The organism is Terrihabitans rhizophilus, assembly GCF_033898525.1.
Taxonomy (GTDB): Bacteria; Pseudomonadota; Alphaproteobacteria; order Rhizobiales; family Methylopilaceae; genus Flaviflagellibacter; species Flaviflagellibacter rhizophilus.
On sequence record NZ_JAXAFJ010000002.1, the window covers coordinates 221547 to 277589 of the forward strand.

General features: G+C 65.4%; 57 protein-coding genes and 1 riboswitch (2 of these 58 running past the window's edge). Of the genes, 24 read left to right on the forward strand and 33 right to left on the reverse strand.

Annotated features, from left to right (window positions below; translation table 11 throughout):
• The 8 genes from SCD90_RS04635 to SCD90_RS04670 form a co-directional block, all read left to right on the forward strand.
• Positions 1-1033, forward strand: partial view of a GGDEF domain-containing protein gene (locus tag SCD90_RS04635; protein WP_319843462.1) — the 3' portion only. The gene continues 119 nt to the left of window position 1, outside the view; 1033 of the gene's 1152 nt are visible here — the last part of the coding sequence; its start codon lies off the left edge, out of view; the stop codon is at positions 1031-1033.
• Between the two features lie 226 nt (positions 1034-1259).
• Complete coding sequence (locus SCD90_RS04640; protein ID WP_319843463.1) at positions 1260-2339, forward strand: septal ring lytic transglycosylase RlpA family protein; 1080 nt, start codon at positions 1260-1262, stop codon at positions 2337-2339.
• A gap of 73 nt (positions 2340-2412) precedes the next feature.
• Positions 2413-3612 (forward strand): D-alanyl-D-alanine carboxypeptidase family protein, encoded by a 1200-nt coding sequence (locus tag SCD90_RS04645; RefSeq protein WP_319843464.1) that lies wholly within the window; start codon positions 2413-2415, stop codon positions 3610-3612.
• Positions 3612-4259 carry a dTMP kinase gene (gene tmk / locus SCD90_RS04650; protein ID WP_319843465.1) on the forward strand — a complete coding sequence of 216 codons (648 nt, stop codon included), beginning with the start codon at positions 3612-3614 and terminating at the stop codon, positions 4257-4259. The genes SCD90_RS04645 and tmk overlap by 1 nt, the downstream gene beginning before the upstream one ends.
• A complete protein-coding gene (locus SCD90_RS04655; protein WP_319843466.1) occupies positions 4252-5310 on the forward strand; it encodes a DNA polymerase III subunit delta' in 1059 nt (352 codons plus the stop codon). Before tmk ends, SCD90_RS04655 begins: the two co-directional genes overlap by 8 nt.
• Before the next feature lie 20 nt (positions 5311-5330).
• Entirely contained in the window at positions 5331-6893 is a 1563-nt protein-coding gene (metG, locus tag SCD90_RS04660) for a methionine--tRNA ligase (RefSeq protein WP_319843467.1), read from the forward strand.
• On the forward strand, positions 6893-7702 hold the full coding sequence (locus tag SCD90_RS04665; RefSeq protein ID WP_319843468.1) for a TatD family hydrolase: 810 nt from the start codon (positions 6893-6895) through the stop codon (positions 7700-7702). The genes metG and SCD90_RS04665 overlap by 1 nt, the downstream gene beginning before the upstream one ends.
• Complete coding sequence (locus tag SCD90_RS04670; protein WP_319843469.1) at positions 7699-8496, forward strand: MBL fold metallo-hydrolase; 798 nt, start codon at positions 7699-7701, stop codon at positions 8494-8496. Before SCD90_RS04665 ends, SCD90_RS04670 begins: the two co-directional genes overlap by 4 nt.
• Positions 8497-8743: 247 nt before the next feature.
• Here the strand turns inward: SCD90_RS04670 and SCD90_RS04675 are convergent, their stop codons facing one another.
• Both SCD90_RS04675 and SCD90_RS04680 read right to left on the reverse strand, forming a co-directional pair.
• On the reverse strand, positions 8744-9073 hold the full coding sequence (locus SCD90_RS04675; RefSeq protein WP_319843470.1) for a lipid-A-disaccharide synthase N-terminal domain-containing protein: 330 nt from the start codon (positions 9071-9073) through the stop codon (positions 8744-8746).
• Positions 9074-9077: 4 nt separating this feature from the next.
• Complete coding sequence (locus SCD90_RS04680; protein ID WP_319843471.1) at positions 9078-9818, reverse strand: glycosyltransferase family 2 protein; 741 nt, start codon at positions 9816-9818, stop codon at positions 9078-9080.
• Positions 9819-9919: 101 nt separating this feature from the next.
• On the opposite strand from SCD90_RS04680, the gene mazG reads away from it, so the two are divergent.
• On the forward strand, positions 9920-10750 hold the full coding sequence (gene mazG, locus SCD90_RS04685) for a nucleoside triphosphate pyrophosphohydrolase (protein WP_319843472.1): 831 nt from the start codon (positions 9920-9922) through the stop codon (positions 10748-10750).
• On the opposite strand, the gene hflX is transcribed toward mazG, so the two are convergent.
• From hflX to dusB, 8 genes are all read right to left on the reverse strand, one after another.
• Positions 10730-12106, reverse strand: coding sequence for a GTPase HflX (hflX, locus tag SCD90_RS04690; protein WP_425265638.1), 1377 nt, complete (start codon positions 12104-12106; stop codon positions 10730-10732). The two genes, mazG and hflX, sit on opposite strands and share 21 nt — an antisense overlap.
• Positions 12103-12351 carry an RNA chaperone Hfq gene (hfq, locus tag SCD90_RS04695; protein WP_319843473.1) on the reverse strand — a complete coding sequence of 83 codons (249 nt, stop codon included), beginning with the start codon at positions 12349-12351 and terminating at the stop codon, positions 12103-12105. Before hfq ends, hflX begins: the two co-directional genes overlap by 4 nt.
• An 85-nt stretch (positions 12352-12436) precedes the next feature.
• Positions 12437-13300, reverse strand: a complete 864-nt coding sequence (locus tag SCD90_RS04700) for a D-amino-acid transaminase (RefSeq protein ID WP_319843474.1) — start codon at positions 13298-13300, stop codon at positions 12437-12439.
• Positions 13301-13346: 46 nt separating this feature from the next.
• On the reverse strand, positions 13347-14714 hold the full coding sequence (gene ntrX / locus SCD90_RS04705) for a nitrogen assimilation response regulator NtrX (protein WP_319843475.1): 1368 nt from the start codon (positions 14712-14714) through the stop codon (positions 13347-13349).
• A complete protein-coding gene (locus SCD90_RS04710) occupies positions 14711-16957 on the reverse strand; it encodes a sensor histidine kinase NtrY-like (RefSeq protein ID WP_319843476.1) in 2247 nt (748 codons plus the stop codon). The genes ntrX and SCD90_RS04710 overlap by 4 nt, the downstream gene beginning before the upstream one ends.
• Positions 16958-17050: 93 nt before the next feature.
• Positions 17051-18496, reverse strand: a complete 1446-nt coding sequence (gene ntrC, locus SCD90_RS04715) for a nitrogen regulation protein NR(I) (RefSeq protein ID WP_319843477.1) — start codon at positions 18494-18496, stop codon at positions 17051-17053.
• Between the two features lie 3 nt (positions 18497-18499).
• The gene (locus SCD90_RS04720; protein ID WP_319843478.1) at positions 18500-19624 is read right to left on the reverse strand and encodes a two-component system sensor histidine kinase NtrB; all 1125 of its coding nucleotides are present in this window, start codon (positions 19622-19624) and stop codon (positions 18500-18502) included.
• A complete protein-coding gene (gene dusB, locus SCD90_RS04725; RefSeq protein WP_319843479.1) occupies positions 19621-20649 on the reverse strand; it encodes a tRNA dihydrouridine synthase DusB in 1029 nt (342 codons plus the stop codon). Before dusB ends, SCD90_RS04720 begins: the two co-directional genes overlap by 4 nt.
• A gap of 123 nt (positions 20650-20772) precedes the next feature.
• Between dusB and SCD90_RS04730 the strand changes: the two genes are divergently transcribed.
• Both SCD90_RS04730 and SCD90_RS04735 read left to right on the forward strand, forming a co-directional pair.
• Complete coding sequence (locus SCD90_RS04730) at positions 20773-21963, forward strand: bifunctional 2-C-methyl-D-erythritol 4-phosphate cytidylyltransferase/2-C-methyl-D-erythritol 2,4-cyclodiphosphate synthase (RefSeq protein ID WP_319843480.1); 1191 nt, start codon at positions 20773-20775, stop codon at positions 21961-21963.
• Positions 21964-22004: 41 nt separating this feature from the next.
• Positions 22005-22523 (forward strand): CinA family protein, encoded by a 519-nt coding sequence (locus tag SCD90_RS04735; protein ID WP_319843481.1) that lies wholly within the window; start codon positions 22005-22007, stop codon positions 22521-22523.
• 15 nt (positions 22524-22538) lie between these two features.
• Here SCD90_RS04735 and SCD90_RS04740 read toward each other — a convergent pair whose 3' ends face one another.
• Both SCD90_RS04740 and lipA read right to left on the reverse strand, forming a co-directional pair.
• The gene (locus tag SCD90_RS04740; RefSeq protein ID WP_319843482.1) at positions 22539-23009 is read right to left on the reverse strand and encodes a type II toxin-antitoxin system RatA family toxin; all 471 of its coding nucleotides are present in this window, start codon (positions 23007-23009) and stop codon (positions 22539-22541) included.
• Positions 23010-23045: 36 nt separating this feature from the next.
• Complete coding sequence (gene lipA, locus SCD90_RS04745; protein WP_319843483.1) at positions 23046-24011, reverse strand: lipoyl synthase; 966 nt, start codon at positions 24009-24011, stop codon at positions 23046-23048.
• A 190-nt stretch (positions 24012-24201) separates the two neighbouring features.
• Between lipA and SCD90_RS04750 the strand changes: the two genes are divergently transcribed.
• Together SCD90_RS04750 and SCD90_RS04755 are read left to right on the forward strand one after the other, a co-directional pair.
• Positions 24202-25332 (forward strand): YjgN family protein, encoded by a 1131-nt coding sequence (locus tag SCD90_RS04750; RefSeq protein ID WP_319843484.1) that lies wholly within the window; start codon positions 24202-24204, stop codon positions 25330-25332.
• A 2-nt stretch (positions 25333-25334) separates the two neighbouring features.
• Positions 25335-26450, forward strand: a complete 1116-nt coding sequence (locus SCD90_RS04755; protein WP_319843485.1) for a M48 family metallopeptidase — start codon at positions 25335-25337, stop codon at positions 26448-26450.
• Positions 26451-26496: 46 nt separating this feature from the next.
• Here SCD90_RS04755 and SCD90_RS04760 read toward each other — a convergent pair whose 3' ends face one another.
• Positions 26497-26757 (reverse strand): GlsB/YeaQ/YmgE family stress response membrane protein, encoded by a 261-nt coding sequence (locus SCD90_RS04760; protein WP_319843486.1) that lies wholly within the window; start codon positions 26755-26757, stop codon positions 26497-26499.
• A 134-nt stretch (positions 26758-26891) separates the two neighbouring features.
• On the opposite strand from SCD90_RS04760, the gene SCD90_RS04765 reads away from it, so the two are divergent.
• Positions 26892-27224 (forward strand): four-helix bundle copper-binding protein, encoded by a 333-nt coding sequence (locus SCD90_RS04765; RefSeq protein ID WP_319843487.1) that lies wholly within the window; start codon positions 26892-26894, stop codon positions 27222-27224.
• Between the two features lie 46 nt (positions 27225-27270).
• Here the strand turns inward: SCD90_RS04765 and lpdA are convergent, their stop codons facing one another.
• The 5 genes from lpdA to SCD90_RS04790 form a co-directional block, all read right to left on the reverse strand.
• Positions 27271-28710 (reverse strand): dihydrolipoyl dehydrogenase, encoded by a 1440-nt coding sequence (lpdA, locus tag SCD90_RS04770; protein WP_319843488.1) that lies wholly within the window; start codon positions 28708-28710, stop codon positions 27271-27273.
• Between the two features lie 90 nt (positions 28711-28800).
• Positions 28801-30216 carry a pyruvate dehydrogenase complex dihydrolipoamide acetyltransferase gene (locus SCD90_RS04775; RefSeq protein ID WP_319843489.1) on the reverse strand — a complete coding sequence of 472 codons (1416 nt, stop codon included), beginning with the start codon at positions 30214-30216 and terminating at the stop codon, positions 28801-28803.
• Between the two features lie 9 nt (positions 30217-30225).
• Entirely contained in the window at positions 30226-31653 is a 1428-nt protein-coding gene (locus SCD90_RS04780) for a pyruvate dehydrogenase complex E1 component subunit beta (protein WP_319843490.1), read from the reverse strand.
• A gap of 52 nt (positions 31654-31705) precedes the next feature.
• A complete protein-coding gene (pdhA, locus tag SCD90_RS04785) occupies positions 31706-32734 on the reverse strand; it encodes a pyruvate dehydrogenase (acetyl-transferring) E1 component subunit alpha (protein ID WP_319843491.1) in 1029 nt (342 codons plus the stop codon).
• A gap of 191 nt (positions 32735-32925) precedes the next feature.
• A complete protein-coding gene (locus SCD90_RS04790) occupies positions 32926-33261 on the reverse strand; it encodes an FtsB family cell division protein (RefSeq protein WP_319843492.1) in 336 nt (111 codons plus the stop codon).
• Between the two features lie 209 nt (positions 33262-33470).
• Between SCD90_RS04790 and SCD90_RS04795 the strand changes: the two genes are divergently transcribed.
• A complete protein-coding gene (locus tag SCD90_RS04795; RefSeq protein ID WP_319843493.1) occupies positions 33471-34256 on the forward strand; it encodes a hypothetical protein in 786 nt (261 codons plus the stop codon).
• A gap of 48 nt (positions 34257-34304) precedes the next feature.
• On the opposite strand, the gene eno is transcribed toward SCD90_RS04795, so the two are convergent.
• On the reverse strand, positions 34305-35588 hold the full coding sequence (gene eno, locus SCD90_RS04800) for a phosphopyruvate hydratase (protein WP_319843494.1): 1284 nt from the start codon (positions 35586-35588) through the stop codon (positions 34305-34307).
• 193 nt (positions 35589-35781) lie between these two features.
• On the opposite strand from eno, the gene SCD90_RS04805 reads away from it, so the two are divergent.
• On the forward strand, positions 35782-36780 hold the full coding sequence (locus SCD90_RS04805) for a DUF1835 domain-containing protein (protein ID WP_319843495.1): 999 nt from the start codon (positions 35782-35784) through the stop codon (positions 36778-36780).
• On the opposite strand, the gene kdsA is transcribed toward SCD90_RS04805, so the two are convergent.
• The 5 genes from kdsA to tpiA all read right to left on the reverse strand — a co-directional run bounded on the left by kdsA (position 36777) and on the right by tpiA (position 42124).
• Positions 36777-37613, reverse strand: coding sequence for a 3-deoxy-8-phosphooctulonate synthase (kdsA, locus tag SCD90_RS04810; RefSeq protein WP_319843496.1), 837 nt, complete (start codon positions 37611-37613; stop codon positions 36777-36779). The two genes, SCD90_RS04805 and kdsA, sit on opposite strands and share 4 nt — an antisense overlap.
• A 21-nt stretch (positions 37614-37634) precedes the next feature.
• Entirely contained in the window at positions 37635-38756 is a 1122-nt protein-coding gene (locus SCD90_RS04815; RefSeq protein WP_319843497.1) for an acyltransferase family protein, read from the reverse strand.
• A 212-nt stretch (positions 38757-38968) separates the two neighbouring features.
• Positions 38969-40597, reverse strand: coding sequence for a CTP synthase (locus SCD90_RS04820; RefSeq protein ID WP_319843498.1), 1629 nt, complete (start codon positions 40595-40597; stop codon positions 38969-38971).
• A gap of 74 nt (positions 40598-40671) precedes the next feature.
• Positions 40672-41241 carry a preprotein translocase subunit SecG gene (gene secG / locus SCD90_RS04825; RefSeq protein ID WP_319843499.1) on the reverse strand — a complete coding sequence of 190 codons (570 nt, stop codon included), beginning with the start codon at positions 41239-41241 and terminating at the stop codon, positions 40672-40674.
• Between the two features lie 112 nt (positions 41242-41353).
• Complete coding sequence (gene tpiA, locus SCD90_RS04830) at positions 41354-42124, reverse strand: triose-phosphate isomerase (protein WP_319843500.1); 771 nt, start codon at positions 42122-42124, stop codon at positions 41354-41356.
• Positions 42125-42246: 122 nt separating this feature from the next.
• Here tpiA and SCD90_RS04835 point away from each other — a divergent pair, with 122 nt between their 5' ends.
• Both SCD90_RS04835 and trpE read left to right on the forward strand, forming a co-directional pair.
• Entirely contained in the window at positions 42247-44142 is a 1896-nt protein-coding gene (locus SCD90_RS04835; protein ID WP_319843501.1) for a peptidylprolyl isomerase, read from the forward strand.
• A gap of 8 nt (positions 44143-44150) precedes the next feature.
• Positions 44151-45683 (forward strand): anthranilate synthase component I, encoded by a 1533-nt coding sequence (gene trpE, locus SCD90_RS04840; RefSeq protein ID WP_319843502.1) that lies wholly within the window; start codon positions 44151-44153, stop codon positions 45681-45683.
• Between the two features lie 3 nt (positions 45684-45686).
• Here trpE and SCD90_RS04845 read toward each other — a convergent pair whose 3' ends face one another.
• Positions 45687-45824, reverse strand: coding sequence for a hypothetical protein (locus tag SCD90_RS04845; protein ID WP_319843503.1), 138 nt, complete (start codon positions 45822-45824; stop codon positions 45687-45689).
• 78 nt (positions 45825-45902) lie between these two features.
• Here SCD90_RS04845 and SCD90_RS04850 point away from each other — a divergent pair, with 78 nt between their 5' ends.
• From SCD90_RS04850 to SCD90_RS04870, 5 genes are read left to right on the forward strand one after another with little or no spacing between them, the layout of a single operon-like run.
• Positions 45903-46523, forward strand: coding sequence for an anthranilate synthase component II (locus SCD90_RS04850; protein ID WP_319843504.1), 621 nt, complete (start codon positions 45903-45905; stop codon positions 46521-46523).
• A 1-nt stretch (position 46524) separates the two neighbouring features.
• Positions 46525-47586 (forward strand): anthranilate phosphoribosyltransferase, encoded by a 1062-nt coding sequence (gene trpD, locus SCD90_RS04855; protein ID WP_319843505.1) that lies wholly within the window; start codon positions 46525-46527, stop codon positions 47584-47586.
• A 24-nt stretch (positions 47587-47610) separates the two neighbouring features.
• Positions 47611-48426, forward strand: coding sequence for an indole-3-glycerol phosphate synthase TrpC (gene trpC, locus SCD90_RS04860; protein ID WP_319843506.1), 816 nt, complete (start codon positions 47611-47613; stop codon positions 48424-48426).
• Positions 48423-48902: a cyclic pyranopterin monophosphate synthase MoaC gene (moaC, locus tag SCD90_RS04865; RefSeq protein WP_319843507.1), complete on the forward strand. Its 480-nt coding sequence runs from the start codon at positions 48423-48425 to the stop codon at positions 48900-48902. The genes trpC and moaC overlap by 4 nt, the downstream gene beginning before the upstream one ends.
• Complete coding sequence (locus tag SCD90_RS04870) at positions 48903-50126, forward strand: molybdopterin molybdotransferase MoeA (protein WP_319843508.1); 1224 nt, start codon at positions 48903-48905, stop codon at positions 50124-50126.
• Between the two features lie 64 nt (positions 50127-50190).
• Here SCD90_RS04870 and SCD90_RS04875 read toward each other — a convergent pair whose 3' ends face one another.
• The 4 genes from SCD90_RS04875 to thiO all read right to left on the reverse strand — a co-directional run bounded on the left by SCD90_RS04875 (position 50191) and on the right by thiO (position 52969).
• Positions 50191-50799, reverse strand: coding sequence for a thiamine phosphate synthase (locus SCD90_RS04875; protein ID WP_319843509.1), 609 nt, complete (start codon positions 50797-50799; stop codon positions 50191-50193).
• The gene (gene thiG, locus SCD90_RS04880; protein ID WP_319843510.1) at positions 50796-51578 is read right to left on the reverse strand and encodes a thiazole synthase; all 783 of its coding nucleotides are present in this window, start codon (positions 51576-51578) and stop codon (positions 50796-50798) included. Before thiG ends, SCD90_RS04875 begins: the two co-directional genes overlap by 4 nt.
• A 1-nt stretch (position 51579) precedes the next feature.
• The gene (thiS, locus tag SCD90_RS04885) at positions 51580-51786 is read right to left on the reverse strand and encodes a sulfur carrier protein ThiS (RefSeq protein WP_319843511.1); all 207 of its coding nucleotides are present in this window, start codon (positions 51784-51786) and stop codon (positions 51580-51582) included.
• Between the two features lie 7 nt (positions 51787-51793).
• Positions 51794-52969 (reverse strand): glycine oxidase ThiO, encoded by a 1176-nt coding sequence (thiO, locus tag SCD90_RS04890; protein WP_319843512.1) that lies wholly within the window; start codon positions 52967-52969, stop codon positions 51794-51796.
• A riboswitch (TPP riboswitch) is annotated at positions 52959-53055 on the reverse strand. Its footprint overlaps the gene before it by 11 nt.
• 122 nt (positions 53056-53177) lie before the next feature.
• On the opposite strand from thiO, the gene SCD90_RS04895 reads away from it, so the two are divergent.
• Positions 53178-53351 carry a hypothetical protein gene (locus SCD90_RS04895; protein ID WP_319843513.1) on the forward strand — a complete coding sequence of 58 codons (174 nt, stop codon included), beginning with the start codon at positions 53178-53180 and terminating at the stop codon, positions 53349-53351.
• A gap of 4 nt (positions 53352-53355) precedes the next feature.
• Here the strand turns inward: SCD90_RS04895 and SCD90_RS04900 are convergent, their stop codons facing one another.
• The 4 genes in view from SCD90_RS04900 to secD are tightly spaced (at most 16 nt apart) and all read right to left on the reverse strand, a layout consistent with a single transcriptional unit that may run on beyond the window.
• Entirely contained in the window at positions 53356-54204 is an 849-nt protein-coding gene (locus tag SCD90_RS04900) for a phytoene/squalene synthase family protein (RefSeq protein ID WP_319843514.1), read from the reverse strand.
• 16 nt (positions 54205-54220) lie between these two features.
• Entirely contained in the window at positions 54221-54613 is a 393-nt protein-coding gene (locus tag SCD90_RS04905; protein ID WP_319843515.1) for an Mth938-like domain-containing protein, read from the reverse strand.
• Positions 54614-54616: 3 nt separating this feature from the next.
• Complete coding sequence (secF, locus tag SCD90_RS04910; RefSeq protein WP_319843516.1) at positions 54617-55558, reverse strand: protein translocase subunit SecF; 942 nt, start codon at positions 55556-55558, stop codon at positions 54617-54619.
• A gap of 14 nt (positions 55559-55572) precedes the next feature.
• Positions 55573-56043, reverse strand: the 3' end of a protein-coding gene (gene secD, locus SCD90_RS04915) for a protein translocase subunit SecD (protein ID WP_319843517.1). The gene runs 1143 nt beyond the window's last position; only the last 471 of its 1614 coding nucleotides appear in the window; the start codon falls outside the window, past its right edge; the stop codon is at positions 55573-55575.

Consider the following 56043-nt stretch of genomic DNA (forward strand, 5'->3'; position numbering starts at 1 on the left):
TATCGGCATTGCTACGGCTGCTTGCGGAGTGCCATTGTTCGGGCTGTACACGGCTCAATTTCGGCCACTGTTCGCCTGGATGGCGTTCGTTTGTTTTTCGGTGGGCCTGTCCACCATCCTCGGCGCCGCGCGACAGTTTCGCCGCCGACGTTTCTCGCTTCGTCGCGTCATCCTTGCCTCGATCGCGGCCATTGCATCCTTCACGCCCGGCTTCCTGGCGGGACATGACGGCATCGGGTTCATCTGCTTCAATGTGGCGGCGGCGGCTATCATCCTTGCCACAGCCTACGAATACAGGCGGTGCCGTGCAGAGGCGCCCACTGCGGTTGCCGGCCTCCTCATCCTCTATGTGAATACCGCGATCTCGTTTCTGTGCTGCGCCTTCGTCCTGCCTGCGGCCGGAAACCTGCGATTGACAGCGCCGCCGCAGAATTGGGCGGAGTACTACAACGCAATCTCCGCTATCATCGGGATCACCGGCATCGGCGCCATATCGCTCGCGCTGCACCAGACCCGACTGGCTCGCCATCACCGTCACGACGCCCAGACCGACGAATTGACGAAGCTGATGAACCGTCGTGCGCTGCTGGAGAGGTTCGGCGCCAGAAACCTACCGGCACGCACTGCGGTCATCATCTTCGACCTCGATCACTTCAAGCTCATCAACGATCGCTACGGGCACGGCGTGGGCGACAGCGTGCTGATCTGCTTCGCCGCGATCGTCGCAGAGCATCTGCCCGCGGGGGCGATGGCAGCGCGCCTGGGTGGCGAGGAAGTGGCGGTCGTGCTCACGGGCACCACCTTCGAGGATGCGATGGCCTACGCGGAGACCATCAGGGCCGTGTTCGAAAAGAACATCTGCGGGACCGATGAAGGGTCGGTGAGTTGCACGGTCAGTGGCGGACTGACCTTCCAGACGGAAGCGGGGGCCGCTCTGTCGGACCTTTTGGGGCAGGCGGACATGGCTCTTTATTCTGCGAAAGGCGGGGGCAGGAACCGCATCGCAACAGCCTCGATGCGCCTCGTGGCCTGAGGCTGAAGTCCGGCAATCGTCACGATCGCGGTCCACTCATGAGCCGGCGCTGCTTAGGCAGAGGCGTCTCGGCGGAGACGTGCCCGAACCCTGACTTCTTTGACAAAGCGTAAAGAGCAGGTCAGAACTCCGTGGCGAAGCGGGACCGGCGCCAGTTTGTTTGCTGACGTGCCTTTTCTGGCACAGGGCAAATGGAGGGACCGTCCTTCATGGAGACATGCCCCGCATGAAGCTTGACCCGGCACGGCAGAACCATGCGGACCACCGCAAAGGCCACATGTTCCGCTGCGGCGGCATCCTGACCACTGTCGTACTGGCCGGCCTTGCTGCCGGATGTGTGGAGAAGCCGAAGCCGGTCGCCCAGATCGCCGCGCCTGTCCAGACAGCACGAACTGAAAAGCCCGATGCGGCTCTTGCCTCCATCCTCGTGGACAAGCCTGCGGCCAAGTCGGCCGCGCGCAAGGTCGCCGGGAAGGTCGATAGCCCCGAGGGTTACAAGGCGAGCGGCACGGCGTCCTGGTACGGGCCGCGCTTTCATGGCCGCTCCACCTCGAATGGAGAGGTGTTCGATTCGACCTCGATCAGCGCAGCGCATCGCAGCCTTCCGCTGCCCTCCTATGCACGGGTGACGAACGAGGCAAATGGCCGGTCGATCATCGTCCGCGTGAACGATCGTGGACCCTTCCACCAGAACCGCCTCGTCGATGTCTCGCAGCGCACGGCAGAACTGCTGGACTTCCGCCGCAAGGGCATGGCGCGTGTGAAGGTGGAATATGTCGGCCCGGCGCCCGTACAGGCCGACGACCGCGAAACGCTGATGGCGTCCTACAGCGAGCCCGGCAAGCTGAACCAGATCGCCAACCGTGCAACGACGCTGCTGGCTTCGCTCATGCCGGGAGGCGAGGAGCCGGACACCGAGCGCGAGGAGATCGTGGAAACGGCTCCCGCCGGTCCGGCTGTAGCGACGGCGACCAATCCGGCTGGTCCGGTCGCGCCATCGCCTGCGGCCAGGACGGCCGTAGCTTCTGTCCGTCCTGCAGCCGCCGCCCCGAGGACGGAAACTGCGGCTGCAAAGCAAAGCCAGCCGGCGACGGTGCCACAGGCGACGCCTGTGGAACTGGCTGATGCCTCGCCGCCATCGCCCGTTTCCGCCACGACACCCGATGACCAGATCGCCGGCCGGATTTCGGCGGGGTTTGCGGGCATGTCCTCGCCGCAGCCGCTGACAGCCTCCACGGCGCCGATGTCCGAACCGGTGCTCGGAAGCATGGCGTTCAGCCCTATGGGACTGCGCGGGGCGCGCTGACCTCCCCACCATCTGTTCCATTGTGCCGCCAGCTTCGTCCGCGTTAGAAGTCGCGGAGAGGCGGGTGCGTTAGATGGTTCGAGGGCTGAAAAAGGAACGCGTTCTGGCCGCGTTGCGGCGCCTGAGCCTCTGCGTTGTCCTCGCGACCGTTCCCTTGTCCTTCGCGCACGCCTTCGAAAGCGAAGCCGCGCAGGCGGTCCTCTATGATGTGGGCACCGATTCGGTGCTCTATGCCAAAGGTTCGGAAACGACCTTCCCACCGGCCAGCCTCGCGAAGCTGATGACGTTGGGGGTGGTATTCGAGGAACTCGGCAGCGGCCGCCTGAGCCCCCAGCAGACCTTCAAGATCACCGAACACGCATGGCGCACCGGCGGCGGCCCGGCACGCACCACCAGCATGTTCGCAAAGCTGAACAGCGAGGTTGCCGTCGCGGATCTGATCCGTGGCGTGGCCATCGTTGTGGGCAATGACGCTGCGATCGCACTGGCGGAGGGCGTCGCAGGCTCCGAGGCCGAATTCGCCGTCCGCATGAACCAGTTGGGCCAGGAAATCGGACTGACCTCGAGCCGTTTCGTGAACGCCACCGGCCTCCCGGCACCCGGCGCCCAGACGAATGCGCGGGATCTCGCACGGATCGCGGCGTTCCTCGCGACAAAGCATCCGGAGCGCTACAGCGTCTTTTCGGAAGCGGATCTCGACTGGAACCGCATCAGGCAGAGCAATCGCAATCCGCTCCTGAACAGCTATGACGGCGTGGACGGCCTCCTCATCGGCTCGGTCGCGGAGAGGGGACACATGATAGCTATTTCCGCTTTGCGCGGGCAGGCGCGCCTCGTGGCTGTCCTTGCCGGCCTTCCGGATGAAGGCGCCCGGATCCGCGCGGCGAAGGCCTTGCTTGATTACGGCTTCGACGGCCACATCGGGCGTCAGCTGTTCGAGGCCAGTGCGCCTGTTGCCGAGGCACAGGTGTTTGGCGGCACGCAAACGCGAGTGCGCCTCGTTGCCGGCCAGGCCATAGACATGCTGGTTCCGAAGGATGGCGACAGCCGCCTTGTCGCCCGCGCCGTCTACCGTGGTCCGATCTCCGCTCCAGTGGCGAAGGGCGATCGCGTCGGATCCCTTCGCATCTTCCGCGACGGACTTTTGCAGCGGGAAGTTCCCCTGTTGGCGGACGAGAACGTGCCGGAAGGCACGCTGCTCAGGAAGGCGCTGGACGCGACGTACGAATTGGGCGCCAACGCGGTCGGCGCACTGATCAGCCGGCTCATGTAATGGCGCGGCGTTTCATCACGTTCGAGGGCGGGGAGGGGACCGGCAAGTCCACCCAGGCTCGCCTGCTGGCCGAACGGCTGCGTGCCCTGGGCGAGGACGTCGTGGCCACGCGGGAGCCCGGGGGCTCGCCCGAGGCCGAGCGGCTTCGTGATCTGATCCTGTCGGGGCGGGCGAAAAACCTTGGCGCCTTCGCGGAGACAGCCCTGTTCTCGGCAGCCCGGCTCGACCATCTGCGCTCCACCATCCGACCGGTGCTTGCGCGGGGAGGGTGGGTCATCTGCGACCGGTTCCTCGATTCCACCCGTGCCTATCAGGGAGCCCTCGGGAACCTTGATCCCCGCGTGCTGCGCGCCCTTGAGCGCGTGGTCGTGGAGGACACCGTTCCGGGACTTACCCTGCTGCTGGATGTTCCGGCGGAAATCGGCCTCGAACGTGCCCGGCAGCGCAGCCAGAGCGCACCGGACCGCTTCGAGGCGGAGGCCATTGGCTATCACCGTTCGCTGCGGCAGGCCTTCCTCGACATCGCCCACCAGGAGCCGCAGCGCGTGCGCGTCGTGGACGCGCGCCCGGCACCGGACGAGGTCGCCGAGCAGGTCTGGGCGACCACTGCCGAGACCTTTGCTTTGGCGGCCGCGCTGCATGGCTGACGTTGATTTCGGCCTCGAACCCGACCGGCTGGACGGAACGCCGCATCCCCGGGAGACCCTGAACCTCGTCGGTCATGTCGCGGCCGAGGCGGAACTGCTCGCGGCGTATCGGACAGGCCGCATGCACCACGCGTGGATTCTCGGGGGCGAACCGGGCATCGGAAAAGCGACTTTGGCCTACCGGCTGGCGCGCTTCATCCTCGCCAACCCCGATGCGAAGTCGGCCGCCGTCCAGCACTCGACGGACCTGTCCGTGCGAGGCGACGCTCCGGCCGCTCGACGCATGGCGCAGCTTTCGCACCCCGATCTCTTCATTCTGCGGCGGGGGCTGACGACGGACCGCAAGTCTCTGGCCGCCGAAATCCGCGTGGAGGACGCGCGGCGCCTCGTCCACTTCTTCGGCACCACGGCGGGCGAGGGGGGCTGGCGCGTTGCCGTGATCGACAGCGCGGACGACCTGAACATCAGCAGCGCCAATGCCCTGCTGAAGGTGCTGGAGGAGCCGCCATCCCGCTCGCTCTTCCTCATAATGTCCTCGACGCCCAAGCGGCTGCTGCCGACGATCCGCTCGCGCTGCCGCATGCTGCCGATGCAGCCGCTGAGGGCGGAAGACGTGGCAGCGGTGCTCCGTGGGCTCCCGGATCTCGATGCTGACGCGGAGCAGATCGCGCAGGCGGCAGAGGCTGCGGGGGGCTCCGTGCGCCGTGCGGTGGAGCTCCTTCAGGGCAATCGGATCGAGATCCGGGCCGCGTTCGCGCAGGTGCTCGCTGCGCTCCCCGAAGTGGATTACCTCCGGGTGCACGAACTTGCCGAGCAGTTGACCGGCCGAGATGGCGCCGCAGCCTTCGAAGTCGTGGTCGAGCAGGTTCTCGATTGGCTCCACAGCCGTGTCCGGTCCGGTGCCGCCACAGATGGGGTCAGCCTTGCGAGATGGGCGGAGCTGTGGGAGAAAACAGCCCGTGCGGCCCGCGAGGCGGACATCTTCAATCTCGACCGACGGCCGCTCGTCCTGGCCATCGTATCCGACCTCGCCGCAGCCCAGCGCGGCTGATCCCTAGAACGCGAACAGCGATGCCCGAACGCAAGCAATTCTACATCACCACCGCCATCGCCTACCCCAATGGCGCACCTCACATCGGCCACGCTTACGAGGCCATCGCAACCGATGCGATTGCGCGTTTCCAACGCCTTGACGGGCGCGAGGTCTTCTTCATGACCGGCTCGGACGAGCACGGCATCAAGATGCAGCAGACGGCGGACAAAGCCGGCATCACCCCGGCCGAACTGGTGGCGCGCAACGTTCCCGCATTCCAGCGCATGGCCGAGCGGCTGAACCTCTCGAACGATCGCTACATCCGCACGACGGAGCCCGAGCACCACAGGGCCTCGCAAGCCATATGGCAGCGGATGCTCGACAGTGGCGACATCTACATCGGCACTTATGCCGGCTGGTACTCGGTGCGCGACGAGGCCTTCTATGCCGAGGACGAGACGCAGCTGCAGGAAGGCGGCACCCGCCTCGGCCCGCAGGGCACGCCGGTCGAGTGGGTGGAGGAGAAGAGCTACTTCTTCCGGCTGTCGGCCTATGGCGATCGCCTGCTGAAGCACTACGAGGAGCATCCGGAGTTTATCGGCCCGGACTCCCGGCGCAACGAGGTCGTCAGCTTCGTGCGCGGCGGGCTGCAGGATCTCTCCATCAGCCGCACGACCTTCCAGTGGGGCATCCCGGTGCCGGATGCACCCGAGCACATCATGTATGTGTGGGTGGATGCGCTGACGAACTACCTGACCGGCGTCGGCTATCCCGACGAGAACGGCGAGACGTTCCGCAAGTTCTGGCCGGCCGATGCGCACATCATCGGCAAGGACATCATCCGCTTCCACGCGGTGTATTGGCCCGCCTTCCTGCTCTCGGCGGGTCTTGAGCTTCCGAAGCGGGTATTTGCCCACGGCTTCCTCTTCAACAAGGGGGAAAAGATGTCGAAGTCGGTCGGCAACGTCATCGATCCGTTCGCGCTGGCGGATGCCTATGGCGTGGATCAGGTGCGCTATTTCTTCCTGCGCGAGGTGCCGTTCGGACAAGATGGCAGCTACAGCCACGAAGCCATCGTGCAGCGCATCAACGCCGACCTCGCCAACGACCTCGGTAACCTCGCGCAGCGTTCGCTGTCCATGATCGGCAAGAACTGCGAGGGCAGGGTGCCGCAGTGGTCCTCCTTCACGGAAGCCGATCGCACGCTGATGACCTCCGTCGACCGTCTGGTGGACGAATGCCGCCGTGCCATGGGGGACTTCGCCCTTCACACCATGCTGGCCGCCATTTGGCGTGTGGTGGGCGATGCCAACCGCTACTTCGCAGGTGAGGAGCCGTGGCGTCTGAAGAAGACGGACCCGGACCGCATGAACACGGTTCTTTATGTGACGGCGGAGGCGCTCCGCACGGTCGCCATCCTCACGCAACCGGTCATGCCGACCGCCTCCGCGCGTCTTCTGGATGTGCTGAATGTGCCGGAGAATGCACGCGACTTCGCCTCGCTGGGTGAGAAGGGACGGCTCCAGCCCGGCACGGAACTGCCGGCACCGACAGCCATCTTCCCGCGCTATGTCGAGCCGGACGAGGGTGCGGCCGCCTGATGCTTGTCGACAGCCACTGCCATCTCGACTTCCCGGACTTCGCGGAGGACCGTGCCGGCGTTGTCGCACGTGCTCATGAGGCCGGCGTTGGCCTCATGGTCACCATCTCGACTCGCGTCCGACGCTTCGCAGAGATCAAAGCCATCGTGGACGCGCACGAAAGCGTCTTCGGCTCCGTCGGCACCCATCCGCACCAGGCGGCCGAAGAGCCCGACGTCGCGACCGAGGAACTGGTGCGGCTCTCCCAGCATCGGAAGATCGTCGCCATCGGCGAGGCCGGGCTCGACTACCACTACGACAAGTCGCCCCGCGATCAGCAGGCCGCCAGCTTTCGCCGGCACATTGCCGCATCGCGCGAAACCGGCCTGCCGCTCGTCATCCATGCCCGCTCGGCCGACGAGGACATGATCCGCATCCTGGAAGAGGAAACGGGGAAGGGGGCCTTCCCTGCTGTCCTGCACTGCTTTTCCTCGGGGGCTGAACTTGCCCGCCGTGGTGTCGAACTCGGGCTCTACGTGTCGTTCTCCGGCATTCTGACCTTCCGCAATTCGCAGGACATCCGCGACATAGCCGCCGAAGTGCCGGAAGACCGCATCCTCGTGGAGACGGACGCGCCGTTTCTGGCGCCGATCCCGCATCGCGGCAAGACCAATGAGCCTGCCTTCACGGCCCACACGGCGGCTGTGCTGGCGGATGTGCGCGGGTGGACGGCCGAGTTCACCGCCGAGCGGACCACGCGTAATTTCGCGAGGCTTTTCAGCAAGGTACCGCGCGCGGCTCTGGGGCTTTCCGAGGACGCCGCGCTGTGACTACCAGCCTTACGATCCTTGGCTGCGGCTCTTCGGGCGGCGTGCCACGGGTCGCAGTCGGCTGGGGCAATTGCGATCCTGCCGAGCCGCGAAATCGCCGCCGGCGCTGCTCCGTGCTTGTGCGCAAGGCCGGAGAACGCGGCGAAACGCGGGTTCTTGTGGATGCCGGGCCGGATCTGCGGGAGCAATTGCTTTCCGAGGACGTGGACGACCTGTCCGGCGTGCTGTTCACCCATGAGCACGCAGATCACTGCCACGGCGTGGACGATTTGCGGCCGCTCTTCATCCGCAATCGCCGGCGCGTCGACGTCTGGATCGATCCGCACACTGCGCCGACCTTGCGCAACCGCTTCGATTATCTGTTCGAGTCGGCTCCCGGCAGCGATTATCCGCCGATCCTGACCGAGCACCGGATGAGCCATGGCAACAAGATCCACGTGGACGGTCTCGGAGGCATGGTCGAGGCCATTCCGTTCAGGCTCGTCCACGGCAATGTCGATGCCCACGGCTTCCGCTTCGGCGATGTGGCCTACACGCCGGACGTGAACGCGATCCCGGAAGAGAGCCTGGATTTCCTGCGGGATCTGGACGTCTGGATCATCGATGCCTTGCGCATTGCGCCGCATCCCAGCCATTTCACTCTGGCCGAAGCGCTGGGCTGGATCGAGCAGATGAAGCCGAAGCGAGCCGTGCTGACCAACCTGCACACCGATCTCGACTACAGAGCGCTTGAGGCGCAACTGCCGGCTCACATCGTGCCGGCGTATGACGGGCTCACCATCAGCTACGGGTAACAAGCGCCGCCCGCATCTAGAAACGGCTGCAAGCGACTGGTACGACAGCGAAATCCCTCGGCGCACAGCCGCTCCGCCCCAAGCAGAAGCATCAATTAAGTTCCATAATATATCTTATGCGACATAAGGATTGTCGTGCAGAGCCGATCTTTCCGGCGGCAGCGATGATCTGTTCGCATCACTCGGGCGAAGCATTCCGCCCTCTTTCCACTGGATGAGATCGGCGCCGGCCCTGAGGGTGACGTCTTTAGGTCGGCTCAAGCGGATTGCGGCTGAGCTTCCGGTCCTTGGCGATGAGCCAGATATTGCGGACATAGATCAGCATGCCGAGCGACTGGCCGGCGATGTAGACCGGGTCACGCCGCTGGATGGCATAGACCAGCAGCAACAGGCCGCCGGCGATCGAGAAGAACCAGAACCCGATCGGTATCACCGACTTCTTCGCTCGCTCGCTGGCGATCCACTGGACCATGAAGCGCATCATGAAGAGGAATTGCGCCGCGAACCCCAGCAAGGCCCAGCCGTCCAGGTTCAGGACGAAGCTCTCATGTGCCCAATCTAGAAAATGGCTGAACATGGCCCTACCCGATTTCCGTGACATCGGCCCGGCCGCGGAAACGCCGCAGCAGCCACCACATGCCCATGAGGTCCAGCACGCCGCGCAATCCGCGGTCCAGAACGCCGTAATTGGAGCGCCCGTGGCCGCGCGGACGGTCGATCACTTCGATCCGGACATTGCCGTAGCCTTCGCGGCGCACCAGAGCGGGAGTGAAGCGATGCCAGCCATCGAAGAACGGCAGCGTCAGGAAAAGATGACGCGGCACGGCCTTCAGGCCGCAGCCTGAATCGCTGGAATTGTCGTCGAGGATGGCCTGCCGCACCGTATTGGCCACGCGGGAGGCCAGGCGCTTCACATTGCCGTCCGTGCGCCGGGTGCGTTGGCCCATGGCAAGTCCACAATCCGGCCCGGCCTCTTTCAGCGCCGCGAGAAGCGCCGGGATATAGGCGGGATTGTTCTGGCCGTCGCCGTCCAGCGTCACCACGACCTCACCCCGTGCCTGCAGCACGCCCGTTCGCACCGAAGCTGATTGGCCCAGCGACCGCGCATGCCGCAGATGGCGCACCGGCTGGCCCGACGCCTTCTTGGCAGAGAGAACGCCGGCTGTGTCATCGGTCGAGCCATCGTCCACGATGATGATCTCGTGAGTTTCCGCGTGCAGCGCTGCGTGGATCTCGTCGACCAGCGTCTCCAGGTTCCGCGCTTCGTTGCGGGCAGGCACCACAACGGAGATCGTCGGGACAGGATCGATGGAAAGGGTCATGGCAGCCAAGGAACCAGCGCAGCGGTGCAGCCCCGGAAGACCCGGCGGTCCTCTTGCTCCTAGGCCCCAGCCAGCGCATAGGCAAGGCTTCCGGAGCCGACATGACCCCTTCCCGCGATATAGCCGACCTGCTGTCGATCATGGCTGCCCTGCGCGACCCCGATACGGGCTGCGCGTGGGACCTGAAGCAGACCTTCGAGTCGATCGCGCCCTACACGCTGGAAGAAGCGGCGGAGGTGGTCGAGGCGATCGCCCGGCGGGATATTGAGAACCTGCGCGAGGAACTGGGTGATCTGCTGTTGCAGGTCGTCTTCCACTCCCGCATCGCCGAAGAAGCAGGACATTTCGCCTTTGAGGATGTTGTGGAAGCCATCACCGCCAAGCTTGTCCGGCGGCATCCGCACATCTTCGGTGACACCAAGGGCCTGACAGCGGAAGACGTGAAGGCCTCGTGGGACCGCATCAAGGCCGAGGAGAAGGCGGAGAAAGCCGCCCGCGGGGTTGGCGCAGCGACTGGCTTGCTGGACAGCGTCCCGGCTGACCTGCCCCCCCTCTCCCGCGCCGTGGCTCTTCAGGCCAAGGCAGGCAAAGTCGGCTTCGACTGGAACTCGGCACGTCTGGTCCTCGCGAAGATTCGCGAGGAAGCCGACGAAGTGGAAGCCGCTCTGGACGAAGCGGCCACCGATGAGGAGCGACTGGGCGAGATCGGAGACCTTCTGTTCGCGGTCGCCAATCTCGCGCGCCATGTGAAAGCCGATCCTGAAGTGGCGTTACGGCGCACGAACGCCAAGTTCGAACGCCGCTTCCGCTTCATCGAAGATCGGCTGGCAGCGCAGGGACGCACGACTGCCGACGCAGGCCTCGAAGAAATGGATGCCATCTGGAACGAGGCCAAGGCGGCCGAGCGTTCGCTACCCGGAAGTTCCGGGTAGCGCGCCTTCATCGGAGCCGAAGCGGCGGCGGATCTCGTCCGAACGCTGGGGCGGCACGCGGACCTGCAGGTGCAGTTCCCCGCTTTCACCGTCGTCGCGGGCCAGCACTTCGCTGTGCTCGTAGAGCCAGTGCAGCCCCTCGCCGTCCGCCGCATCGAGCGTCAGGTTCAGCACGTCGCGTCCGGCGGAAATTCTCGCCTCGATGCCGTCGAGAAGGACGTCCGCCCCCTCCCCGGTCAGCGCGGAGACAAGAGCCGGCACCTTCTCGCGGCGGCGTGCGATTTCGTGAAGGCTCTGCGCGTGATCGGCATCGAGCACGTCGATCTTGTTCCAGACCTCGATGAGCCTGTCGCTGTCGGGATCGACGCCGAGCTCCTTCAGGATGTTCTGCACATCCGCGGCCTGGGCTTCGGTGTCGCCATGGCTGATGTCGCGCACATGCAGGATGACATCGGCCTCGAGCACTTCTTCCAAGGTGGCGCGGAAGGCGGCGACGAGCATGGTCGGCAGCTCCGAGACGAACCCCACAGTGTCCGACAGGATCACGCGCGTTCCATGCGGCAGGTCGATGGATCGCAGCGTGGGATCGAGGGTGGCGAACAGCATGTCGGCGGCCAGCACCTCCGACCGGGTCAGCCGGTTGAAGAGAGTGGACTTTCCGGCATTGGTGTAGCCCACCAAAGCAATGATCGGATATGGCACGCGCTTGCGGCTGGAGCGGTGCAGGCCGCGCGTGCGGCGCACCTGTTCCAGTTCCCGCTCGATCTTGTGGATGCGCTCGCCGATGACACGGCGGTCGGCTTCAATCTGCGTCTCGCCGGGGCCGCCAAGGAAGCCGAAGCCTCCGCGCTGGCGCTCGAGATGGGTCCAGGAACGCACCAGCCGGCTTTTCTGCCAGTTCAGGTGTGCAAGCTCGACCTGCAGCGTGCCTTCCTTCGTGCGCGCGCGGCGGCCGAAGATTTCGAGAATCAAGCCGGTGCGGTCGAGAACCTTGCAGTTCCAGCCCTTCTCGAGGTTTCGCTGCTGCACGGGAGAGAGCGCGGCGTCTACCACCACGAGCTCCACATTCTCGGCCTTCACGTTGGCTAGGAGTTCGTCGACCTTGCCGGAGCCGATAAACGTGGACGGTCGAATTTCAGAGAGCGGGACAAGGCCCGAACTCACGACCTCCAACTCGATGGCCTGGGCAAGGCCGATCGTCTCGTCCAGTCGCGCCTGGGGGCTGCGCATGGGCTCGGCGGCGTCGCGTGGACGCCGCGTGAGATACGGGGCGATCACGACCGCGCGGCCGGTGCTGCCCTCCCGGCCCTCGTGTTCAGCTCCGGTGATGTCCGGTCGTTCTTGTGGAGCGCTCAATCTGCCTTCTCGTCATCCGCATTATCCATCAGGGAAATGGGGTGACCGGGCATGATTGTCGAGATGGCGTGCTTGTACACAAGCTGCGAATGGCCATCGCGGCGCAGCAGGACGCAAAAATTATCGAACCACGTCACGACGCCCTGAAGCTTGACACCGTTCACCAGGAAGATGGTTACCGGAATCTTGTTCTTGCGAACGTTGTTGAGGAAGGTGTCCTGGAGATTCTGAGCTCGTTCGGCCATTTCTTCTTATCTTTCGCCGTGGGCTTCTTGGCGGGGGCACCGGGCATTAGAGGCAAGCTGCCGCTGGTGCGCAAGCTAAACCGGACTAGATCGGTCGCGACGCCGCTATGTCGTGGAAGCGGGCGCGAAGTCTTGTCACCTGCGGGCCCGGCCGTCCATCGCCGATCCGATGGCCATCGATCTGTACGACAGGCATCAGGATGTTGGTTGCAGAGGTGACGAAAGCCTCGCGCGCCGCCTTCACCTCGTCGGGCGTGAAAGGCCGTTCCTCGACAGCCAATCCCTCTTCCGCCGCGAGGTCCAGCAGCGTCGTCCGCGTGATTCCGCGCAGGATTCCATGCTCGGCTGGCCGCGTGACCAGGCGATCATCCGCGGTGATGATCCAGGCATTGCTGGACCCTCCTTCGGTGATGAAGCCGTCGCGATCCACGAACCAGGCTTCCTTCGCGCCATGCTCCGTCGCTGCCATCTTCGCCAGCACGTTGGGGAGCAGGCCCGTGGTCTTGATGTCGACGCGGTCCCAGCGGGTCTCCGGCGTCGTAATGACCTTTATCCCGCTTTGCGCGGCCTTGGCCGACTTCGAGGGGTCGATGCCCCGTGCGATGACGACGAGGCTCGGTGGCGTTGCCTCGTGCGGGAACAGGAAGTCGCGCCGGGCCGCACCGCGGCTGACTTGGATGTAGACGGTCCCCTCCCGCACGCGGTTGCGACGCAGCACCTCGCTGATGACCACGCGCAGCCCGCTTTCGGCCATGGGTGCGGGCATCCTCAGTTCTTCGAGCGAGCGGTCCAGGCGCCCCAGATGACGCGCTTCGTCGACAATGCGGCCGGCCCGGATTTCGCAGACCTCATAGACGCTGTCGGCGAACTGAAAGCCCCGGTCCTCCACATGCACCTGCGCATCGGCATAGGGGACGTAGCGACCGTTGACGTAGACGATGCGGCTCACAGCTGGCTTTCCAAGATTGTGCGGGGATGATGAAGCGGACGGCGGTTCAGCCGATCTCGAGCGCCTTGAGCTTGCGATGCAGCGCGGAGCGCTCCATCCCGATGAACTCGGCAGTGCGCGAAATATTGCCCCCGAAACGGCTGATCTGCGCCATCAGATACTGGCGCTCGAAGATCTCGCGCGCCTCGCGCAGCGCCATGCCCATCAATTGCTCTCCGCCGCTGCCGTTCGGCGTCACCGGCACCATGGTGCCGACTTCGGACGGCAGCATGCTCGCGGTGACCACGGCATCCGGATCCCCGCTCGCGAGGATCATCAGGCGCTCGATATTGTTGCGGAGCTGGCGGACATTGCCCGGCCAGTCGTGCGACTGCAGCACGGCCATCGCATCCTCGCCGATCATCCGCTTCGGCAGGCCCATCTGCCCGGAGATCTGGTCGAGGCAGTACTCGATGGTCTCCGCGATGTCCTCGCGGCGCTCCGCCAGTCCCGGCACCCGGATAGGGACGACCGCAAGCCGGTGGAACAGGTCCTCGCGGAACGTGCCGCGCTGGATCTCGGCCGGAAGATCGCGGCTGGTCGAGGAGATGATGCGCACGTCCACGCTGACGCGCGTCGCGCCATTCACGCGCGTGAAGTTCTGGTCCGTCAGCACGCGGAGGATCTTGCTCTGTGTTTCCCGCGGCATCTCGGCCACTTCGTCGAGGAAGAGCGTCCCGCCATGGGCCTCTTCCAGCGCGCCGATGGTGCGGGTGCCGCCCTCGCCATTGTCGACGCCGAAAAGGGCGGTCTCCATGTTCTCGGGCGTGATCATCGCCGCGTTCACGGCAACGAACGGCCCGTACGCGCGCTGGGACAGCCCGTGCAGGGTGCGCGCCACAAGCTCCTTGCCACTGCCGGGAGCGCCGGTGATGAGGACGCGGCTGTTGGTCGGAGCGATCCGGTCGATCGTGGAGCGCAGCTGATTCATGATGCTGGAGCGGCCGACAAGGCGGGCGGCGGAGCCGGAGCGGGTGCGAAGCTCCTTCAACTCCCGCCGGAGGCGTGAGGCTTCCAGAGCGCGGCTTGCGACCAGCACCAGCCGGTCGGCCTTGAACGGCTTCTCGATGAAGTCGTAGGCGCCCTTCTTGATGGCCGCCACGGCGGTTTCGATATTGCCGTGGCCGGAGATCATCACCACCGGCACGTCGGGATGCGCGGCCTTGATGACGTCGAGGATCTGCATTCCGTCAAGCTTCGATCCCTGCAGCCAGATGTCGAGGAAGACGAGGTGCGGACGGCGCTCCTCGATGGCAGCCACGGCCTGCTCGGAGTTCCGGGCCACGCGGGCCTTGTAGCCCTCGTCCTCCAGAATGCCCGCGACGAGTTCCCGGATGTCCGCTTCGTCGTCGACGATCAAGATGTCAGACGTCATGCCTCGGTGCCTGCCTGCTCGTGTGTGGTGGCGGGTGGGGGTGCGGGGAACCACAAGCGGACACGGGCCCCCTGCCCGCCTTCCGCCACAGCCGGAGCGTCCTCGAGATCGATGCCGCCGCCATGTTCCTCGAGAATCTTGGTGACGATCGCGAGGCCAAGTCCAGTGCCCTTCTCACGCGTCGTCATATAGGGCTCGAGCAGCCGGCTTCTATTCTCTGCCGGCAGGCCTGGGCCATTGTCCGTCACGTCGATGATGATACGGCCGCCCGCGTTGCGGACATCGACGACGATCTCGCCGGGTCCACGTTCCTCTTCTGGAACGCCCGTGATGCTCTCTGCCGCGTTCTTGACGATGTTGGTCACGGCCTGGGACAACAGGCGGCGATCCATGGGCGCAACCAGCGGCTGCTCCGGCACGTTCAGCGCGATGTCTATCTCCGGATTGCCGACACGCATCATCACGACGACCTGCTCGACGGTCTTCGACACGTCCTCCGGCTCCATCATAGGCTTGGGCATCCGGGCGAAGGACGAGAATTCGTCCACCATGCGCTTGATGTCGTCCACCTGCCGCACGATCGTGTCGGTGCACTGGTCGAACACCTCGCGGTCTTCCGTGATGTGCTTGCCGTATTTGCGGCGGATGCGCTCCGCCGCCAGCTGGATGGGCGTCAGCGGGTTTTTGATCTCATGCGCGATGCGCCGTGCGACATCGCCCCAGGCGGAAGTTCGCTGTGCCGTCACGAGGTCGGTGATGTCGTCGAGGGTCACGACGTAGCCGTGCTCCGCCTCCACCGAACGTTCGCTGGTGACGCGTGCATTCACCGTGCGTTCGCGTCCGTTGCGGTGCAGCGTCACGGTGCTCTGCAGCAGGCGGGCGCCGCTCGACACCACTTCACCGAACAGCTCCACGAGTTCGGGAGCGACGTCACCAAGCGGCCGGTTCAGCAGTTCGGCCTCGCTGCTGCCGAGCAGCGTTTCAGCCATGCGGTTGACGAGCGTTACGCGGCCATCGCCGGTCAGGCCCATGACGCCGGCGTTCACGCCTGACAGCACGGCCTCGGTGAACCGGCGACGTTCGTCGATCTGCTCGCTGGCCTCCAGCAGAGCATTTCTCTGCGTCCGCAACTGCGCGGTCATACGATTGAACGTCTCGGACAGACCACCGAGATCGCCTTCCTTCCGCCCTGCCGGGACCTGGACATAGAGGTTGCCGGCAGAGACCTGATCCGCCGCCGCCATCAATTGCCGGATGGGCGACACAAGCCTGTTGGCGAAGGCCATGCCCAGCCAGATGGCTGCCAGCAGCAGTGTCAGGCCAACGATGAGGTACATCAGGCCGAACGCCACCTGGACGCCGAAACGGCGACGCTCGAGCTGCGTGTATTCAGCGGCAGCCGCTTCGGTCTGGCGAAGATATTGCGTAGCCCGAGGATCCACTGCACGAACCGCGAAAATCCACAGATCGTCGTAGCCCTCGAGACGGAACACGGATCCGATGAGGTTCTTGCTTCCCGGAGACAAAAGGGCGGGCTCGCTCTCCGTCGCCTGGTCGAATGCACTCGGCGGCGGCATGGGCACAGGGCGCCCGCCATCATTGGCCGCACGTTCCACCACGGTCATGTCGCGGTTGAGCAGGTAGACGGCCTGCATTCCACGGATCGTGGACTGCACCGTCACCAGTTCCTTGAAGCGCTCGCGCTCGGTATCGAACAGCGGGCGGGCGCGGTTCAGGTCGCTGGCCATGGCAAGCGTTTCGCCACGAATCGTGCGGGCCTGCTCTTCCAGATAGGCACGGGAGACAACAAGCGCGTTGTCGACGATGGCGCGTGCGCGCACCGAGAACCATTGATCGAGACCGCGATCCAGCGTGATGACTGCAACGGCCGCGAGCAGCAGCGCCGGCGTGATGGCCACGATGGCGAACAGCAGAATGACGCGTTGATGAAGCTGCGCGCCTGCGAGCCCCTTCTGGCGCGCACGGATAAGCGCCCAGCCCTGCCAGACGATCAACACCAGCAGGATGACGCCAAGAGCCGCGTTCAGGCAAAGGGTCGTCACCACCACATTGTGGTTGGGGACGATGGGCGTGAGATTCGCCAGGATCAGGAAGGTCGCAAGCGTCGAGATCAGCGTCAGCACGAGCACGATGGAGCCGAAGCGGCTCGGGCCGCCCTTGGCGACCAGTGTCTGCACACCGGTCGGACCGACCGGCTCCTGCGTCATCGTGTCGACAGTCAAGAATTTGCCCTTCAGTTGACGCGGCGACTCGCACACTGATGCGTTCGCGCGACACTGTTGTCAGAATACGACAACATCTTGGCAAAACTCAAACTAGCGACCGCTCCTCATAATCCGGAGGTCGAGGTCCCGGATCTTCTTGCGAAGCGTGTTCCGATTGAGACCGAGCAGTTCGGCCGCGCGGATCTGGTTGCCGCGGGTCGCCACAAGTGCTGCTCCCAGCAGCGGCTGTTCGATCTCGCGCAACACGCGATGATAGAGGCCGGGCGGCGGAAGTGCCTCGCCGAACTGGCTAAAATAGCTGGCGAGGAAGCGTTCCACCGAGGCGGACATCTCGTCGGGCCCGCCCGTCGATTCCGCGGGCTGGGACGTGGTCGCCGGCTCCGCCAGTTCCGTCTCGACGATGTGGGCGGTGATGACGTCCTGTGGATAAAGAGCCGCCAGCCGCCGGATCAGGTTCTCGAGCTCGCGCACATTCCCCGGCCAGCGATAGCGCTTCATCGTCTCGAGCGCGGCTGCGTCGATCTGCTTGTGCGCCAGTCCCTCCCGCTCGACCATGGCGAAGAAATGCCTGACGAGGTCCGGCACATCCTCCGCACGCTCGCGCAGCGGCGGGATGCGGATCGGCACCACGTTCAGCCGGAAGAACAGGTCCTCGCGGAACAGGCCCTGCTGGATGAGGATCTTCAAATCCTTGTTGGAGGCCGCAACGATCCGGACATTGGTCTTTATCGGGGTACGGCCGCCGACTGTCGTGTACTCGCCCTGCTGCAGCACGCGCAGCAGGCGCGTCTGCGCCTCCATCGGCATGTCGCCGATCTCGTCGAGAAACAGCGTGCCGCCCTCGGCCTGCTCGAAGCGGCCGGTGGACCGCGCCTGCGCGCCCGTGAACGAGCCCTTCTCGTGCCCGAACAGTTCCGATTCGATGAGGTCACGGGGGATGGCAGCCATGTTGACGGCCACGAACGGCCCGCCGCGCCTTTTGCCGTAATCGTGCAACGCGCGCGCAACCAGTTCCTTGCCGGTGCCGGACTCGCCGGAGATCATCACCGTCAGGTCGGTCTGCATCAGGCGGGCCAGCACCCGGTAGATGTCCTGCATGGCCGGCGAGCGGCCCACCAGCGGGATGCCGTCCTGATCGTCGAGCCCCGTGACATTAACGGGCTTGGCCTTCGGCTCCATGAGAGCCCGGCCCACAATGGCGATCAACTCCTTCAGGTCGAACGGCTTCGGCAGGTATTCGTAGGCGCCGCGCTCTGAAGCCCGGATCGCCGTCATGAACGTGTTCTGCGCACTCATCACGATGATGGGCAGGTCGGGGCGCAGCTTCTTGATGCGCGGCAGGAGGTCGAATGCGTTCTCGTCCGGCATCACCACGTCGGTGATAACGAGATCGCCCTCCCCTTGAGTCACCCAGCGCCAGAGCGTTGCCGCGTTCGATGCGGTGCGCACCTCGTAGCCGGCGCGGGAGAGCGCCTGGTTGAGGACGGTGCGGATGGCGGAATCGTCATCCGCGACAAGCACGCTTCCGTGCGGCATGGGTCAGGTCTCCGGATCCGGCGGGATATCGCCGGCGAATATCGGCATGAGGACGCGGAAGGTGGTGCGGCGGGGCTGCGACTGGCATTCGACGATGCCGCCGTGATCGCCCACGATCTTGGCGACCAGGGCAAGCCCGAGACCGGACCCGGTCGGCTTCGTCGTCACGAACGCGTCGAACAGGTGCGGCAGCAATTCTTCGCTGACGCCCGGTCCGTTGTCGCGCACGCAGATCTCAAGCGGCAGGCTCACGCGGGCCTGGGTACCCGGCACGCTCAGCCGCACACCCGGACGAAAGGCGGTGGTCAGCCAGATCTCCCCATCCGGGCTGTCGCCGATGGCCTCGGCCGCGTTCTTCACCAGATTGAGGAAGATCTGAACCAGCTGGTCGCGGTTTGCGAACAGCGGCGGCAGCGAGGGATCGTACTCCTCGGTGATGCGCAGATTGCGGGCAAAGCCGGACTGCGCCAGCCGTCGCACATGCTCCAGCACCACGTGAATGTTCACCGCATCCCGCTCGATGGGGCGTTCGTCGGAGAACACCTCCATCCGGTCAACGAGCTTCACGATGCGGTCCGTCTCGTCGCAGATCAGGCGGGTCAGCGCGCGGTCGTCGTCGTCGACCGAGCTTTCCAGCAATTGTGCGGCGCCCCGTATGCCGGAGAGCGGGTTCTTGATCTCGTGGCCAAGCATGGAAGCGAGCGCGCTGACGGAACGCGCCGCGCCACGATGGGTCAGCTGCTGGTTCATCTTGTCGGCGATCGTGCGCTCCTGAAGCATGATGACCACATGCTCCGCGCGCTCCGCGAACGGGGCGATGTAGATGTCGACCAGGCGGGCGCCGCCGCTGCGGGGCGTGCCGAGATCCACCCGATATTCGTTGATGGGCGCATTGCGCTGGCGCACCTGCTCAAGCTGAACGAGCAGCGGTGAGCCGAATGGTACCAGGGCCGCCAGCGACTGCCTGCGCAGCAGCGGCGCACTCATCTGGAAGAAGTGTTCCGCCGCCGCATTGGCCGCGGCGATGCTGCCGCCTTCGTTGATGAGGATGATGGGATGCGGCAATGCGTTCAGCACGGCATCCGATTGTGTGAAGCCGCTATCGGCAGCAAAGGCGGCCGCGTTCATGCCGCAGCCTTCCAGGCAAGGCTGTCATAGCAGGCGGCGAGTGCCATCTGGGCGGCCTCGGGCGTCTGGGCCGTCAGCACCGCAACCTTGCGCCTGACTTCCAGATCCGTCCCGGCGGAGCGCGCGGCTTCATCAAGATACCAGCCGAGGTGCTTGCGCGCGTGCCGCAAGCCCACCTCCCGGCCATAGAGGCCGAGAAGCCCGTCATAATGCTCGCGCGCAATGGCGTGCTGCTCCTCAAGCCCCGGATCCGGCAGGCGCTCGCCACGCGCGATGAACGCCGCGATCTGGCCAGCCCGCCAAGGACGCCCTTGCGCACCGCGCCCGATCATCACCGCGTCTGCGCCGCTCTGGTCGAGCATTTCAGCCGCGTCGTCCACCGTCTCCAGGTCGCCGTTGGCCACGACCGGTATCGAGACCTGATCCTTGACAGCCTGAATCGCGCGCCAGTCCGCACGGCCGGTGAAGAACTGCTGACGTGTGCGCCCATGCACGGTGATGAGCCGGATGCCGGCTTCCTCGGCACGGCGTGCAAGCTCCGGCGCGACAATGCTGTTCTCGTCCCATCCAAGCCGGACCTTCAGCGTGACCGGAACCGTGACGGCGCCAACCGTCGCCTCGATCAGTGTCAGTGCATGATCGAGGTCCTTCAGGAGCGCCGAGCCGGAATGGCCGCCCGTCACCTTTTTCACCGGGCAGCCCATATTGATGTCGATGATGTCGGCGCCCGCGTCTTCGGCAACCCGCGCCGCCTCCGCCATCCAGTGCGCCTCGCGCCCGGCGAGTTGCACGGCATGAACAGGCATGCCGCTGCCCTCCAGCCGCAGCCGCGATTCCTGATCCCCCTTGGCGAGTTCACTGCTGGCGATCATCTCGGACACGGCAAGCCCGGCCCCGAGGCGCACGGCAATGCGCCGGAACACCAGGTCGGTCACACCCGACATAGGCGCGACGACCACCGGATTGGGAATTTCGACATCGCCGATGGTGACGCGTGTCGATGCTGGCTCTGCGCATTTGACCAAAACTTAGGCACCCTTACCACTGCCCAGCAGATAATCAGAAGCCGCCCGGAGCGGCAAGTAGCAAAAGGGCGCGACAGCCATGCCCCTCTCGGCTAAGAACCCGTGCCGCCAGAGGAGATTAGGGTGTCGCAGAGTGGATCTGAGCTGAAGGTTGCCGTGCTGGTCGTTGCCGCAGGACGAGGCACACGCGCCGGCGGCGCGGGCGGGCCGGCCAAGCAGTACAGGCATATAGCCGGCCGCGCCGTCCTGACGCACACTCTTGAGGCATTTGCCGCTCACCCCCGCGTAGCCCAGATACTGACGGTCATCCACGCCGACGACCGTGATCTCTACGACGAGGCCGTCGGCGGTTTTGCCAAGACGCTGGAGCCGGTCATCGGCGGCGCGACCCGGCAGGATTCGGTGCGCAACGGGCTGAAGGCGCTCGAAGATCATCGGCCTGATCTCGTGCTCATCCACGACGCCGCCCGCCCCTTCGTCTCCCGTGAGGTTATCGACAGGTCCATCCAGGCTGCCACCGAACATGGCGCGGCAGTGCCCGTCGCTGCCGTTGTAGACACCGTCTGCATGGTGGAGGCCGGCCAGCGCGGCGAGACCCTCGACCGAAACCGCCTCGGCAGCGTACAGACACCGCAAGCCTTCCGCTTCGCGGACATCCTTGCCGCGCATCTGCGCGCGGAACGCGATGGCCGCGACGACTTCACCGACGATGGCGCCGTCGCCTCCCACCAGGGGCTGACGATCGGCGTGTTTCCCGGAGATCCCATGAACACCAAGCTCACCACAGCCGAAGACTTCAGCCGCGCCGAGGAGCGCCTGCTCTTCTCCCTGCCGGACGTCCGCAACGGAACCGGCTTCGATGTGCATGCCTTCTGCCCCGGCGATCATGTGGTGCTTGCCGGCATCAAGGTGCCGCACGATCAGGGGCTGCTCGGCCATTCCGATGCCGACGTGGCGCTGCACGCCATCACCGACGCCATCTTCGGCGCCTTGGCCGATGGCGATATCGGCTCGCACTTCCCGCCATCCGACCCGCAGTGGAAGGGTGCCGATTCGGCGCAGTTCCTGGCCTATGCCGTGGACCGGGTGAAGGCTCGGGGCGGAATGCTCGCGCATGTAGATGTCTGCATCATGGGCGAGGCGCCGAAGGTCGGCCCGCATCGCGCCGCCATGCAGGCCCGCATCGCGGAAATTTGCGGCCTCACCATCGATCGCGTCGGGGTGAAGGCCACCACGACCGAACAGCTCGGCTTCGTCGGACGCCGCGAGGGCCTTGCGGCAATTGCAAGCGCAACGATCCGTCTGCCGGTGTGATGCGTTATGGCATGACACTGCCGTGACAGACGGAAAGCCTCATGTCAGACGAACTTGAATTCACGCGCATAGACAGGGCGCTCATCGAAGCGGCCGCCGATCTGCTGGACCTCTGCAAACGCCGGGGTTTGATGGTCGTCACTGCCGAGTCCTGCACGGGCGGGCTGGTTGCGGCGGCGCTGACCGACGCACCGGGAGCATCGAGCAGCGTGTTCGGCGGCTTCGTCACCTATGCGAACGACGCCAAGACGCGCTTCATCGGCGTCTCGGAACTGCTCATCAAGACCCACGGCGCTGTCAGCGAAGAAGTGGCACGCGCCATGGCTGAAGGAGCGCTTGAGGCCGCCGGCGTCGATCTCGCGGTGGCGATCACCGGCATTGCCGGTCCGAAGAGCGACGAGAGCCATAAGCCGGTCGGCCTTGTCCACTTCGCCGTTGCGGGCAAGAGGTGCCCGACCATGCATCGGGAGATGCGCTACGGCGATATCGGCCGCGGCCCGATACGCCGGAACTCCGCCATGGAAGCGATAGCCATGCTGAAGCAGGCGGCGGAAGCTTAAGCGGCGCCCGGCGCGCTAGACGGCGGACGAGGCCAGCCGCGAGCCGTAGACCTGGTTCGCACGGGCCTCGAACGCCGACGCGAAGCGGCGGAACGCGCGCTCGAACACGGCACCCACCACCATGCCGATGGCGCGGCTCTTCATCTCCCACTCGATGTAGAAGTCCACTTCCGAACTCGTCTCGGTCAGCGGCTTGAAGTGCCAGCGGTTCTGCAAGCTGGCGAACGGGCCTGTGATGTATTCCACGAAGATCGTGAGGTTCGCCTGATCCAGGGTGACGCGGCTGGTGAATGTGTCGCGGAAGAAGGAATAGGCGACCGTCATGTCCGCCAGCAGAACCGTCTTGCCGTCACGCTCTTCCCGCTTGCGCACGCGCAGGCTTTCGCACAGCGGCACGAAGTGCGGGTATTGCTCCACGTCCGAGACAAGCTCGAACATCTTCTGTGCGGAATGCGCGACGGTGCGCGTGGTCTGATGCTTTGGCATGTGCGCTTTGTGGTGCTGCGGCTGTCGAAAGTCCAGCTAGCCGGCCGCGAGAAGCGCGGCACGCGCACCGCGTAGCCGCTCGAAATCCTCGCCGGCATGGTGCGATGAGCGCGTGAGCGGGCTGGCCGAGACCATCAGGAAGCCCTTGCTGTAGGCGGTCGTCTCGTAGCCCTTGAACTCCTCGGGGGTGACGAAACGCGCCACGGCATGGTGTTTCCGCGTCGGCTGGAGATACTGGCCGATGGTGATGAAATCCACCGCCGCCGTCCGCAGGTCGTCCATCAGCTGCATCACCTCGTTCCGCTCCTCGCCCAGCCCGACCATGATGCCGGACTTGGTGAAGATGGACGCATCGAGTTCCTTCACCCGCTGCAGCAGCCGCACGGAGTGGAAGTAGCGCGCGCCCGGCCGCACCGTCAGGTACAGCGACGGCACGGTTTCCAGGTTGTGGTTGAACACGTCCGGCTTGGCAGCCACCACCACTTCGAGCGCACCATCCTTGCGCAGGAAGTCCGGCGTCAGGATCTCGATCGTCGTGGACGGGCTGGCCACCCGGATCGCACGGATCACATCCGCAAAGTGCTGGGCCCCACCATCCGGCAGGTCGTCGCGATCCACCGAAGTGATGACCACATGATGCAATCCGAGCTTCGCCACCGCTTCGGCCACACGGCGCGGCTCGTCGGCGTCGACACCGGGCGTGGGCAGGCCCGTGCGCACATTGCAGAACGCACAGGCGCGCGTGCAGGTGTCGCCGAGGATCATGAAGGTGGCGTGCTTCTTGGACCAGCACTCACCGATATTCGGGCAGCCGGCCTCCTCGCACACCGTCACCAGCTTGTTGGTGCGGACGATCTCCTGCGTCTCGCGGTAAACCGGCGAGCCGGGAGCGCGCACCCGTATCCAGTCCGGCTTTTTCAGCACGGCCGTATCGGGCTTGTGCGCCTTCTCGGGATGGCGAAGGGCGCGCGGATTCTTGACGAGATCGAGAACGACGGTCATCCGGCTCCTTCGGGGGCAAAACTGCGCGGGCGACACATTCATACAGGATGAAGGCGGCTCCGGGAACGGCGGCGTCACATGGCTGCATCACACCTTCAGCAACCCGCGGAAACAGGTGTGATCCGCACAAGAACGGGTTGCACATCGCCATGTCCACACGTCAAATTGTGGCGACTTTGGGGCAACGATCATGCATCAACCTGTTCAGGCTCTACCTTCCGAGCCGCCGCACGCCGTTGTCTTCCACGGAAGCCGAGGGCGTTTCTGGAAGCTGGTCGCGCGAGGCGCCCTCCTGGAATTCGTCACCCTTGGTTTCTACCGTTTCTGGCTGACGACCGACATCCGCAGGCACCTGTGGTCGAACACCTCGGTGGGCGGCGATCCCGCCGAATATACGGGGCGGGCGCGGGAACTGCTGGTCGGCTTCCTCATCGCCGTCACCATCCTCATCCCGTTCTACTTGGCCTACTTCCTTCTGGGCCTCGAAGCCGAACGCCTGCAGGCGTTCGCGAGCGTGCCGCTGATCTTCGCGTTTCTCGTGTTCGGCCAGTTCGCCGTCTACCGGGCTCGGCGCTACCGGGTCACCCGTACGGTGTGGCGCGGCCTCCGCTTCTCGATGACGGGGTCCGCCCTTGCCTATTGCTGGCGTGCTTCCCTGTGGAGCCTTCTCGTGGCGCTCACACTGGGGATTGCCTATCCCTGGCGGCAGGCGGCGCTCGAACGCTTCAAGATGAAGCACACCTCCTACGGGACGCTGGAGGGACGTTTCGAGGGCCGTCCCAGGCAGTTGCTGGGACAGATCTGGTGGATGCTGCTGCTGGCGCCGTTCGCGCTGGTCCTGTTCGTTCCCGCGCCCTTCCTGTATGCGGCTTTCAGGGCTGCGGAATGGCGCTGGTGGATTTCGGGTATCCGCATCGGCGAGATCGCGTTCCATTCGGACCTGACGCGCAAGGCGCTGTTCGGCATCTACTGGAAAGTCGTCGGCTGGCTGACCCTGATCTTTGCGGCGGTCGGCGCCCTCTACGCAGGGTTCATCGCGGCTGCGGTCCTGCGTGGTGGACAGGAGCCATCCGAGGTGGAAATCCTCGCGGCGGCGCAGAGCCCGGCTATCCTCGTCGGCATCGCGCTTAGCTACCTGATCGCAGGCGTGGCCGCCGGTGCCATCGTCCGCGTCTACCTTTCGCGGGACGTCTGGGTGCGGATCGCGGCCACGACGAGCGTGCTCAACATCTCAGCCGCCGACGATGTCTCCGGGCAGGGAAGCCTCGCCGACCCGCTGGGTGAAGGCCTGATTGACGGCTTCGACATGGGCGGCATCTGACCGTGGATGTGGATCACAAGGAGCCGCCCTCGCCGACGGCGCGCTTCCACGACGGCATGAGCAGCCGCCGCCGGATCGTCGCGCTGGTGCTGGGCGAACATCTCGACATCGTAGAGGACGGCCAGGTCATCGCGTCCTGGCTTTACGCGGATGTCCGGCGTGTCGAAGCAGGCGCGGGGCTGAGGCTGCGCTCGGTGTCCGGCGCGCCTCTCGCCCGGCTCGAAATAGAGCATGAAGCGGCGGCCGCGCTCCTCATGCAGCGGTGTTCCGCACTGGACGATGATGTCGCGGAAATCCAGACCGGCCGCATCATCGGGTGGTCGCTCGCGGCCACGGCGTCCATCGTCGCCATGGTCTTCCTTGGCATTCCGTTCGCGGCCGAGCGGCTGGCGCCTCTCCTCCCCCATGCCGCCGAGGCAAGACTCGGGGAAGCGGTGGATAAAAGCGTCCGTGCCAGTTTCGGTGGCAAGGTGTGCACCACGGCGGCGGGTCAGGCCGCGCTGGACGAACTCACCGCACGGCTCGACAGCGGACCGGCGGGAATATCCATACAGCCGCGCGTCCTCGATGCCGATTTGCAGAATGCCTATACGCTTCCCGGCGGCAGGATCTACCTGTTCAAGGGGTTGCTGGAGCAGTCCCGCGACCTCGACGAGATCGCAGGGATCATGGCCCATGAAATCGGTCATGTGCGCAGCCACCACATCACAAAGGCCTTGATCCAGAGCGGTGGCACATCGTTCCTGCTCGGCCTGCTGTTCGGAGACCTCACGGGCAGCAGCGTCGTGCTGACCATCTCGGCCTCTCTTCTCGACGCCTCCCACTCGCGGGACGCCGAGCGGGCTGCGGACGATTACGCTGTGCAGGCGCTTGTGCGGCTCGGGCGCTCGGCAACGCCCTTCGGGGACTTCCTGCGGCGCGTCTCGGAAGAGGATGAGAAAGGTACCATCCTCGACAGCCATCCTGTCAGCGCGGAGCGGCTCGACAGGATCAGACGAACGGACCGGCCGCAGGTAGGCGAACCGATCCTCTCCGCCGAAGCCTGGACGGCGCTCAGGACCATCTGCCCCCGGCCGCGCACGACGCCACGTAAGACCATGAAGAGGCGCAATCTCTGAAACGGAAACGGCGGCGCATCGTGCGCCGCCGCTGATTTGACTGGAGTCAGGCGGCCCTGCGTCCGCGGATCATCCCGACGATGAACAGCAGGATGATCGCGCCGATCGTCGAGACGATGAGGCTTTCGATCCAGCCGGAATAGCTGATCCCCAACACGCTCATGGCGATGAAGCGGCCCACCACGGCGCCGATCAGTCCGCAGATGAGGTTCATGAACAGCCCGTGATTGCGGCTCGTGACCTTTTCCGCAATCCAGCCCGCCAAGATACCGATGATGATCGTCGCGATCCAACCCACGCCTTCCATGAATGCCTCCTGCTCAATGGAACGTCCTGAGCCACTAACGCACGATGCCCGAAACGGATGCATGACAGCGCGAAGAAAGAGGAACGACCGCGCTGGCGCATGGTTTTCCAGTAGCAACGACAGGAGGATTGCTCATGCACCACACGGACGCCGCGATGCAGGCCTGCATCGACAACTGCCTGAAGTGCTATTCCGTCTGCACCGGCATTGCGATGAACCATTGCCTGGAGGCGGGTGGCAAGCACACCGAACCGGCTCACTTCAAGCTGATGATGGCCTGCGCGGAAATGTGCCGCACATCGGCGCACTTCATGCTCATCGGCACCCCGCACCACAAGCACACCTGCCGCGAATGCGCGGAGATATGCCGCGAATGCGCCGAGGACTGCGAGCACGTCGGCGATATGGACGAGTGCGTGAGGGCTTGCCGCGCCTGCGCGGAAAGCTGCGAGAAGATGGCGGCGTGAGCCGCATGCCCGGTTCCGGCGGAAGGTCCGCCGGGACCGGCGCGGATCACATGTGGATCACGCGTCCATACGCATCGAGAACGCTCTCGTGCATGGTCTCGGAGATCGTCGGATGCGGGAAGACGGTGTGGATCAGGTCCTCTTCCGTCGTCTCGAGGTTCATCGCCACCACGAAGCCCTGGATCAGTTCCGTGACCTCCGCGCCGACCATGTGCGCGCCGATCAGTTCGCCGGTCTTCGCATCGAAGATGGTCTTCACCAGCCCGTCCGGCTCACCCAGCGCGATTGCCTTCCCGTTGCCGATGAACGGGAAGCGGCCGACCTTGATCTCGCGCCCGGCCTCCTTGGCCTTGGCCTCCGTCAGCCCCACCGACGCCACCTGCGGGTGGCAATAGGTGCAGCCGGGGATCTTGGCCTTGTCCATGGCGTGCGGGTGCAGGCCCTTGATGGCCTCCACGCAGATCACGCCCTCATGCTCGGCCTTGTGCGCCAGCATGGGCGGGCCGGCGACGTCACCGATGGCGTAGATGCCCTTCACATTGGTGGCGCCGAAACCGTCCGTCACCACGATGCCGCGCTCTGTCTTCACGCCCACGGCTTCCAGGCCAAGGTTCTCGGTGTTGCCGACCACGCCGACCGCCGAAATCACCTTTTCGACGGTGATGGTCTCGGTCTTGCCGCCGACCTCGATGCTCGCCGTCACGCCGTCCGGCTTCTTGTCGAGTTTCACGACCTTGGCGCCGGTCATGATCTTGATGCCCTGCTTCTCGAACTGCTTGCGGGCGATCTTGGCGATCTCCTCGTCTTCCACCGGCAGGATCTGCGGCAGCACTTCGACGATGGTCACCTCCGCGCCCATGGTGCGGTAGAAGCTCGCGAACTCGACGCCGATGGCGCCGGAGCCCACGACCAGCAGGCTCTTCGGGAACGTCTCGGGCACCATTGCCTCGAAATAGGTCCACACCTGCTTCTTGTCGGGCTCCAGACCCGGCAGCACGCGCGGCCGCGCGCCGGTGGAGATGATGATGTGCTTCGCGGCATAGGTGCCCTGCCCCAGCGCACCCTTCGGCGCTTCTATCGGCGGTCCCTGCACGCTCTTCGTCGACGGTTTGACCTGGACTTCGCCCGGATTCGTGATCGTGGCCTCGCCCCAGATCACCTGCACCTTGTTCTTCTTCAGCAGCCCGCCGACACCGCCGTTCAGTTGGCGCGACACGCCACGCGAACGCTCCACCACGGCCTTGATGTCGAAGCCGATGTTCGACGCGGTGAGGCCATAGTCCTTCGCGTGATTGAAGTAGTGGAACACCTCGGCGGAGCGCAGCAGCGCCTTGGTGGGAATGCAGCCCCAGTTCAGGCAGATGCCGCCGAGATGTTCTCGCTCCACGACCGCCGTCTTGAAGCCGAGCTGCGCCGCGCGGATGGCGGCCACATAGCCGCCGGGCCCGCCGCCGATGATGATGATGTCGAACTGGGTGTCGGCCATGGTGTTTCCGTCATGCCGGGCCGGCACCCTCTTCAGGCGGTCGGCCGTGAAGGTGTGCGCCCGGGCAGTGCCCGGGCGTGACTGTCGGCTCTAGACGACGAGGCCGAGCGGCTTCTCGACGAGGCCCTTGAAGGTCTGCATCATCTGCGCCGACTGCGCGCCGTCCAGCACGCGGTGATCGCAGGAGATGGTGACGGTCATCTGAGTGGCGATGACGATCTGGTCTCCGCGCACCACGGCACGCTTCTCGCCGGCCGCGACCGCAAGGATGGTCGAGTGCGGCGGGTTCACCACGGCGGTGAAGTTCTTTACGCCGTACATGCCGAGATTGGAGATCGCCGTCGTGCCGCCCTGATATTCGTGCGGCTTCAGCTTCTTGTCGCGCGCCTTGCGGGCAAGGCCGGCCATCTCCTGCGAGATGGCGGACAGCGACTTCTCATGCGCGTTGCGGATGATGGGCGTAATCAGCCCGTCCGGGATGGCGACGGCCACGCCGATATCCACCACCTTGTGGACCAGCATGCCGGCCTCGGTCCACGAGGCATTGGCCTCCGGATGGCGCTTCAGCGTGATGGCCAGGGCCTTGATGATGAAGTCGTTCACCGACAGGCGCCAAACGGGCTTGCCGTCGTCCAACGGCGCGACGGCGTTCATCTCCTCGCGCATCTTCATCAGCGCATCGAGATCGACGTCCACGGCGAGATAGTAGTGCGGCACCACCACCTTGGACTGCTGCATCCGGCTGGCGATGGTCTTCCGCATGCCGGAATGCGGCACGACATCGTAGGTGCCGGGCTCGAACAGCGCCTTGATCTGCTCGTCGGGGATCAGCGGGAAGCCGCCCCCCGTGCTCGCTTGCGCGGCTGCGGGAGCGGCCTTTGCCGAACCCGTGGCGGGCGCGTTCTCCACGTCCGACTTCACGATGCGGCCATGCGGGCCGGAACCCTTCATGGCCGACAGGTCCAGCCCCCGCTCCTTGGCGAGACGCCGGGCCAGCGGCGACGCAAACACACGCTCACCGGAATTGCTGCCAGCAGCAGCCTTCGCAGTGGTCACCGGCTCGGCACCCGGAACGACGCCGTAGCCCTTTTCGCCCGCAAGCGCCTGCTCATCGGCCTTTCCAGCCTGCGCGGGCTGCGAAGCGGGCTTCTGGTCGGTCTGTTTGGCGACCTGCTGCTCGGTCAGCTGTGCGGACTTCTCGTCCGCCGGCTTGATGGCTGGCTGCGCGAACCCTGCGGGCTCATTGACGGTGCTGGCGTCCTCGCCCTCCTCAAGCATGATGGCGATGGGCTTGTTGACCGGCACATCGTTCGTGCCCTCGGGCACGAGGATCTTGCCGAGCGTACCCTCGTCCACGGCCTCGACTTCCATCGTGGCCTTGTCGGTCTCGATCTCGGCCAGCACGTCGCCGGCCTTGACCTTGTCGCCCTCGGCCTTGAGCCATTTGACGAGGTTGCCCTGCTCCATGGTGGGCGAGAGCGCGGGCATCAGGATGTTGATGGGCATCGGCCTGCCTCAGCGATAGGAGACGGCCTTCGCCGCCTCGATGACTTCGGCGACGGACGGCAGCGCCAGCTTTTCGAGATTGGCGGCGTAGGGCATCGGCACGTCCTTGCCGGTGACGCGGAGCACCGGCGCATCGAGATAGTCGAACGCCTTTTCCATCAGCTGCGCGACGATCTCGGAACCGACGCCGGACTGCGGCCAGCCCTCTTCGACGGTGACGCAGCGGCCGGTCTTCTTCACCGACTCGATCACGGTCTCGATGTCCATCGGGCGGATCGTGCGAAGGTCGATGACCTCCACGTCGATGCCCTGCCCCGCCAATTCCTCGGCGGCCTTCAGCGCATAGGTCATCCCGATGGAGAAGGAGACGAACGTCACGTCCTTGCCGGCACGGGCGATGCGCGCCTTGCCAATGGGCAGCACGAAATCGTCCAGCTTCGGCACGTCGAAGCTCTGGCCGTAGAGGATCTCGTTCTCGAGGAAGATGACCGGATTGGGATCGCGGATCGCGGCCTTCAGCAGGCCCTTGAAGTCGGCGGCCGTATAGGGCGCGACAACCTTGAGGCCGGGAATCTGGCTGTACCAGGCCGTGTAGTCCTGGCTGTGCTGGGCCGCCACGCGCGCGGCTGCGCCGTTGGGGCCACGGAACACGATGGGACAGCCCATCTGGCCACCGGACATGTAGAGCGTCTTCGCCGCCGAATTGATGATCTGGTCCATCGCCTGCATGGCGAAGTTGAAGGTCATGAACTCGACAATCGGCTTCAGGCCTGTGAGAGCCGCGCCGATACCGATACCGGCAAAGGCATGCTCGGTGATCGGGGTGTCGATCACGCGGCGGTCGCCGAACTCGGCCAGCAGGCCCTGGCTGATCTTGTAGGCGCCCTGATATTCCGCGACTTCCTCGCCCATCAGGAACACGTCGCCGTCGCGCCGCATCTCCTCGGCCATGGCGTCGCGCAGCGCCTCGCGCACCGTCTGGTGCACCATTTCGGTGCCTTCCGGCACTTCCGGGTCCGGCTGCACCTTGGGCTTGGGCGGGTTCGAGACAGCCGATTCAGCGGCGCCCGGTGCGGGAGCGGAGGCCACGACCGGCGACGGCTCGGCAGGAGCCGCTTCCAGCGGCGACGCGCTTTCCGCTGCCTTGCGGGCAGTGGCAGGATCAGCCGCGGCCTCGGCGGCCGACGCATCCTCGCCATCGGCCAGAATGACCGCGATGGGCGTGTTCACGGCCACATCGTCGGAGCCTTCCTGCACGAGGATCTTGCCCAAAGTCCCCTCGTCCACGGCCTCGACTTCCATCGTGGCTTTGTCGGTCTCGATCTCCGCCAGCACATCGCCGGCCTTGATGGTGTCGCCTTCGCTTTTCAGCCACTTCGTCAGCTTGCCGGTTTCCATGGTCGGCGACAGCGCAGGCATGAGGACTTCGATCGGCATCAGGGCAGCGTTTCCTGAAAGAGTGACGAGCGTTGCGGGACGCGTCGTGGGATCAGTGCAGAATGTCGGTCCAGAGCTCGGACACGTCCGGCTCGGGATCGCTGCTGGCGAATTCAGCGGCAGCGTTGACGACGGCGCGGATGTCCTTGTCCATCGCGTTCAGCTCGTCCTCGGCCACGCCCCCCGCAAGCAGGCGCTTGCGCACCTGCTCGATGGGGTCGTGCTCCTCGCGCATCTTCTGCACTTCTTCCTTGGAGCGGTACTTGGCCGGGTCGGACATGGAGTGCCCGCGATAGCGGTAGGTCTCCATCTCGAGGATGTAGGGACCCTGGCCCGAGCGGGCATATTCCACGGCCCGCTGTGCGGCGGCGTAGGTGGCGCGCACATCCATGCCGTCCACCTTCTCGCCGGGAATGTCGAACGAGCGGCCGCGCTGCGAGAAGTCGGTGGTCGAGGACGCCCGGGTGTAGGCGGTGCCCATGCCGTAGCGGTTGTTCTCCACCACGTAGATCACCGGCAGCTTCCAGAGCTTCGCCATGTTGAAGCTCTCATAGACCTGGCCCTGGTTGGCCGCGCCGTCGCCGAAATACGCGACCGCGATATTGTCCGTGCCACGATATTTGTTGGCGAAGGCCAGCCCGGTGCCGAGCGAAACCTGGGCGCCGACAATGCCGTGGCCGCCATAGAAGTGCTTCTCGCGGCTGAACATGTGCATGGAGCCGCCCTTGCCGCGCGAATAGCCGCCGCGCCGGCCGGTCAGTTCGGCCATCACGCCGTTCATGTCCATGCCGGTGGCCAGCATGTGGCCGTGGTCGCGATAGCCGGTGATGACCTGGTCACCCTCCTTCAACGCCATCTGCATGCCGACGACGACGGCTTCCTGGCCGATATAGAGGTGGCAGAAACCGCCGATGAGGCCCATGCCGTAAAGCTGGCCCGCCTTCTCCTCGAAGCGACGGATTGCCAGCATCTCGCGCAGCGCCTTGAGTTCCTGCTCCTGCGAGAACTCGGCGATCTGCTCGAAATTGGTGCCGGACGTTTCGGCAGTATTGGCGGTCGCCTGAGCGGTGGACGCGGCCATACGAACTCCCTGCATGAGACGGCGGATCCGTCCGGATCGCTTCTATTTTGCCCGGACGTTAGCCTAACGGTTAGGCAAAAGCGAGCCGCCCCGCTCTAGGCGCTTCCGCAGGGAAAGCCAAGAGAATGAGAGGGTTGAGGAGCGTCAGGGGCAGTTCTGGCATGCGTCTGACGCATGGCGCCAGCCGTGAACTAGAAGGCGCTGCGCTGGAGGGAGGCGGGAATGATCAGGATGCGGTCGTTCGGGGCCATCCAGCCGAGGCTGCGTCTGGCTTCCTCGTCGAGAAGGTCGCGATCGACCGCAGAGGGTTCGAACTGGCCGACTCGCAGTTCGAGCGCCTCACGCTCCGCCACCAGCTCCTGCAGCTTGCCGTTCAGGTTCGCGATCTCCGTCTCGAAGCTGCGGTGGGCCCGCAGTCCGCGTTCGCCATGGATGCTGTGGTAGCCGAAATAGGCCACAGCACCGGCGGCGATGAGCCACAGGCTGAGATTGAAGATGAGCGAGCGGATTCGCGTGCGAACGATCATGAGGACAAAGGTCCACTTGCTTGGTTAGCATCCGGTTAAGCGCGCTTCACAAGCGCGGGAGAATGGCCGGGCTCCGCGCAGGGCGGGCATGTTCGCTGCTGGCTTGAGTGAATGTCGAGAGCGCGTAGGATTCACCTGACGACGCACCGCTTCGGCGGCGCATGGATTCCACTCCCCTGCCCGTTGGCAACAGACGCGGGAGGCCATCCATGGCCCATAGGCAGCTTGCAGCGTGGACGGCGCTTTCTTTGCTGGCCGGCGTTCCGGCCCGTGCCGAGAACCCGAATTTGGACGTTCAACCCGAGCCGCAGGCGATCAGCTGCGATGAGGCCGATTTTTCCGCCGACCTGCGGGAGGTCTGCGACAGCCTCGCCGAGAACCTGAGCGCGGTCATGCAGGCCCCGTCCGGCGCCTTCACCTTCGCGCGTGTGAAGCCCAAGCCGCTGACAAGGCGCGAGCAGGTACGCACGACAGTGATCGCATCCGGCCTGGACGCGAAGCGAGATCTGCTGAACCCCTTCGAAGGCGCGCCGGACAAGGCGGTCGGCGTGCAGGTCGTCGGCACGACGCTTCCTCTCGAACTCTCGACGCAAGTCATCCAGCCGGGTGATCCGTCGTCCGGTGACCGCTTGGCCTGGGAGCTAAAGGCAAACCCATTCCGCGGGCGCGAGGGCATCTTCGTGTCCGGCACCGCGGCAGGCAATTACGACTCGGCTGGAGGTCAGGAGACGGTCACCGCGCGGGCCGGGTATCGCAGTTCCGTTCAGATCCTCGATAATGTGCGGATTGGGTCCGAGATCGCACCGCAGCTCAACTGGACAGAGGCTGCAGCGACGGCAGCCGTAGAGCCAAAGCTGACAACCTCGGCGAGCTTCGACAGGCTTGGCGACACAGGTCTCTCGGCCACCCTGAGCGGCGATGTCGGCTACAACCTGCCGGCAGAAGGTGAGCCATCGGCCCACGGCGCTCTGCGGCTGACCTTTCGCCAGCGCTAGAAAAGGCCGGGCAATCGCCCGGCCGTCTATTCCCGCTGAGCGTGCTGTTCAGGCCAGCGCCTTCAGCGCCCCGCGTCCGGCATACAGCGCCTGCGTTCCGAGCTCTTCCTCGATGCGGATCAGCTGGTTGTACTTCGCAAGCCTGTCGGAACGCGCCAGCGAACCCGTCTTGATCTGCCCGCAATTCGTCGCGACCGCGAGGTCCGCGATCGTCGAATCCTCGGTCTCGCCGGAACGGTGCGACATCACGGCGGTGTAGCCGGCGCGGTGGGCCATATCCACGGCGGCCAGCGTTTCGGTCAGGGTGCCGATCTGATTGACCTTGACCAGGATCGAGTTGGCCGTGCCGCTCTTGATGCCCTGCGAGAGGCGCGACACGTTCGTCACAAACAGGTCGTCGCCGACCAGCTGGCACTTGCTGCCGACAAGATCAGTGACGGCTTTCCAGCCCTCCCAATCGTCCTCCGACATGCCGTCCTCGATGGACACGATGGGATAGTCGGCCGCCAGCTTCGCAAGATACTCGGCCTGCTCGCGCGGCGAGCGGTTCACGCCCTCGCCCTCATAGCGGTAGGCGCCGTCGCGGAAGAACTCCGTCGCGGCGCAGTCCAGCCCGATGAACACGTCCTCGCCCGGCTTGAAGCCTGCCGTCTCGATGGCCGCCATCACGAAGTCGAGGGCTGCGGTGGCGGAAGGAAGGTTCGGGGCGAAGCCGCCCTCGTCACCCACATTGGTGTTGTGGCCGGCCTTCTTCAGCGCACTCTTCAGCGTGTGGAAGATCTCCGCGCCGGTGCGCACAGCCTCGGAGAAGCTCGGGGCCCCGACGGGCAGGATCATGAATTCCTGGAAGTCGATGGGGTTGTCTGCATGCACGCCGCCATTGACGATGTTCATCATCGGCACCGGCAGCATGCGGGCCGACGCCCCGCCCACATAGCGATAGAGCGGCAGGCCGGAAGCTTCGGCGGCCGCCTTGGCCACGGCCAGCGACACGCCGAGAATCGAATTCGCCCCGAGGCGCGCCTTGTTCGGCGTGCCGTCGAGATTGATCATGATCTCGTCGATCTTGGTCTGGTCCTCGGCATCCAGACCGCCAAGCGCATCGAAGATCTCGACGTTCACGGCGTCGACCGCCTTGAGCACGCCCTTGCCGAGGTAGCGGCTCTTGTCGCCATCACGAAGCTCGACCGCCTCATGCGCGCCCGTCGAGGCGCCAGAGGGCACGGCGGCACGGCCCATGGAGCCATCCTCCAGCACCACATCCACTTCCACGGTCGGGTTGCCCCGGCTGTCGAGGATTTCGCGGCCGATGATGTCGACGATGGCTGTCATAGGAAACTCCGAAGGAAATGGAGGAGCGCGTTGTGTAGCCAATTGCCCGCGCTGACGCAAAGGCCGAGCCACGCGGACGTGATCGGATGCGGCGGGGGCCGCCGTCTGGATCAAGCCTGCGCCGCGCTCCGGCCAACAAATCGCCGGATGCGGCGGTGATGTTCGGCCCTTCCGGTGAACAGGGAGAATACGCATGCGCCTGATCGTGACGAACGGGGACGCCGCAGTCGAACGGCTTCGCGCAGGCGGCATGACTGGCGACATCCTGCCATGGCGTGACGTGCTGCACGACGGCCCGGTGCCGGAGGACGAGCCGCTGGAGCGGCTCTCCCAGCTAAGGGCCGCCTTCCTGGCCGAGGAGTTCGGCATGCCGCGCGACGAAGTGGCCCTGCGCTTCGCCGAACGCGACACGACGATCCGCCAGCACCGGGACTATGAGCGCATCGAGATCTGGCTGGAGCACGATCTTTATGATCAGCTTCAACTGCTGCAGATCCTGCACTTCTTCGCCGAACAGCAGCGGATGGAGAACATCTATCTTGTGCAGGCCGACAGCTATCTCGGTCTCACGAGGGTCGAAGATGTCGAGGCGCTGTCTACGACTGCGATGCGGGTCTCGCCGATGCAATTCGAGTTGGCCTGCCATGGCTGGCGGGCGTTCACGTCTCCCGATCCTTCGGCCCTGGTGCAGTTTTCGTCACATGACACCGGTGCCCTGCCGTTTCTGAAGCCCGCAATCCTGCGACTGCTCGCCGAATTTCCCGACCCCGTACGTGGCCTGAGCCTGACGGAGGAGCGCATCCTCGAACGCCTGCAAGATGGACCCGCCACCGCCGCCGATCTGTTCCGTGACGTGACAGGCCAGGAAGATGCGCGGTTCATGGCCGACGCCAGCTTCTTCCGGCGCGTGGGCGGGCTCGCCTTCGTCAAGGAGCCCCTCTTGAACGGTCTTCCAGCACCGTACTGCCTGCGGAGCGAAAAGCTCGACGCAGAAGACGGGCTGCCCGCCTCTTATGCCGACTTCGCCGGTGCCGAGGTCCGCCTGACCGATGCCGGACGCGAGGTCCTGAGCGGCGGCCTCGACCATGCGATGGCCAATGATGTCGACCGCTGGATCGGCGGCGTCAGGCTGCGCCCGGCCCTGCAGCTGCGCTACGACCGCAAGGCAGGCGAGATGATCGCGCCCCGCTAGGCGGCGATCTGCGCCTTCGCGAGCCGGTCGAAGGCCATCAGGTTCGAAAGCAACGCCTCCATGTCGCGCAGCGCGATCATGTTGGGCCCATCGCTCGGCGCACGGTCCGGATCGGGATGCGTCTCGATGAAGACGCCGGCCACGCCAACCGCCACGGCAGCTCGCGCCAGCACGGGTACGAACTCGCGCTGGCCGCCCGAGGAGGTGCCCTGCCCGCCCGGCTGCTGCACGGAATGGGTGGCGTCGAAGATCACCGGCATTCCCGTCGCGCGCAGCACCGGCAGCGCCCGCATGTCGGACACCAGCGTGTTGTAGCCGAAGCTGACGCCGCGCTCGGTCACCAGCACGTCGGTGTTTCCTGCTGCCGTGATCTTCTCGACCACGTTCTTCATGTCCCAGGGTGCCAGGAACTGCCCCTTCTTCACATTCACTGCGCGACCGGTGGCAGCCGCGGCCAGCAGGAGATCGGTCTGCCGGCACAGGAAAGCGGGGATCTGCAGCACGTCCACGGCCTCGGCCACGGGCGCGCACTGCGCGGCGTCGTGCACATCGGTCAGCACCGGCAGGCCGAGCCTTTCCCGAATCTCGGCGAAGATGGGAAGCGCCGCCTCAAGGCCGATGCCGCGCGCCGCATTGGCGGAGGTGCGGTTCGCCTTGTCGAAGCTGGTCTTGAACACGAGCCCGATCCCGAGGCGGCCTGTGATCTCCTTGAGGGCGGATGCGACCTCGAAAGCGTGATCTCGAGATTCGAGCTGGCAAGGCCCCGCGATCAGCGACAGCGGGAGATTGTTGCCGAACCGGACGGGCCCGACATTTACGGCATGTGAGGTCATGCGAACCTCATACGCCGATCTTCAGGACTTCTCCACCGCGAGCGGCTCGGCCGGCGCGCGCCGCAGCCCCGTCGAGAGCTTCCCGAACCGGGAGAACAGCCGCACCAGTGGCCTCTCCAGCCACAGGTAAAGACCGATGGAGCCGAAGACCGAAGCCACGCAGGCCGCCATGACGAACGCCCCGGGGTGCGTGCTCCACCATCCAATTCCCATTCGCTCAACGGCATTCAGGATGAAGGGATGCGAGAGGTAGAGGCAGTAGGATGCCGTGCCGAACAGGACGAGCGCACGGTCCAGCAGCCGATCGGCCGACATCTGCGGACCGAACGCGAAGGCGGCGCAGATCATCAGTGACGGGATGCCGAAAATCAGCGGCCTGAAGGTGACGCCATGGAGTTGGGCAACCGGCACCAGGAATATGAGCGTAAAGCACGCCAGCGCGATCAGGGCGGCCGACTGGGTGAAGGAGAGGCGCCATTCCCGGAGAAAAGCAGCCGCCAGGCCAATGCCCAACAGGAATTCGAGGATGATGGGATCCGACCAGAACTTGAGGATCCACAGCTCGGACGGCACGAACGCGTTGAACGCCACCGCCATCAGGAAAACCGAGAACAGCACTGGCAGCGCAATCCGTCGAGGCAGGTTCAGCGCCAGCCCGAACGCCAGATAGAAAAAGATCTCGTAGTTCAGCGTCCAGCCCAGCTTGAGAACGGGGCGCATGATGCCATCCGGATTCATCCAGGGGATGAAGGCCAGCGACGCCAGAAGATGCTCGGGATTGATGATGGCGGTAGTGACCTGATCGGCGAAGATCAGGATCGAGGCCACCATGAGCGCGGTGAACGCCCAGTAGATCGGGACAACCCTGATGAAGCGGCGAAGCAGGAAGCTGCTGCTTTGCCCTTTCTGCCCGAACTTGTCGTGGCAGAGGTAGAACATGATGAAGCCGCTGATGATGAAGAAGATATCGACGCCGATGCCGAAGCTGTCCGCGAAGCTCCGCGTGAGCGAGAGTTGATCGCCCTGAAGCGGCATCCTGTCCGCTGATGTCAGCACATGCCCGAGGACCACGAGGAAGGCCGCCACGAAGCGAAGAACCTGGATGTTCAGCAGATAGTTCTTCGTGGCGGTCCTGGTGATCATGCACCGAGCCTTGAAAAGAGCGCGTCATCCGGCAAGTAGAGCGGCTCGTCGTCCGACCCGGATCGGAAACCTCTTCCCGAGCGGCACGGCCAATTGCGGCCTTCAGTACATACCCACGACGTTTAGGTGGATAGCTACAATCGTAGGCACTTTCAACGAAGGTGCTCGCCTATGCTTAACGCAGCGAACACGTGCCGTACGCGATCTCGTCCTCAGACCAACCGGCTCTGCACGACGGCGGCTTCGATGAAGCTTGCGAACAGTGGATGCGGCTCGAACGGCTTGGATTTAAGCTCCGGATGGAACTGGACGCCCACGAACCAGGGGTGATTCTCGAGTTCGATGATCTCCGGCAACACGCCGTCGGGTGACATTCCGGAGAAGCGCACGCCCTTCTCTTCGAGCCTTTCCCGATAGCCCGTGTTCACTTCGTAGCGATGCCTGTGACGCTCCTGGATATCGGTCGCGCCGTAGATGTCGGCAACCTTGGAGCCGGGCTTGAGGCTGGCCTGATAGGCGCCGAGGCGCATCGTGCCGCCAAGGTCGCCGCCTGCGGCGCGCTGCTCCAGCACATTGCCACGCACCCATTCCGTCAGAAGGCCGACCACGGGCTCCGGCGTCGGGCCGAACTCCGTGGAGTTCGCCTCCGAGACACCGGCAAGATTGCGGGTGGCCTCGACCACCGCCATCTGCATGCCGAGGCAAATGCCGAAGTAAGGCACTTTGCGTTCACGCGCGAAGGTCGCCGCGCGGATTTTGCCCTCGACGCCACGCACTCCGAAGCCGCCCGGCACAAGGATGCCGTGGACGTGTTCGAGATACGGCGCCGGGTCCTCGTTCTCGAAGACCTCGCTCTCGATCCAGTCGAGGTTCACCTTGACGCGATTGGCGATGCCGCCATGCACCAAGGCCTCGTTCAGGGACTTATAGGCGTCCTTCAGGCCGGTGTATTTGCCCACGATGGCGATGGTCACCTCGCCCTCGGGGTTGTGCAGCCGCTCGGAAATCGTGGTCCAGCGCGTCAGATCCGGCGCATCGCCTTCCGGCAGGCTGAAGGCGCGCAGAACTTCACGGTCCAGCCCCTGCCGGTGATAGGCGACAGGCACGTCGTAGATCGAGTCCACGTCGCGCGCCTCGATCACCGCTTCCGGGCGTACATTGCAGAACAGGCCCATCTTGCGGCGCTCGTCCGCCGGGATCGGGCGATCCGTGCGGCACAGCAGGATATCCGGCTGAATGCCGATGGAGCGCAGCTCCTTGACGGAGTGCTGCGTCGGCTTTGTCTTCAGCTCGCCGGCGCTGGGGATGTAGGGCAGCAGAGTCAGATGGATGTAGATGCACTGGCCGCGCGGCAGGTCGTTGCCCAGTTGGCGGATGGCCTCGAAGAACGGCAGGCCCTCGATGTCACCCACCGTGCCGCCGATTTCCACCAGCACGAAATCGAAGCCGTCATTGCCGGAAAGGACGAAGTCCTTGATGGCGTCCGTCACGTGCGGGATCACCTGGACGGTTCCGCCGAGGTAATCCCCGCGCCGTTCCTTCGTGATGATCTCCTGGTAGATCCGCCCCGTGGTGATGTTGTCCTGCTTGCCGGTCGGAACGCCGATGAAGCGCTCGTAATGGCCGAGGTCCAGGTCCGTCTCTGCGCCGTCGTCGGTCACGAAGACCTCGCCGTGCTGGTAGGGGCTCATCGTGCCGGGGTCGACGTTCAGGTAGGGGTCCAGCTTGCGCAGCCGCACCGTATAGCCGCGCGCCTGAAGCAGCGCTCCGAGAGCAGCCGAGGCCAGCCCCTTGCCCAGGGAGGACACCACGCCGCCGGTGATAAAGACATACCGCGTCATGGGCCTACACCCTATTCCTTCCTGACCAATTTGCGAAAGTGATGAGGCGCCCGGCAGGCCGGGCGTCCACAGGTTTACTGCGCGGGCGGCGCTGGCGGTGCCGCAGGCTCGGCCGGCGCGGCGGGCTCGACAGGAGCCGGAGCGGGCTGGGCTGCCGCCGGAGCCTCCGGAGCCGCTGCGGGAGCTTCGGGCTGCGGCGCTGCGGGAGCAGGTGCCGGCGCAGTCGGCTGCTCCGAGGCGATCGGTGCCTGCGGAGCTGCCGGAGCAGCAGCGGGCGCCGGAGCCGGCGTCTGGTTCTCGGAGGCGCCGGAAATCGGAGCCTGCGGACGCAGGGTTCCAAGAATTCCGCCTTCGGTCGGCACAGCGGGACGATCGGCGCTTCCGGGAGGCGCCGCGCGCTGGATGATCGAGTTCGGAATGCGGTTGGTGCCTGCGAGAATGGCAAGCGTGATGGAGGTGATGAAGAACCCTGCCGCAAGGACGGCCGTTGCGCGCGTCAGGGCATTGGCCTGGCCGCGGCTTGACATGAAGTTGCCCCCGCCACCGCCCATGCCGAGACCGCCGCCTTCCGAGCGCTGGAGCAGCACCACGACGACGAGCGCCAGCACGATCATGAGGTGGACGACGATGAGAACGGTGTGCATTTCCGACCGGGCTGTAGGTGAGTTGGCGCGGTGCTTACACCACGTCCACGGTATAAGCCACCCCCGCCACGCGCGGGCGGCAGGCGCTGAACCCCGCCAAAGGTATCAGGTGTTACAGGCAGGCACAGATGGCCAGGAAGTCGGTGGCCTTCAAGCTCGCGCCGCCGACAAGAGCACCGTCGACGTTCTCGACCGCCATCAATTCCCGCGCATTGCCTGGCTTCACGGAGCCGCCGTAGAGGATGCGGATGCCCTGCCCGGCCTCTCCGAAGCGGGTCACAAGTTCGCCACGAATGAAAAGGTGGATGGCAGCAATGTCCTCGCAGGTCGGCGTCAATCCGGTCCCGATGGCCCAGACCGGCTCGTAGGCGACAACGAGGTTGTCCGGCGTCGCCCCGTCGGGAACGGAACCCGCCAGCTGGCCGCCCACGACTTCGGTCTCGCGCCCCTCCTCGCGTTCTTCGCGAAGTTCGCCGACGCAGAGCACAGCGATCAAGCCAGCACGCCACGCCGCCTCGGTCTTGGCGCGCACCGTGGGGTTGGATTCGTGGTGATCCGTGCGGCGCTCGGAATGGCCGACGATGACAAGACCGGCACCGGCATCGGCGAGCATCTCGGCCGAGATGTCCCCGGTGTGCGCGCCGCAGGGTGCCCCGTGGCAGTCCTGCCCGCCGATGCTGAGCACGCCTCCGCAGGCCTGCACCGCAGCGTGGATCAATGTCGCCGGCGGGCAGATCGCGAGGTCGACCGAACCGACATGCCCCGCCCGCACCGCGTCGCGCAGCGTCTCGATCTCCTGCAGCGCCGCTCGCAGCCCGTTCATCTTCCAGTTTCCGGCGATCAGCGGACGGGGGGCGTCGGACACGGCAAACTCCTGATTCATCACACGTGTTTGTGCGGCCTCTCCCTGCTCATGCGCAAGCGTTGCGGTGCTGCGCATGCGCCAGCTATATGGTCGCCAACTCAACTTGCCTCGTCCCCACCACCGATCCCCGGACCTGTTCCATGCTGAACTCGATGCGCAAACATGCCAGCGGCTTCGTGATGAAGGGATTTCTTCTCCTCATCGTGCTGAGCTTCGCCGTCTGGGGCATCGGTGACCTTGTTCGCGGCGGCAGCGCGAACGCAATCGCAACAGTGGGCAACACGCGCATCACGCCGGAGCAGTTCCGCGACCAGTTCAACCGCGCCGTGCAGCGCGCGGGCAGCCAGATCGGCCGTCCCCTCAGCCCTGCCGATGCCCGGGCCATCGGGCTGGACCAGCGCGTGCTGTCGCAGATGATCGGCGAAGCCACGCTGGACGAGCGCGCCCGCGACCTTGGGCTTGCGGTCCCCGATGAGGTGGTGGCGAACGTCATCACGGCGGACGAGAATTTCCGCGGTCCCAACGGCGCGTTCGACATCAGCCGTTTCAACCAGATCCTGCGCTCGAATGGCTTCACGGAGGCCATGTATGTCGCGGAACAGCGCCGTCTGATGGCACGCCGCCAGATCATCGACAGCGTGTCCGGCGGCGTTACCGCGCCGGCAGCCTTGGTGGAGGCCGTCTTCCGCCACCAGAACGAACGCCGTTCCGCAAGCTATGTGCTCCTGCCGCCGCCCGCGGCCGACACCATTGCCGCGCCGGACGAGGCAGCGCTGCAAGCCTTCTTCGAAGAGCGCAAGGGAACCTTCCAGGAGCCCGAGCGCCGCACGCTGCTTGTGCTCGCGGACACCGTCGAAGCGGTCGCAGGCGCCCAGCAGATCTCGGACGAGGAACTTCGCGCCCGCTACGAGCAGGACCGCGCCCGCTACACCACGGCGGAGCGCCGCACCATCCAGCGCATCCCCTTCCCGTCTATCGCGGAGGCTACGGAAGCCGCGGCAAAGATCGCAGCGGGCACCTCGTTCGAGGACACCGCGACGGCACGCAACGTAGCCGCCGCCGACCTGACTATTGGTCCCTCCACGAAGGAGGCCATCATCGACCGCAAGATCGCCGACGCCGCGTTCGCTCTTCCGCAGGGCGAGGTCAGCGCTCCCGTGCAGGGTGACTTCTCCACCGTTCTGCTGCGGGTCACGGCTATCGAGCCCGAGCAGGTGCGCAGCTTCGAGGAGGTGCGGGAGGAATTGCGCGCGGCGATGGCGACCGAGAAGGCGACGTCCCGGATGGGCGAGATTCACGATCAGGTCGAGGACGCGCGCGCCAGCGGCTCCACGCTTGCCGAGATCGCGCAGAAGCTGAACCTCACCACCAGCACCTTCGAAGGCGTGGACCGCCAGGGCCGCAAGGCCAGCGGCGAATCGGCAGGGGTGCCCGGTGGCGAGCCCGTGCTGGCGGCGGCCTTCGCGTCCGATCTCGGCGTGGAGAACGACGCCGTTCAGATCGAGGGCAGCGGATATGTCTGGTTCGACGTGACCAATGTCGCTCAGGCGCGCCCGCGGACCTTCGAGGAAGCCCGTGCCGACGTGCTGGCACGCTGGCAGGAGGAGGAGGCGCGCAAGGCGCTCGACGCCAAGATCGATGCGGCGCTGAACGAGCTTCGCGCCGGCACGGTCAGGCTGCCCGAACTGGCTGCCCGCGAGGGTGTGGAGGTGCTTTCGGCGCAGAACATCGACCGTCGCGGCGGTGACCCGGTGCTCGGCCAGGCTGGAACGGCGCAAATCTTCTCGACGCCACAGGGCACGTTCGCCACCGCGCCGGCCCAGACCGGGGCACGGGCCATCTTCCAGGTCACGACCGTTCAGGTTCCCCCGATGCCGGCCGACCAGCCGGTGCTTGCGCAGGCCCGCACGCAGATTGCCGACAGCATCGAGAACGATCTGGCCGGCCAGTATGTGCAGCGGCTGCAGACGGACACCGGCGCGACGGTCAACACCCAGCTGCTCGCCACGACGCTTGGCGGGCAGACCGAGAACTAGGGCCGGCCATGCAGTTCCACCCCTCGGCAGACACATTCGCCGCCGCCTATCTTGCCGGGGAAGCCCAGATCGTCTGGACGACTTTGGTTGCCGATCTCGAAACCCCGGTCTCGGCCTATCTGAAGCTGACGGCCGGCGAAGGCGGGCCGCGCGGCAATGCCTTCCTCCTGGAATCGGTGGAAGGCGGCGAGACGCGCGGGCGCTATTCCATGATCGGGTTGAAGCCCGATCTTCTGTGGCGGTGCCGGGGCGAGTTCGCGGAAATGAACCGCGATCCTGCGGGCGACCCGCAGGGCTTCCAGCCCACCGGCCTGCCGCCGCTCGACAGCCTGCGCGCGCTGTTGGGCGAATCGGCCATCTCGATGCCGCCGTCGCTGCCGCCCATGTCGGCGGGCGTGTTCGGCTATCTCGGTTACGACATGGTCCGCCACATGGAAGCGCTGCCGGAGGCGAACACCGATGTGCTCGGCGTTCCGGACGCGCTCCTGATGCGACCCACTGTGATGGTGGTGTTCGATGCGGTCCGCGACGAGATCACGATCGTCACGCCGGTCAGGCAGCAGCCGGGCGTGCCCAGCGATGCCGCGCTCGCGCAGGCACGGGAACGGTTGACGGCAGCACTGGACGCGCTCGAAAGTCCCCTTCCCCGCGGCGACGCCGCCATCACGGAGCATCCGGCAGTGGGCCCGGACCTGACGTCCAACACGTCGACCGACAGGTTCTACGCCATGGTGGCGCAGGCCAAGGAGTACATCGCGGCCGGCGACATCTTCCAGGTAGTGCTGTCCCAGCGATTCGAGGCGCCGTTCGAACTGCCGCCGTTCTCGCTCTATCGGGCGCTAAGGCGGGTCAATCCCGCGCCGTTCCTCGTGTTCCTTGATCTGGGCGGCTTCCAGATCGTCTGCTCCAGTCCTGAAATCCTTGTCCGATCGCGGGACGGCGTGGTCAGCATCCGGCCCATTGCCGGCACCCGCCCGCGCGGCGCGACACCGGCTGAGGACGCAGCTTTGGGCGAGGAATTGCTAGCCGACCCGAAGGAACTGGCCGAGCACCTGATGCTGCTGGATCTCGGCCGCAACGATGTCGGCCGTGTCGCCGAGATCGGCACCGTCGAGGTGACCGGCAAGTTCTTCCTCGAGCGCTACAGCCACGTCATGCACATCGTCTCCAATGTGGAGGGCAAGCTCGCGGCTGGGCACGATGCACTGGATGCGCTCGTTGCGGGCTTCCCGGCCGGCACGGTTTCCGGCGCGCCGAAGGTGCGTGCGATGGAGATCATCGACGAACTGGAGAAGGACAAGCGCGGCATCTATGCCGGATGCGTCGGCTATTTCGGTGCCAATGGCGCGATGGATACCTGCATCGCGCTTCGCACATCCGTCATCAAGGACGGCCGCATGTATGTGCAGGCGGGTGCCGGGATCGTCGCCGATTCGGTGCCCGAGAGCGAGAACGCGGAGTGCCACAACAAGGCGCGTGCCCTGTTCCGCGCCGCCGAGGAAGCCGTGCGCTTCGCCGCACAGGGGCGGCGCGGCCAGTAGGCCTCAGGGCCGCTGCTGGACGGCGTCCGGCGGCGGCGGAAGGGTCTTCATCAGCTCGCCGCTGACGGTCAGGTTCATATAGGCAGCCGCCGCTGCGGCGACGAGCAGAACCAGGATGAAGGCTGCGACGGGCTTGTTCATGCCCCCTTATAGAACGCGGACTATCGGCATGCCACCGGCCGTGTGGCGAGCGCGTCGGGCTTCTGCTAAAAGCCCCGCATGACACGCGTCATCCTCATCGACAATTACGACAGCTTCACCTTCAACGTGCTGCACGCCATCGGGCGGCTCGGCGCGCGCGTTACGGTGCTGCGCAACGACAAGACCACCGTGGACGAGGTGATGGCGCAGCAGCCGGACGCCATCGTGATCTCGCCCGGACCCTGCACGCCGCGCGAGGCCGGCATATCCTGCGACCTGATCCGCGAGGCGGGCCCCACCGTGCCCATGCTCGGCATCTGCCTTGGCCTGCAGGCCATGGGCGACGTGTATGGCGGAGAGGTGGTGCGGGCCCCGGTGCCCGTGCACGGCAAAGTGAACCGCATCAATCATTCCGGACAAAGCGTCTTCCGCGGCATCAACGGCCCCATTAACGCCACCCGCTACCATTCGCTTGTTGTGGACCGCACCAGCCTTCCCGATGATCTCGCCATCACGGCGGAGAGCGAGGACGGACTGATCATGGGCCTCGCGCACAAGACACATCCAGTTCACGGCGTGCAGTTTCATCCGGAGAGCATCGCCTCGGAGCATGGCTCGACCTTGTTCGCGAACTTCCTCGCTCTCGCCGAGGAATGGAACGCCGGGCATCCTGCGCCGTCGCTGCGTCGGGCAGGCTGAGATGGAACGTTTCCGCCCCTTCATCGCCCGCGTCGCGGATGGCCGGCCTCTTTCCCGTCAGGAGGCGACGGAAGCCTTCGGCATCATCATGTCGGGCGAGGCAACCGCCGCGCAGATCGGCGCCTTCCTGATGGCGCTGCGGGTGCGCGGCGAAGCCGTGGACGAGATCGCAGCCGCTGTCTCCGTGATGCGCGCCAAGATGACACCCGTGCATGCTCCTGCCGGAGCCGTGGACGTGGTGGGTACCGGTGGCGACAATGCCGGCTCCTACAACATCTCCACATGCGCCTCCTTCATCGTGGCCGGCGCCGGCGTGCCGGTGGCGAAGCACGGCAACCGCGCGCTGTCCTCCAAGTCAGGCGCCGCCGATGTGCTCGTGGCACTGGGCGTCAACATCGACCTCATCCCGGCAGAGATTTCGCGCTGCATCCGTGAGGCCGGCATCGGCTTCATGTTCGCCCCAAACCATCACACGGCCATGAGGTATGTCGGTCCCGCGCGCGCCGAACTTGGCATCCGCACCATCTTCAACATCCTCGGCCCGCTCTCCAACCCGGCCGGCGTGACGCGCCAGATGGTGGGCGTGTTCTCGCGCTCCTGGATCGAGCCCATCGCCAATGCCCTGCTCGCGCTCGGCACCACGCATTCGTGGATCGTCCACGGCTCTGACGGCATGGACGAGATCACCAACACGGCGCACACCTATGTGGCCGAGGTGAAGAACGGCACCGTGCGGCACTTCGAGATAGAGCCGGAGCATTTCGGGCTCACCTGCTGCCAGCCTGCGGACCTCAAGGGTGGCGACGCGGCATTCAACGCAGCAGCCCTGATCGGGGTGCTGAACGGCGCGCGCACCGCCTATCGGGATGTCTCGGTGATGAATGCCGCCGCCGCGCTCGTCGTGGCCGGGCGGACGACCGAGTTTGCGGAAGCCGTTCAGATGGCGCAGGCGAGCGTGGACAGAGGGGCGGCGCGTGAGCGTCTCGATGCCCTCATCGACGTGTCGAACCGCACCCGGCTGCTGACGCAAGAGAGCGATGAAGCGCGCGATGAAGCACTCTGATCTGAAATCCACGGAGCACCACCGGTGAGCGACATCCTCGCAAAGATCGAGCTCTACAAGCGCCGTGAAATCGAAGAGGCGAAGCAGCAGCGTTCGCTCGCCGACATCGAGGCGAAGGCTCGCGCCGCTTCTCCGGTGCGCGGCTTCGCCCGTGCGCTGGATGCGAAGCTTGACGCCGGCAAGACCGGCCTGATCGCGGAGATCAAGAAGGCCAGCCCGTCGAAGGGCTTGATACGCCCGGACTTCGATCCGCCGGCCCTCGCCCGCGCCTATGAGGCGGGCGGCGCGGCCTGCCTGTCCATCCTGACCGACCAACCGAGCTTCCAGGGCGCTCCCGAGTTCCTGGTGGCCGCCCGCTCTGCGTGCTCGCTGCCCGTGCTGCGCAAGGACTTCATGTTCGACACCTATCAGGTCGCGGAAGCGCGCGCCTGGGGCGCGGATGCCATCCTCATTATCCTTGCAGCCGTGACAGACGAGGAAGCGCGCGACCTCACTCTTGCTGCCAGGGACTGGGATCTCGACGTTCTCGCAGAGGTTCACAATCCGGCTGAACTCGATCGCGCGCTTCAGCTCGACGCGCGGATGATCGGCATCAACAACCGTGATCTCCGCACCTTCGAGGTCTGCCTGTCGGTGACCGAAAAGCTTGGTTCGCTGATCCCACCGGACCGCATGATGGTCGGCGAGAGCGGCATCTTCACGCCCTACGATGTCAGCCGTGCAGCCGCAGCCGGCGCACGGGCGATCCTCGTCGGCGAAAGCCTGATGCGTCAGGACGACGTCGAGGCAGCGACCCGCGCCCTGCTCGCGCCCTATCAAGCCGAAGCTGCCGCCGAGTGAGCTCCGGCCTCACCCATATCCGCGAGACGGGCGAGGCCCATATGGTGGACGTCTCCGACAAGGCGGAGACCGAACGCGAGGCCCGCGCCGAGGGCTGCGTGGTCATGGCACCCGAAACGCTGGACCTCATCCTACGCGGCGATGCCAAGAAGGGGGACGTCATCGGCACGGCCCGTTTGGCCGGCATTATGGCCGCGAAGAAGACGTCCGACCTGATCCCGCTTTGCCATCCCTTGATGCTGTCCAAGGTACTCGTCGACATCACGCCCGATCCGGCCTTGCCCGGCCTGCGCGTGGTCTGCACGGCCAAGTTGAAGGGACAAACCGGCGTGGAAATGGAAGCGCTGACCGGCGTGTCGGTCGCCTGCCTCACCATCTACGACATGGCCAAGGCGGTGGATCGCGGCATGCGCATCGAAAATGTGCGCCTGCTGGCGAAGTCGGGCGGACGCTCGGGCACCTGGCAGGCAGACTAGGTGACCGGCCAGCCCCTCCTCTCGGTGTCGGATGCGCTGGCACGCGTGCTCGCGGGTGCGGGGCCGGTCGGCTCGGAGGCGGTGGATTACGCCGCCGCGCTTGGCCGCACTCTTGTCGAGCCTCTCGCAGCGCGGCGCACCCAGCCGCCATTTCGTTCCTCGGCCATGGATGGCTATGCCGTCCGTGCCGCAAACGCGCAGACCGGCGCGGAACTTCGGGTCATTGGCGAATCTTCGGCGGGCCACGTCTTCGAGCAGCCGCTGAACAGCGGCGAAGCCGTCCGCATCTTCACCGGAGGCGCGCTGCCGGAAGGTGCCGACGCCATCCTCATCCAGGAGAACGCGAAACGGGACGCCGACCGCGTGCGCGTCCTGACGGGCGTGACCGAGGGCCAGTTCGTCCGCGCGGAAGGCTTGGATTTCCGGTCCGGAGACGTGCTCGTCGAGCCCGGCCAGCGGCTTTCGCCGCGCATGGTCGGATTGGCTGCGGCCACGGGCAACGTGCAGGTCCATGTCGCGCGCAAGCCGTGCGTCGCGGTGCTCTCGACCGGCGATGAACTGGTGCCACCCGGCGCCGAGCCGCGGCGCGGCCAGATCACCGCATCCAACAATTCAGCTCTTTGCGCCCTGGTGGAAGCGGCCGGTGGCGAGGCCACAGATTTCGGCATCGCTGCGGACGATCTCGACACCATCCGCGCCGCGTGCCGGCGGGCGCGTGATGAAGGTTTCGACGTGCTGGTCACCACCGGCGGCGCATCCGTGGGAGATCACGACCTGATCCGCCCGGCGCTCGCAGCCGAGGGCATGACACTCGATTTCTGGCGCATTGCGATGCGTCCCGGCCGCCCGATGATGTTCGGCACGCTGGGCGGCATGCGCACGCTCGGCCTTCCCGGCAATCCCGTCAGCGCGCATGTCTGCGCCTGGCTCTTCCTCGTTCCGCTGGTTCGGGCGCTGCTTGGCCGGCGCGAGATCCATCATCGGCTGGAGCGCGCGCAACTCAGCATTGCCCTGCCGGCCAATGACTGGCGCGAGGATTATGTGCGCGGCAGGCTTACCTTCGACAGCCACGGCGTGCCGGTCGCCTCGCCTGCGCAGAAGCAGGATTCGTCCATGCTGCGGGTTCTCGCCGACTCGAACTGCCTGATCGTGCGCGCCGCGAACGAAGGTCCACAGCCCGCCGGAAGCGTCTGCCGCGTCCTGCGGCTGACGGACTTCGATTAGGCGCGAACCGATCCGACAAACCTCATCCTGAGCTTGTCGAAGGATGTTGGTCGCGAGGCGCCTTTCAGCGCCCAAGTGCTTCGAGATAGAGGCCCACCTCGGCGCCGGGATTCTCCGAACACATGATGCCTCCCATCACGGCCACGCCGTAGGCCCCAGCCAAGCGGCATTCGACCGCCCGCGCCGGCGCAAGTCCCGCCAAAGCGAATACCGGCAATCCCAGGCCAGCGGCCTGCCTCACGAAGTCAGTCCCACGCACGGGGCCATAGCCCGGCTTGCTCGATGTCTCGTAGATAGGGCTGAGCGTAACGTAGTCCGCACCGGCTGAGTGAGCAGCCGCCACATCCGCGATGGAATGAGCGGAAAAGCCGATCCAGCTCCCCGCGCCCAGCGCCGCTCGGGCCACGGGGATTGCTGGGAGCTCCTGAAGATGCACCCCGTCCGCATCCACCTCTCCAGCCAGAGCGATGTCGGCACTGACGGAGAACGCCGTCCCGTGCTCACGAGTGATCCGCCGCAGGCGATGCGCCAGTTGCCGGCGCTCTTCACCCGCAAGATCCTTGTCCCGCAGCAGCAGCCAGCCTCCGGCCCGTGCGACCTCTTCCGCCACCTGCTCCACACCGGACCGGGCCAGTATCCGGTCGGTGATAACGAGCAGGCGCGGCAGCGTCACGAACCGACGAGACCGAGTTGCGGGCTGGACGGCTCCGCGCGGCTGCGGCGCGGGATGCGCCCGGCCAGATAGGCGAGACGGCCGGCATCGACGGCGTGCCCCATGGCGGCCGCCATGCGCACGGGATCGGCGGCCTTGGACACAGCCGTGTTCAGCAGCACGGCGGAAGCGCCGAGTTCCATGGCAATGACGGCATCCGACGCGGTGCCGATGCCCGCATCCACCACCACCGGAACCGGCGAGCGCCGGCAGATCAGCTCGATATTGGCCGGATTGGCCACCCCCATGCCCGAGCCGATCAGCGAACCCATCGGCATCACCGCAGCAGCGCCGGCATCGGCCAGTCGCTGGCAGACCACCGGGTCGTCATTGCAGTACGGCAGCACCGTGAAGCCCATCGAAACCAGCTGTTCGGTGGCCTTCAGCAGTTCCTGCACGTCCGGATACAAAGTCTCGCGATCGCCGATGATCTCGAGCTTGATCCAGTTCGTCTCAAGCGCCTCCCGCGCCAGTTCGGCGGTCAGGATGGCGTCACGCGCGGTCTCGCAGCCGGCGGTATTGGGCAGGAACTTGTAGTCCCGCAGCAGCTTCACCGTGTCGAAGTTCTCGCCGGCCAGCGACACGCGGCGGATGGACATGGTGACCATCTCGCAGCGGCTGGCCTCCACGCTGTCCATCAGCACCTTCTGGTTGGGATAGCCGGCCGTGCCCAGCCAGAGGCGGGAGCGGAAGGTCTCGCCGCCGACTTCGAAGGGGTCATTCAGGATGTCGTTCGTCATGTCAGCCTCCCGGCAGTGCGTGGACGATCTCCACGCGGTCGCCTTTGGAGAAAACCCGCCGCGGCCACTCCGCCCGGGGTACGATCTGGCCGTTCACCGCCACGGCGATGCCGCGGCGGGTGTGGCCTTCTTCCAGTTCACCGGCCAGCAGCGCGTCCACCGTTTCGGCGTCGCATTCGCGCGGCTGGCCATTCACCACCAGTTCCATCGTGCTCTCAGGCCCCTTCATTGAGCCGGCTTGTGTTGCGGCTGAACCGTTGCAGCGTGAAGGCCGCTTCCGGCCCGCTCATCTGCCCCTCCGCGATGAGATCGCTGATCGCCCGCGCGGAGACCGGCGCCAGCAGGATCCCGTTGCGGTGATGGCCGGTGGCCACCACCAGCCCGTCGATCCCCACTTCACCGAAGATCGGCGCATCGTCCAGGGATGTCGGCCGGAAACCGGCCCAGATCTCGTCGATGGCCAGATCTTCCATGCTTGGCAGAGCCTGCCGGGCTGCCTCAAGCAAGGCGAACACGCCGCCCGCGGTGTTGCGCTGGTCGAACCCGCGCTCCTCCACCGTCGCTCCGATGACGAGCCGGCCGTCGCCTTTCGGGGCCATGTGGATCTGCTCGGTCCAGACCACATGCGTCAGGGCCGGCATCCGCGGGTCCATGCGCAGCGCCATGGACTGGCCGCGCAGCGGACGGACGGGAATCTGAAGGTCCGGCACCAGCTGCGGAGACCATGCTCCAGCCGCCAGAACGAAGGTGCCGGCCTCGACGCGCTCCGCTTCTGTCAAAAGCCCGGTGACCCTGCCCCCGCTGCGCTCGAGCGAAATGACCGCGGTGTTCTCGAACAGCGCGCCGCCTGCCGCCTCGAACGCTGCCTTGAGCGCGGCTGCGACCAGACGTGCATCCACCTGATGATCCTGTTCGCACAGGATCGCACCGGCAACGTTCGGCCTCAGCCCAGGCTCGCGCTCACGGGCAGCGCTGCCGGGCAGCCAGTCGGTCTTGAGGCCAAGGCGCGTCTGCAGCTGGTGGCGAAAGCGCAGCCGGTCCACTTCGTCGCGGGACAGCGCCACCACCATGGTGCCCTCCGCGCGGTAATCGACGGACAGCCCTGTCTCCGCCTCAAGTTCCTTCGCGAAGCCGTGCCACAGATCCTGGCTGGCAAGCGTCAGTGGCAGCAGGTCGTCCTCCCCCGGCTCTACCTCGGCGGTGGCGGCCAGCATGCCGGACGCTGCGCGCGTTGCGCCCGAGCCCACCACACCTCGCTCGAAGACGCCGACGGACAAGCCTCGCTTGAGCAGTGAACGGCCGACGGAAAGGCCGATGATGCCGCCGCCAATGATGGCCACGTCGAACCGGCGGGCAGCATTATGGTCCGTCATCTTGATGATTTTCGTCATGTCACACTCCCTTCGCTGGAATGACCCAGATCAGGTTCGTCGGGTTTGATCTCAGCCGCCAGATAGCGGCACCCCGGGCGTCTGTTGTGGAGATAGTCCCGCTGGCAGATTGGTGCAAGCCGGAGCGCGATCGGGAACTGGCCCGAAGGCAAGCTTCCACAACCGGAGACCGTAAGCTAGAAGAACGGGCCCTTATTCGAGGTTTCCCATGCCGGAAGACAACAACGTCTACAAGCGGGCGAACAAGCCGCGGAAGAAGGAACCCGTGAAGCGGGTTACGCTCTCGCCCGAGGCCCGGAAGGCATATGAGGAGATGATCCGGGAGCGCGAGGAGCGCGAGCGCCTCTACGGCACCCACCTTGATCGGCAGGATCGTCGCTGATCCTTCAGCGGAAAGGAACCCTGCGGCGTGACGCCAGCCACAGGGTCAACTGCTTGCGCCATTGCGGCACCTCCGCCGCCGTGCGGAACGGGTCATAGCCCCGCCTCTCCATGGATTGCAGATACGGCTCGACCAGCGCCACCGGCAGGAAGGCCGGAGCGGCCCTCCGGTCCAGATCCACGAACGCCTCTTTCGCCCGCGCAAGATGATGCCGCGCCAAGGCCCGCATCTCTGCAAGCGCGTTCAGCAGGGACGCGTCGGCCTCGCCGTTCAGGAGTTTGCCGCGGTCGACACCATTACGCGCCAGGATCTCCGTCGGGATCATCACCTGCCCGCGTGAGGCGTGCAGAGGCAGCGAGCGCAACAAGCCCGTTATGGCGTAGGCGACCCCTGCATGCCCGGCCGCATCGGCGCCACGAGGCTCATCGCCGTCGCTCAGGATAATGGATGCGAGGCGCAGCACCGTGGACGCGGTCTCGCCGGCATAGCCTTCAAGTTCAGTTACGATCGCGACCGGATCGTCGTAGAGGTCGAAGATTTTGGCTTCGACCAGTCGCGACAGAGCCGCCGGCGGCAATCTGTAGTCCCGCATGGCGGCCAGAAGCTCTCCGGCCACGGGATGGCCGGCTGCCTCGCCTGCCCGTTCCCCTTCGACGACCTCACGCCACCAGGTCAGCCGGATCTCGCCGGGTATCGGCTCGCTGACCACGTCCCGCACGCGCGCGACTTCTGCGTTGAAGGCGTAGAGGGCGAACAGGGCCGGCCGCTTGTCAGCCGGCGCGAACAGGGTGGCGAAGAAGCGATCGGGATCGCTCTCCCGGACAATGGACTGCGCGTATGCGCCACCATCCATCAATGCGCCCGCCCCTTCACCGCGCCTTGTCCACCGCGATCAGCGCCGCAGCCACCTTTCGCTCGTCGCTCATCAGCACGTTGTATGTGCGTGCGGCGGCGCCGGTGGGCATGACGTCGAAGTGCAGTCCGGCCCTCTTCAGGAAGTCACGGATATCAAGCGGCAGCGGCACATGGTCATCACCCGTTCCTATGAGGAACACCTCGATGAGCTCCGCTTCCGCTGCCGCCTTGGCAAAGCTCAATGGCGTGAACTCATGAGCTTTCACCACCGGCCAGGCCCAGATGCCGCTCGGCAAGCACAGGATGGAGCCGCGATGCGACATATCGGCAAAACGGAAGCCGCCATTGCCATAGGCATCGAGGGGCGCCGGGGCGGGATAGTGCCCCTTCTCCAGACCCTCGGCCACGCCCTAGAGCTTTGCCTCGACGGCGGTGCGCGCAGGTGCCGGCGACACAGCGCTCCGCAGGCCAAGATAGATCAGCGCGGGCGACGAAATGAAGATCGCGGAATAGGTGCAGATCACGACGCCCAGGAGCATGACCTCCGCAAAGCCACGGATGGCCTCGCCGCCGAACAGAACCAGCGCGAGAAGCGAAAGGAACGTCGTCGTGCCGGTCATAACCGTGCGGGACATCGTGGAATTGATGGACAGATCCAGCAGTTCCTCGTCCGGCATGCTCTTGTAGCGCCGCAGCAGTTCGCGTGTCCGGTCGAACACCACCACCGTCTCGTTCAGTGAATAGCCGACGATGGTCAGGATCGCTGCGATGGAGGTCATGTTGAACTCCATCTGGGTTACGACGAAGAACCCGACCGTCAGCACGATATCGTGCAGCGTTCCTATGATCGCGCCGATCGCCAGGTTCCTTTCGAAGCGGAACCAGAGATAGGCGAGCACGGCCACCACGGAGAGAATGACGCCGATCGTGCCTGCCTGCACCAGTTCGCCGGAGACACGCGGGCCAACCGTCTCGACACGACGGAAGTCATACGCGTTCTCGAAGGAACTCCGGGCCTGCTGTACGACGTTGCCCTGTGCGGCTTCGCCGCCTTCCTGGATCGGGAATCGAAGGGACAGTTCACCCTGGTCTCCGAATTCCTGCACCTCGACTTCCCCAAAGCCGAGCGCATTGGAGCGCTGCCGCACGTCAGACGCGTCAGCGGTGTTAGCGGCCTTGGCCTGCAATTCGATGAGAGTGCCGCCACGGAAGTCGATGCCGAAGTTCAGCCCGTGGGCGTAGAACAGCCCCACGATGACCAGCGACAGCAGCGCCGAGAACGGAAAGCTGAAATGCCGCCACTTCATGAACCGGATTTTCGAATCTTCCGGCCAGAGTCTTAGAAGACGCACGATCTAGGTCCTCGTCAAAACGGCAGGGTCTTGGCCCGCGTCCAGCGGTACCAAAGCGCGATCATCATGCGCGTCATCGTTACGGCCGTGATCACGGTGGTGACGATGCCCAGCAGGAACACCACGGCAAAGCCCTTCACCGGGCCGGAGCCGAGCACGAACAGGATGGCGGCGGCGATGGCCATGGTGGAGTTCGAGTCCACGATGGTCGCGAAAGCACGGTCGAAGCCCGCCAGGATGGAGTTCACCACCGGCTTGCCTGATCTGTACTCTTCCCGGATGCGCTCATAGATCAGCACGTTCGAGTCCACGGCGGTGCCGATGGTCAGCACGATGCCTGCAATGCCCGGAAGGGTCAGAGTCGCACCGATCAAGGACATCAGTCCGAAGATCAAGCCGACATGGATGAGCAGCGCAATGTTGGCGATAAGGCCGAACGTGCCATAGGTGGCGAACATGAAGAGCACGACGAAGACGGCCGCGTA

Coding starts and splice junctions, on each gene's coding strand:
- SCD90_RS04795 (WP_319843493.1), top strand. CDS start 33,471: ATGGCCCATAGGCAGCTTGCAGCGTGGACGGCGCTTTCTTTGCTGGCC.
- SCD90_RS04720 (WP_319843478.1), bottom strand. CDS start 19,624: ATGAACGCGGCCGCCTTTGCTGCCGATAGCGGCTTCACACAATCGGAT.
- SCD90_RS04850 (WP_319843504.1), top strand. CDS start 45,903: ATGACACGCGTCATCCTCATCGACAATTACGACAGCTTCACCTTCAAC.
- SCD90_RS04815 (WP_319843497.1), bottom strand. CDS start 38,756: ATGATCACCAGGACCGCCACGAAGAACTATCTGCTGAACATCCAGGTT.
- trpE (WP_319843502.1), top strand. CDS start 44,151: ATGCAGTTCCACCCCTCGGCAGACACATTCGCCGCCGCCTATCTTGCC.
- SCD90_RS04895 (WP_319843513.1), top strand. CDS start 53,178: ATGCCGGAAGACAACAACGTCTACAAGCGGGCGAACAAGCCGCGGAAG.
- SCD90_RS04790 (WP_319843492.1), bottom strand. CDS start 33,261: ATGATCGTTCGCACGCGAATCCGCTCGCTCATCTTCAATCTCAGCCTG.
- SCD90_RS04680 (WP_319843471.1), bottom strand. CDS start 9,818: ATGACCCTTTCCATCGATCCTGTCCCGACGATCTCCGTTGTGGTGCCT.
- SCD90_RS04835 (WP_319843501.1), top strand. CDS start 42,247: ATGCTGAACTCGATGCGCAAACATGCCAGCGGCTTCGTGATGAAGGGA.
- SCD90_RS04655 (WP_319843466.1), top strand. CDS start 4,252: ATGGCTGACGTTGATTTCGGCCTCGAACCCGACCGGCTGGACGGAACG.
- hfq (WP_319843473.1), bottom strand. CDS start 12,351: ATGGCCGAACGAGCTCAGAATCTCCAGGACACCTTCCTCAACAACGTT.
- eno (WP_319843494.1), bottom strand. CDS start 35,588: ATGACAGCCATCGTCGACATCATCGGCCGCGAAATCCTCGACAGCCGG.
- secG (WP_319843499.1), bottom strand. CDS start 41,241: ATGCACACCGTTCTCATCGTCGTCCACCTCATGATCGTGCTGGCGCTC.
- kdsA (WP_319843496.1), bottom strand. CDS start 37,613: ATGACCTCACATGCCGTAAATGTCGGGCCCGTCCGGTTCGGCAACAAT.
- SCD90_RS04735 (WP_319843481.1), top strand. CDS start 22,005: ATGTCAGACGAACTTGAATTCACGCGCATAGACAGGGCGCTCATCGAA.
- ntrC (WP_319843477.1), bottom strand. CDS start 18,496: ATGCCGCACGGAAGCGTGCTTGTCGCGGATGACGATTCCGCCATCCGC.
- SCD90_RS04805 (WP_319843495.1), top strand. CDS start 35,782: ATGCGCCTGATCGTGACGAACGGGGACGCCGCAGTCGAACGGCTTCGC.
- SCD90_RS04780 (WP_319843490.1), bottom strand. CDS start 31,653: ATGCCGATCGAAGTCCTCATGCCTGCGCTGTCGCCGACCATGGAAACC.
- SCD90_RS04775 (WP_319843489.1), bottom strand. CDS start 30,216: ATGCCCATCAACATCCTGATGCCCGCGCTCTCGCCCACCATGGAGCAG.
- pdhA (WP_319843491.1), bottom strand. CDS start 32,734: ATGGCCGCGTCCACCGCTCAGGCGACCGCCAATACTGCCGAAACGTCC.
- SCD90_RS04645 (WP_319843464.1), top strand. CDS start 2,413: ATGGTTCGAGGGCTGAAAAAGGAACGCGTTCTGGCCGCGTTGCGGCGC.
- tmk (WP_319843465.1), top strand. CDS start 3,612: ATGGCGCGGCGTTTCATCACGTTCGAGGGCGGGGAGGGGACCGGCAAG.
- ntrX (WP_319843475.1), bottom strand. CDS start 14,714: ATGACGTCTGACATCTTGATCGTCGACGACGAAGCGGACATCCGGGAA.
- SCD90_RS04640 (WP_319843463.1), top strand. CDS start 1,260: ATGAAGCTTGACCCGGCACGGCAGAACCATGCGGACCACCGCAAAGGC.
- SCD90_RS04845 (WP_319843503.1), bottom strand. CDS start 45,824: ATGAACAAGCCCGTCGCAGCCTTCATCCTGGTTCTGCTCGTCGCCGCA.
- metG (WP_319843467.1), top strand. CDS start 5,331: ATGCCCGAACGCAAGCAATTCTACATCACCACCGCCATCGCCTACCCC.
- thiS (WP_319843511.1), bottom strand. CDS start 51,786: ATGGAACTGGTGGTGAATGGCCAGCCGCGCGAATGCGACGCCGAAACG.
- mazG (WP_319843472.1), top strand. CDS start 9,920: ATGACCCCTTCCCGCGATATAGCCGACCTGCTGTCGATCATGGCTGCC.
- thiO (WP_319843512.1), bottom strand. CDS start 52,969: ATGACGAAAATCATCAAGATGACGGACCATAATGCTGCCCGCCGGTTC.
- trpD (WP_319843505.1), top strand. CDS start 46,525: ATGGAACGTTTCCGCCCCTTCATCGCCCGCGTCGCGGATGGCCGGCCT.
- SCD90_RS04675 (WP_319843470.1), bottom strand. CDS start 9,073: ATGTTCAGCCATTTTCTAGATTGGGCACATGAGAGCTTCGTCCTGAAC.
- SCD90_RS04750 (WP_319843484.1), top strand. CDS start 24,202: ATGCATCAACCTGTTCAGGCTCTACCTTCCGAGCCGCCGCACGCCGTT.
- SCD90_RS04760 (WP_319843486.1), bottom strand. CDS start 26,757: ATGGAAGGCGTGGGTTGGATCGCGACGATCATCATCGGTATCTTGGCG.
- SCD90_RS04665 (WP_319843468.1), top strand. CDS start 6,893: ATGCTTGTCGACAGCCACTGCCATCTCGACTTCCCGGACTTCGCGGAG.
- lipA (WP_319843483.1), bottom strand. CDS start 24,011: ATGACCGTCGTTCTCGATCTCGTCAAGAATCCGCGCGCCCTTCGCCAT.
- SCD90_RS04765 (WP_319843487.1), top strand. CDS start 26,892: ATGCACCACACGGACGCCGCGATGCAGGCCTGCATCGACAACTGCCTG.
- SCD90_RS04900 (WP_319843514.1), bottom strand. CDS start 54,204: ATGGATGGTGGCGCATACGCGCAGTCCATTGTCCGGGAGAGCGATCCC.
- tpiA (WP_319843500.1), bottom strand. CDS start 42,124: ATGAATCAGGAGTTTGCCGTGTCCGACGCCCCCCGTCCGCTGATCGCC.
- SCD90_RS04820 (WP_319843498.1), bottom strand. CDS start 40,597: ATGACGCGGTATGTCTTTATCACCGGCGGCGTGGTGTCCTCCCTGGGC.
- lpdA (WP_319843488.1), bottom strand. CDS start 28,710: ATGGCCGACACCCAGTTCGACATCATCATCATCGGCGGCGGGCCCGGC.
- thiG (WP_319843510.1), bottom strand. CDS start 51,578: ATGACGAACGACATCCTGAATGACCCCTTCGAAGTCGGCGGCGAGACC.
- SCD90_RS04740 (WP_319843482.1), bottom strand. CDS start 23,009: ATGCCAAAGCATCAGACCACGCGCACCGTCGCGCATTCCGCACAGAAG.